Below are 56777 nucleotides of genomic sequence, written 5' to 3' on the forward strand. Positions count from 1 at the left end.
TCTTGGCGGTGTTGGTGGAGGCATAGGCGTCCTCCACCAGGGCGGGGTCCCGGCCCTCGATGATGGCCACCATCTCGCCGCCGGTGATGGTCTCCTTCTCCAGGAGGTACTTCACTACCTTGTGCATGTCATCCAGGTTCTCCTTGAGGACCTCCACCGCCTGCTGGTAGCACTTGGTCAGGATGGCCTGGACCTCCCGGTCCATGGCGGCGGCGGTGTCCTGGGCGCAGTCCAGGCCATAGCCGCCGTCCAGGTACTGGTTGCGGACGGAGCCCAGGGCCATCATGCCGAAGGCGTCGCTCATGCCGTACATGGCCACCATGTTGCGGGCGATGTTGGTGGCCTCCTGGATGTCCTGGGAGGCGCCGTTGGTCATGGTGTGGAGGACCACCTCCTCGGCGGCCCGGCCGCCCATGGAGACGGTGATCTTGGCCAGCAGCTCGTCCTTGGTGCGCAGGTTGGTCTTGTCCTCCTCGGGCATGAGGAGGGTGTAGCCCAGGGAGCCCTCGGTGTGGGGGACGATGGTGATCTTTTGCACCGGCTCGGCGTTCTTCTGCTTGTAGGCCACCATGGCGTGGCCCACCTCGTGGTAGGCAACCAGTTTCTTCTCGAACTCGGTGAGGACGGAGTTTTTCTTTTCGCTGCCGGCGATGACGAACTCGAAGGAGGCCAGCAGGTCATCCTGGTTGACGGCCTTGCGGCCGTGGCGGACGGCCCGGAGGGCGGCCTCGTTGACCAGGTTGGCAAGGTCGGCGCCCACGGTGCCGGCGGTGGCCAGGGCGATCTTCTTGAGGTCCACGTCCTCGGCCAGCTTGATCTTGCGGGTGTGGACGTGGAGGGTGGCCAGACGGCCGGCCAGGTTGGGCCGGTCGATGGTGATGCGGCGGTCGAAGCGGCCGGGGCGGAGGAGGGCCTTGTCCAGCACCTCGGGGCGGTTGGTGGCGCCCAGGACGATGACGCCCTTGCTGGGGTCGAAGCCGTCCAGCTCGGCCAGAAGCTGGTTCAGGGTCTGCTCCCGCTCGTCGTTGCCGCCCAGGCGGTTGTCACGGGATTTGCCGATGGTGTCGATCTCGTCGATGAAGATGATGCAGGGGGCCATCTTGCTGGCCTCCTTGAAGAGGTCGCGGACCCGGGCGGCGCCCATGCCCACGAACATCTCCACGAAGTCGGAGCCGGAGATGGAGAAGAAGGGCACGTTGGCCTCGCCGGCCACGGCCTTGGCCAGGAGGGTCTTGCCGGTGCCCGGCGGGCCCACCAGCAGGGCGCCCTTGGGGAGCTTGGCGCCGATGTCGGTATATTTTTGCGGGTTGTGCAGGATGTCTATGATCTCCTGCATGGACTCCTTGGCCTCGTCCTGACCGGCCACGTCCATAAAGGTGACGCCGGTGGACTTCTCCACGTAGACCTTGGCGTTGGACTTGCCCAGGCCGCCCAGGCCGCCGCCCATCTTGCTGGACATGCCCCGGAACAGGAAGGAGAAGAGGACCACCATGATGACCACGGGGAGGACGTAGGAGATGAGGAGGGTGATGATGGGGGAGAGCTGCTCAATGTAGGGCGGGCCGTAGACGACGCCGTTTTCCTCCATGAGGGAGATGAGGCGGGACATCTCGGTGTCGCTGGTGATGGGGGCGCAGTAGTAGGAGGGACCCTCCTTGAGCATCTGCTTCCACTCGCTGGAGCCGGGCTCCAGGATCTGGGCGGAGGAAGTGGTTCCGCCGTTGGCGGAGGGGGCGGTAAGGCCGGAGGTGGTGCCGCCGGTGAGGCCCTCCAGGCCCTCCAGGCCGGGGATGGGAGTGACGGCGGTGTCGGCGTCACTCTGGGCGCCGGTCTGGGTATCCGCGGCGCTGTCGTCGGCGGTGGGCCGGGGGTAGATGGTGTACTTGTTGGACTCCATGACCACCCAGGCCACCTCGTCGTTCTCCACCATCTCCACAAACTGGGAGTATTCGATCTGGGTCGAGCGGGAGGTGGACATGGAGGAGGTGAAGTAGTTGATCATGAGGGTGATGATGAGGGCCCAGATGATGATGGAGATGATCCCCATCATGTTCTTGTTGGAACCTCCGGAGCCCTTTCGGTTGTTTTGATCCAAGGCGTGTCCTCCTTTTTTGGAACAGTTCGCCTGCTATTCGCCAGATAACAAGTTACCCTAAATATAGCACACTATACATTGGAATACAAGAAATCGGGCGGTAAACTTTCTGTGAATGGGGTCCTTGCCAATCAAAAGAAAACGGCCCATGGTCGTTTGGAACCATGGGCCGTTTGGGTAATGGAGCACGGCACCGCGTGGGAAGGAGCACGGCAACCGGTGCTGTAAAGAGAAACAGGGGTCAGGAGATGTCGCCGTTCTTGGAACAGGTAAGGCTGATGTCGACGGGAAATTGTCCCAATCCCTTGGTACTCTTAATGGTAGCGGTCAGCGTGGCGGTGCCGCCGGAGTCGGAGATCCGTTCCCCGCTGTAGGACCAGCCGGACTCTAGAGTGTGAGAGCCAGAGGCGCTGACCACCCAAGCATCGGAGCCATCGTATCCAAAGGTGGCGGTGAGGGTCACGGTACCAATTTTTTCCCCATTATTTTTGTATTCCATCGTGGCGGAGGCTCTTTTGGTAGAGGCTCGAAAATCCTGATCGTAAACTGTAATGGTCTGCTCTGCGGTAAGTCCATTTCCCAGGTCGATAAGAGTGGTCTCTGTGTGCCTATATGCGAAAGCTGGCGTAGAAAACATAGTGCATGTCAAAACAAGAACAGTCAGTAAAGAAACGATTCTTTTCAATCTAATTCTCTCCTTCCTCTGTCTCATAAACAATAATGGCCTTTTCACCTGTAATGTGTACGTCATGCTGGCGGCTTCTTAGTTCAATGTTATACCATATGGTTGCTATTAAAAATAGGATGATAAGCCCCAAAACCAGTCCAATCAATCCTTGTCTCTGTCTCCGGTACTGTTTTGCCGTCTCAGGTCCCATGGCGTCCTGATAGGACCGGGCCAATTCTTCGGGTGAGCCCAGAAATGCGGTGAGGCCGTCGTAGCCCCCTCCGGGGTTTTCGGCCAGATAGTCTTCAGCCAGTCTCCGGGTGTCTTCCAGCAGGGACTGTTTCTTGGCTCTGGGGCACTGGAGCTGCCGGGACAGGGCTCTGGCATAGGTTTTCCACTCACTGGTCATCGGTGTGCCCTCCCTTCAGACTGCCGTCCTTGGAGAAAATCAGAGCCACGGCGTCAATAAAGCTCTGATACTCCCGACGCAGGGCCTCCAGGTAGACTTGCCCCTCCTCGGTGATGGAAAAGTAGATCCGCACTCGGTTGTCTTGGGACAGTACCTTTTCCGACTCCTGGATGTAGCCGTGGTCCCGCAGGCGGTAAATGGCTTGGTAGAGGGTGTTGAAGCTAAGTCGCCCCTCGCTGAGGGACTCGATGGCGCTCATCATCTCATAGGTATACATGGACTTTTGGCGCAGCACGAACAGGACCAGCATCTCCGTTGTCGCCTTCTTAAGAGAGTCGTTGATACTGGCGGTGGTGCCGCTCTTTGTGGTTTTCTCAGGGTTCTTTGGCATCATGATGCGCCTTTCTCCTAGGATAAAATTAGCTTATCAGATAATATCATGTTTGTAAATATGATTGTTATTGACACATATTTAGAAATATGATATGGTTGGATTGAACAGAGGTCCCAGGTGTGGATGTGAAAGGAGATGGAACCCATGGAGCGGGTGGAAAAATGCTGAGTTTTGAAGACCCTCATACTGGAAAGTCTTTGATGCTACCCTATTCAATTTTTCACTCTCTTGATAGTTCGCTAAAGATGCCTACATGTCCCAAAAATGGGGAAAAATTTCGGTAGAAACAAATCATTTTAACGATAAAACCACAACGCTTTCTTATGCATGGAATCGGTATATGGATAAGAATAATAGTTCTGTATGGGTTGATTCTTTAAAATATACTTCTCCTAAGATTGTGTGGGAAAATGAATGAGCCTTATAAACAGGAGAGAAGGGATATTTATCAAAGAAAAAAGCGTGTTTAGAGGGATGTTATGGCTTCTTTTGTGTGTTGCTTTTCTTATGATCCTGTGGGTTCTATTCACTTGGATTTCCCCGAAAAGTCTTCTTTCCCTCTATCACAACATACCTGAGCATAATGTAGAGCAAACGGCGATGATTTTGATCTCAACGGCAGGAGGAGAGGTCCGACAAGCGGATGTCACGGATGCGCGGCAGATGGCTGCCTTGATCGACCGGATGGATACCATTCAAATAAATGAAGCAGGGCGGTATCAGTCAATTTCTATTCCGTCGGTGCTTTATCGAGTGTATCTTTTTTCCAACAGTGGGGGAGAGATAACCGAACATGGAGATCTGGCACTCAACCCGGAAGGAGAGGTCTTTGCAGAAGGTGGCAAAAAATATCAAATACAGGGAGAAGAGGCAGATATTCTGATCGAGGAACTCTTCCAATTATCAAAAAATGCGCAGCCAGTTGGAGAAAGCGCAAGAGAATAAAAGGAACCTATCCCAGATACATGTTCCGGGAAAGTTTCCAGAAAATAGAACGGATTTCTCCATCCCAATATTCCAGCCTACGGCGGGCGGTCCCATCCGGGGCCGTCCGCTTTTTCCGTCCGAAAGGGCGTACAAATTCTTCTTTTTCTCCCGGGGGAAGTATGGTATACTGAAACCTGATTGAACAGAAAGGCGGGACAAGCCCCATGAAAGAGAAACGGACCCCCCGGCCCGAGCCCATGGCCGAGGCCGACGGCATCATTGAGGGCCGCAACGCGGTCATCGAGGCTTTGCGGGCGGGGACGCCCATCGATAAAATTTTCATCGCCAAGGGGGAGACCGACGCCGCCCTGGGCCACATCGCCTCCACGGCCCGAGGCAAGGGCATCGTGGTGGTGGAGGCCGACCGGCGGAAGCTGGACGCCATGAGCCGCACCCACGCCCACCAGGGGGTCATCGCCCAGGCCGCCGTCCGGGAGTACGCCACCGTGGACGATATTCTGAGCGCCGCCCGGGAGAAAGGGGAGCCCCCCCTCATCGTGGTGTGCGACGAGCTCTCCGACCCCCACAACCTGGGTGCCGTCATCCGCACCGCCGAGTGCGCCGGCGCCCACGGCGTCATCATCCCCAAGCGGCGCTCCGCCGGCCTCACCGCCATCGTGGCCAAGACCTCGGCGGGAGCCGTCTCCCACGTGCCGGTGGCCCGGGTGCCCAACCTCACCGCCCTCCTCAAGGAACTGAAGGAGGCGGGCATCTGGATCTTCGGCACCGCCGCCGACGGCAGCACCACCCTCTACGACGCCGACCTCAAAGGCCCCGCCGCCATCGTCATTGGCTCCGAGGGCAACGGCATGGGCCGCCTGGTGGCCGAGCAGTGCGATTTCAAGGTCAGCATCCCCATGAAGGGCAAGCTCAACTCCCTCAACGCCTCCGCGGCGGCGGCCATCCTGCTCTATGAGGCCGTCCGCCAGCGGCTGGGATAACTTCAGACAAAGGAAGGCCGGTATGGCAAAGGACGACGAAAAACAGGATAGCGGCTTCACTCTGGAGGAGATCCTGGCCGAGTACGGCGTGGACGTGAGCCGGTGGGAGGAGGACGGGAAGGCCAAGGAGCCTCCGGCCCGGACGCCCCCGGTGGACGCCGGTCCCGACCTGCCCTGGCCGGAGGCCAAGCACACCCCGCCCCCTCAGAACGTGGTGCTCTTTCCGGGCATGACGGCCCCGCCCGACGACGAGGACGAGGATGAGGAGGAACCGGACGACGGCGATGAGGACACCGGCGACGAGGACGAGGAGCCGGAGGAGCATACGCCGCCGCCCAAGGAGAAGCCCAAAAAGGCGCCTGTGACCGACAAGGTGCTGGAGTTCCCCGAGGACGACACGCCGCCCATCCAGGCGGGGCTGCGCCACCTGAAGGAGAAGGCGGACGCCTTTTCCGAGCAGATGTTCGCCGAGGAGGGCACCGAGGTCTCGGAGGAGACCATCCGGTTCCAAAAGCTCATCCCCGGCGTGGACGAGGAGGAGCCGGAGGAGGAGGACGAGCCGCCCCGCCGGGAGCGCAAGCCCCGAAAACCGCCGGAGCCGCCCCCCGATCTGCCCCCTTCCGACCTGGCCAGCCGGTACGGCCGGGGTCTGGGTCTGCTCCGGCTGCGCGCGGTGCTGGTGGCCCTGCTGTGCCTGCCCCTTTTGTACCTGGCCTTCGCCGGGTTCTTCGGCCTGCCCCTGCCCGGGGCCCTGATCGATTCCTTCCAGCTGCGGGTGTGGTGCTCCGCCGGACTGCTGTGTGTGGCCATGCTCCTGGGCCTGGACGTGCTGCTGGGCGGTCTCATCGACCTCTTCCGGCTCCGCCCCGGCGGCGCCACCGCCAGCTGCTTCGCCTGCGCCTTCACCCTGTGGGACGCCTTCACCCAGCTCAACGCCATGCCTGAGCGGACCACGCTGCCCTACTGCGCCGCCTGCTGTGCCGGGCTCTTCTGCGCCATGTGGGGCACCTATTCCAAGCGCCAGGGCCTGCGGCTCTCCTGCCGCACCGCCGCTGCCGCCTCGGAGCCCTACCTGGTGACCCTAGACCACAAGAGCTGGAACGGCAAGGACGCCTACGCCAAGTGGTCGGGGCCGGCCTACGGCTTCGGCAGCCAGATCCAGGAGAGCGACGGGACCGAGCGGGTGCTGCGCATTTCGGTGCCCCTGCTGCTGCTGGGGAGCATCCTGTGCGCCCTGGTGGCCTCGGTGGGCCACGGCGCGCCCGAGCGCCTGCCCTGGTGTCTCTCCGCCTGTGCCACCGCCTCTTCGGGCTTCTCCGCCCTGCTGTGCTTCTCCCGGCCCTACCGGGCCCTGGCCCGGCGGCTGGCCTCCAGCGGCGCCGCCCTCCCCGGCTGGTCCGGCGTGGAGCGGGTGGGGAAGGCCATCCTCCTCACCGACACCGACCTCTTTCCCCCCGGTGAGGTGGCCCTCAACGGCATCAAGATCTTTGGGGACTACTCTGTGGAGAAGGTGGTGGCCGTCTGCGCTACCCTCATCAAGGAGAGCGGCTCTGGCCTGGACAAGGTCTTTCACGACCTCCTCCGCACCCAGGGCGCGGTCTACCGCCGGTGCTCCGGCTTCACACGCCACGAGGGCGGCGGCCTCTCCGCCGACATCCGGGGGGAGCGCATCCTGGTGGGCTCCGCCTCCTTCATGACCCTCATGGAGGTGCCCCTGCCCCAGGGCCTCAACGTCCGCAGCGCCGTGTTCTGCGCCATCGACGGGGAGCTGGCCGGCATCTTCGCCCTCAACTACATGATGCACCCCACCATCCCGCCCGCCATCTCCGCCCTGGTGGCCAACCGGGTCTCCCCGGTGCTGTGCACCCGGGACTTCAACCTCATCCCCGCCATGCTGCGGCAGAAGTTCAAGCTCCCCGTGGAGAAGATGGATTTCCCCGCTGTGGAGCGCCGCACCGAGCTCTCCGACCCCGCCGCCCTCCACAGCGCCCGGCTCACCGCCGTCCTCTGCCGGGAGGGCCTGGCCCCCTTCTCCGAGGCGGTGGTGGGTGCCAAGCGGCTGCGGCTGGCTGTCCTCATGACCACTGCCCTCACCGTGCTGGGCTCGGTGATCGGTCTGCTGCTGGCCTTCTACCTCACCTTCATCGGCGCCTGGTCCTCCCTCACCGGCGCCCAGATGGCCCTTTTCCTGCTGGCCTGGACCGTCCCCACCCTCCTCATCTCCGGCTGGGTGGAGCGATACTGAAGCAAAAAAAGACCTTCCCCGGCGTGAACTGCCCCAGATTGTGCGGACAGTACAAAAAAGAGCCCTTAGTAGGAAAGATTAAGTTTTAAGCGGAGAGGCGTCGCGCCAGCGGCGCCTCTCCAGTTTTTAACTGGATGCGCTCATGGTTATAGAAGTAAATATAGCGGTCAATCATCTCATTGGCTTCGGAAAAGGTCGCCGGTTTGTGGCGGTAAATACATTCTGTTTTGAGGATAGAGAAGAAATTTTCCGCCATGGCGTTGTCGTACGGGTTTCCTTTCCTTGACATGGATGGTGTGATTCCGTATGCTTGAGTCAGATTGAAGTATGCTGCAGAGGTGTACTGAAATCCTTGGTCGCTGTGGAGCTGCAACTCCGCAGCGACCCTCTTTTTCTCCTGTTTCATTGCCAGATGAACGGTATCCAGAACCAAATTCACTGTCTGCTGGGTTCCAGTCTTGTAGGCGATGATGCTGTTGTCATAGAGGTCCCGGATTATGGAAAGGTACAGCACACCCTGCCTGGTGTGGATGTAGGAGATGTCTGTTACCCATTTGCTGTTAGGTTTGTCCGCATGGAACTCCCTGTTCAGCAGATTCCTGTATTTGTGTGCCTGCCGCCCCATCTGCTGCCATTTCCTGCGGCGGCGGATCTCCGAGAGCAGATCATATTTCTTCATGATTCGCAGCACAGTTTTGGGATTGCAGAAGATATTCCGGCTTTTCAGCCACAGCCACATCCGCCGGTAGCCGTAGGTGCGGAAGCTGCGTTCCCGCTGCTGTGCGATGAGCCCCGCAAGAGCCGCATCCTTTTCTGGCTTGCCTAGGCGATGGACAAAAGCATAGTAGCCGCTTCTGGACACTCCAAAGAATTTGCACATGACTGCCACTGGATACTCTGTCCTGTGACGATAGATGATATGATACTTTACCTTTGCTCTCACTTCCTTTCTGTGAAGCGCAGAAAATCCCGCAGTAGTTTATTTTCCATGCGAAGCCGTTGGATCTCACAGGCCTGCTCTGCCACAACGTCTCCTGGCGCAGCATCTTTTCTCGGCCGTCCTTTCGGTCGTGGGCGGATTCCGGCTTCCAGTTTTCGTTCTTTACGGCGCTCACGCTCAAGTAGTCTTTTTACCACCTGCTTATTCCGGAAGCCATAGTATTCTGCGACTTCCCGCTGTGTTTTCCCCTCTGCCAACATGGCCTTGATCTCTGGTAAAAGCATTTGAACGTGTGTGTAATTTCGTTTCTTCATGACAAAACCCCCTGATGTAGTCTATTTTCCTACATCAGGGGGGCTTTTGTCACTGTCCGTTTTTACTGGATCTGTTCATTTTGGCGGAAGGTCTTTTTGCGTCCTGAAACGGTTTTTTCACGCCGCCTCGGCGCTGTTGTCGGTAGCGGGGAAGAGGTCCTCATAGGCCTGGTCGGGGTTCAGACCCAGGTCCCCACGTACCTGGTCCCGGAAGGCCACCAGCTCCGGGTAGGCGTAGAAGAAGTCGATCTTCTGCCGCCACACGGCGTCGGCGGGCTGCCCGCTCTCCGGCCAGAGGACGAAGTAGGCAAAGGCCTCGGCGATGTCCTCGGAGGGGTTGGTGGAGGCGTAGGCGGTGACGAAGTCGTCGTAGTGACGCAGGAAGAAGTTATAGGTGTCTCCGCAGGAGAGGCAGTCGTCAATGTAGCTCGTCCAGTAGGCCTGGTAGAAGTCGTCGATGTAGGAGCCGGCGTGGGCCACCATGCCGTACTCGTTGTAGGTATCCACGGTCTGGCTGGTGGTGTAGGTCACCTGGCCGCTGTTGAGGGTGAGGTAGTGGCAGTACTCGTGGAGGATGGTCTCCACAAAGTAGCGCCGGTCGCCGGAGTCGGCGGGGTCCACCGCGATCTCCCAGGTGTCGCCGGGGTCGTCTATGGCCCGGACCCAGGCGGAGGTCTCCCCGGGGCCGTCGGTGAAGAAGGTGAGCCGCTTGAAGCCGGCGAAGGACCCCTCTGGCAGCAGGCCAGTCATGTCCTTCCAGAGGGTGAGCAGCTCCTCCTCCGTCCAGTCCGTGAGCTGGCCCGCCGTGGACGGGTCGGCGGTGAGGGAGCCGTCGTCGCCGATGGAGTAGGAGATGAGGGTCTTCTCCTCCGGGTGGGTGTAGCCGAACCCGGCCTCGTCTCCCTCCAGGTACTTGATGGTGTATTGGTCGTAGAGGCCGGAGAGCTCCGTGAGCAGGGAGGCCTCCCTGGGCCGCCAGGCCCACTGTCCGGTCTCCAGACGGGCCTCCCGCAGGGGGCGGATCTGGAGCCACAGGTCCAGGGCGGCCTGGCGCTCTTCCTCGGTGATGTAGCCGGTGAGCCGGCCCAGCTGGGTGTCCAGCTCGGCCTGGGCCGCCGGGTCGGTGGCCGCCGTGGTGGCGGAGGGGGAAGGGGTGGTCTCCGGCTTACCGCCGCAGCCGGCGAGCATGCTCAGGAGCAGCAGGCCGGCGGCGGCACGGGCAGCGGATCTGGGAAAGGGGGTTCTCACAGATCGGTGTCCTCCTCTTTCTTTGTGCACACAATATTGAGTTCTTCCAGCTGCTTGGGCTCCACGAAGGAGGGAGCGCCCATCATCAGGTCCTGGGCGTTCTTGTTCATGGGGAAGGGGATGATCTCGCGGATGGAGTCCTCGCCGGCCAGCAGCATGACCATGCGGTCCACGCCGGGGGCGATACCGGCGTGCGGGGGAGCTCCGTAGGTGAAGGCGTTGTACATGGCGGGGAACTTGGCCTTTACGTCCTCCTCGCCCAGCCGCACCAGCTGGAAGGCCTCGATCATGATCTCGGGGTCGTGGTTCCGGACGGCGCCGGAGGAGAGCTCCACGCCGTTGCACACCAGGTCATACTGGTAGGCGGTGATGGTGAGGGGGTCCACCTCGCCGGCGGCCGCCTTTTTGAGGATCTCCAGGCCGCCGTTGGGCATGGAGAAGGGGTTGTGGCAGAACTCCAGCTCGCCGGACTCCTCACCGATCTCGTACATGGGGAAGTCCACGATCCAGCAGAACTCGTAGCGCTCCTTGTCCATGTGCTGGGGAGCCAGGGCGGGGAGCATCTTGATGAGGACGCCGGCGGTCTTCTGGGCGGCCAGCTTCTTCCCGGCGGTGAGGCCCACGAAGGAGCCCTTCTCCAGACCCAGGGCGGCGACCACCTGGTCCTTGATGGGCTGGACGAACTTGGCGATGCCGCCCACGATCTCACCGTTCTCGTCGTAGCGGAACCAGTAGACCTTCTCGCCGGCCTGGACCTCCACGTCGGCGCACAGCTTGTCGATCTGCTTGCGGGTGGCGGTGAAGCCGGTGACGGGGACGGCCTTCACGGTGTTGCCCTCGAAGGGACCGAAGCCGCAGGAGCCCAGCACCTCGGTGGCGTCCTGCACGGTGAGGTCGATGCGCAGGTCGGGCTTGTCGGAGCCGTACTTGTCCATGGCATCCAGGTAGGGGATGCGGGCGAAGGGGGCGGTGGAGGCGATGTTATAGGTGCCGTACTTGGCAAAGATGGGGGGCAGCACGTCCTCCAGCACGGCGAACACGTCCTCCTGGTCGGCGAAGGCCATCTCCATGTCCAGCTGGTAGAACTCGCCGGGGGAGCGGTCGCCGCGGGCGTCCTCGTCACGGAAGCAGGGGGCGATCTGGAAGTAGCGGTCGAAGCCGGAGGCCATCAGCAGCTGCTTGAACTGCTGGGGGGCCTGGGGCAGGGCGTAGAACTTGCCGGGATGTTTTCTACTCGGCACCAGATAGTCTCTCGCACCTTCCGGCGAAGAAGCGGTGAGGATGGGGGTGGTGATCTCCAGGAAGTTGTGGGCGGTCATGGCCTGCCGCAGGGCGGACACCACGTTGCAGCGCAGGACGATGTTGTTCTTCACCGCCGGGTTCCGCAGGTCCAGGTAGCGGTACTTCAGGCGGGCGGACTCGTCGGCCTCCCGGCTGCGGTTGATGGGGAAGGGGAGCTCGTTGTGGCGGCAGCGGCCCAGCACCTCGATCTTCTCGGGAACCACCTCGATGTCGCCGGTGGGCAGCTTGGGGTTCTTGGAGTCACGCTCCCGGACCACGCCGGTGACCTGGAGGGTGGACTCCTTGTTCAGGGGTTTTATTATGGCCATCATGGCCTCGTTCTCGATGACCACCTGGGTGGTGCCGTAGAAGTCACGGAGAACGGCGAAGGCCAGGTTCTGGCCCACCTCACGGACGTTCTCCAAAAAACCGGCCAGGGTGACGGTCTGGCCCACATGCTCCATGCGGAGCTCCCCACAGGTGTGGGTGCGGGACTGCATCATGAAAAATCAACTCCAATTTGTAATATTGACATTGGTTTATCCTAAAGGGAATTAAAGTAGGGGTATGGGCGGGTGATTTGGGCTGTGGGCGGCCGAAGGCCGCCGCTACGTTCGGGCAACGGCGGCGTTACAAAGTAAGCCGACGGTGCAGATAGCATAGCAATAGAAGAGCCCCGGGGGGTACATCCAATAGGGGGGCCGCGGCCCCCCTGTGCTTGGTCGTTTTAAGGGGGATGGGTGTCGGGAAGGGGGGAAATCGAAATCCCCCCTTCCCGACTGGCCTTTGCCTACTTTCGGCCATCCGAAAGTAGGCCGCCGGAGGCCGTCACTCAATCAAAGAGTGAGATAAATAACGCGGGCGGTCGCCAGAGGCATTGCAAAGTTGGGTAGAGGCGGATACCATCCGCCCGATATTTTTTCAGGGCTGCTCCAGGTGGTATTTCTCCGCCAGGGCGGGAGCGTCCAGGATGGGCTGGCTGTTGGGCCGAGCGTCCAGGTGAGCCTTCACATAGTTCACGGCCTGGTTGGTGGGGAGGGTCACCTGCTTGAAGAGACCGGCAGCCTTCTGCTCCTCCGCCTCCTCGGGGGTGGCGGGGTCGGGTAGCAGCAGGTCCTTCACGGTGACGGTGCCGGCATTGATCTCGTCCTCGCCCAGGAAGGCGGCGAAGGGGATGCCGGTCTTGTCGGCGTAGTTCATCTTGGCCTTGAATTTCTTGGCCTCGGTGTAGAGCTGGGTGCGGATGCCGGCGGCGCGGCAGGCGGTGGCGAAGGAGATGGCGGCGGTGAGGTCGCCCGTCATGGGCAGCACCAGCAGGTCGGCGGGGGCGGTGAGGACCTCCGGGTTCAGGTAGCCCTGGTCCTGCAAAACGAAGAACAGACGGGTGAGACCGATGGAAATACCCACTCCGGGGAGTTGTTTTTCGGTGTAATATTCCGCCAGGTTATCATATCGGCCGCCGGAGCAGATGGAACCGATCTCAGGATGGTCCAGCATGACGGTCTCGTAGACGGTGCCGGTGTAGTAGTCCAGGCCGCGGGCGATGGTGAGGTCCACCATGAAGTGGTCGGCGGGGACGCCGAAGGCGGCCATATACTTGACCACGGTGGAGAGCTCATCGATGCCCAGGTCCAGCAGCTCGTTCTTCCCCTTAAAGCCCTCCAGGGCGGCCATGGGGTCGTCGGTGGAGAGGAGTGCGAGAAGCTGATCGGCAGTGGCGGCGGGGACGGCGAAGTCGTCCACCAGGATGGCCTTCACCTTCTCGGGGCCGATCTTCTCCAGCTTGTCGATGGTGCGCATGACGTCGCCGGCCTGCTCCTTGAGGCCCAGCAGGTCGAAGAGGCCGTTGAGGACCTTCCGGTTGTTGACCCGGATCTTGAAGCGCTTCAGGCCCAGGGCGGTGAAGGTCTTATAGATGATGGCGGGCACCTCGGCCTCGTTGGCGATGTCCAGCTTGCCGTCGCCGATGACGTCGATGTCGGCCTGGTAGAACTCCCGGAACCGGCCCCGCTGGGCACGCTCACCCCGGTAGACCTTGCCGATCTGGAACCGGCGGAAGGGGAAGGAGAGCTCGTTGTAGTGGAGGGCCACGTACTTGGCCAGGGGCACGGTGAGGTCAAAGCGCAGGGACAGGTCGGTGTCCCCCTTGGTGAAGCGGTAGATCTGCTTTTCGGTCTCGCCGCCGCCCTTGGCCAGGAGGACCTCACTGGCCTCGATGGCGGGGGTGTCCAGGGGGGTGAAGCCGTACAGGCTGTAACTCTCCCGGAGGATGGCCACCATCCGGTCAAAGACCACCTGGTCCCGGGGCAGCAGCTCCATAAAACCGGAGAGGGTGCGGGGTTTGATACGGTCCATCATAACACTCCTTTTCTCTTTGGGTCGGAAGGACGGTTTTGGTGCCAAAAACAAAAAAGGCGCTCTCGTCCCTCAATGGGACGAAAGCGCCTGCTTTCGTGGTGCCACCCATTTTCAACGGCCTGCGAAAAGGCCGTCCTTTTGCCTTCTGTTGCGGGAAGGGGACCGCGCCCGTCTCCGGGCCCGCTGGTGGGACTGTCTTCGCCCTCTCCTTGCCGTGGGACGCTTGCAGCCTGTGGCGTCCCTCTCTGTCCGGCGGTGCTGGGGGTTACTCATGACCCGTCGTGGCGGTGAGCGTAACAATAGTATCCCACAGTGGGGAAAAAGTCAACCATTTTCCCCGGTTTTTACGGCCAGAAAGGGGATTTTAAAGGAAACGGACCTGGTAGAGCCCGTTCCGCTCCCGCTCCACCGCCTTCCGGAGGACCTGCACGCTCTCGTCATCCATGCCGGCGGCGGCCTCCTCCTCCTGGAAGCGCAGGTTGAGCTCCGTCCAGGAGTGGAACTGATCCTGGATGGGCGTCATGAATCTGCCGTACCAGTCGTTGAGTTCCTCCCGCTTGAGCCAGCGGCACACGAAGAGCATCCCGGCGATGAGGACGCCCCAGCACAGGTCCCTGGCCTGACGGGAGGCCACCAGATGCTCCAGCGCGGCCAGGCCGCTCTCCCGGTCGGTGATATGGAAGTTCGTGGACAGGAAAGCCCGGTAACGCTTCCGGCGATGAGGCGCGGGACGTCCGCCGCCCACCAGGCCGGTGTCCTCCACTGTGTCGGGCAGGCTGGCGTGGAGCTCCAGCAGGGGCAGATACCCCGCCGCCGCGGCCCACTTCTCCCGGTCGCTGCGGCAGAGGAAGGGGTCCTTCTTTTTGAAAAAGGTGGGGGGGGGTACCAGCCCATGTACACAAAGGCAATGCCCAGCACGATGAAAATGGGCAGCCAGGCATAGAGGCTGATCATCCAGAGGTTCAGCAGGATGTCCACCAGGACGCTGTTGTCGGGGTCGGGGGAACTGTAGACGGCCAGCAGCAGCAGCCCGGCGGTGGCGATGGTGAGGAGAAAGGGGATCAAAAAGGCCATGAATGTCTTTTGGTCTACGCGGGCACGCACCATACAGGTGTCACTCCTTTTTGTAAAAAAATGTGTTTTCACTTGGGATGTGCCAAAAAGTAACAGATAGACTATTGCCATCCGCCATTGGTCTATTTTAGTAACCTATGGGAAAAAGCGCAAGCATTTTTTCAATCCATTTTCTTTGATGCAAATAATTGTAATATTATCTAAATTATATAAAAATCTCCGGTCCCGAAAGGGGCCGGAGATAGGGAAGGGAGGTGTCTTCACGCCTCGCCGAAGTCGGCGTAGAGGGCGAAGTCACCCTCGCCCCAGCTGCTGCTGGACCCGTCGCCGTTCTGCTGACAGTCAGCCACCGGCTGGTCGCTGCGCAGGGGGACGCCCTCCCCGGTGGTGACGGAGACCCAGAAGTCGTAGTCATATTCTTCTTCTGTATTCAGGTATTGGCTCAGGTCGGCCCGCCAGCTGCCGTCGGCCTGCGGGACGGCCTCCAGGGTGCCCACCAGGGAGCCCTCCACCACCTCCAGGATGGCGGCGCGGACCTCCACGGTGACGGTCTCCACCTCCAGAGCGCTGTTTTCCGGGGCGTTAAAGGTCAGGCTAAGCACGTCGGACGGCGTGCCGTCCTCCCACCGGCTGTCCCCCTTCAGGGTGAAGAGCTCATTTGTCCACAGGGTGGGGAGAATTTCCCGGCGGGTCTGGTCCCCGGCGGTGAGGCTCACCACCGGCTCCAAAGAGTCCCGCAGGGAGCAGGTGAGCACGCCGCTGAGCCGTCCGGTGCTGTCATCGGTGAGGACGGCGGTCTCGCCCGTGCTCAGAGACACCTGAGCCGTCTCCCCGGCCCTCAGTTCCTTGGGCACCACTGTCACCGCCAGAGTTAAGGCGCCGTTTTCGTACCCAAGTTCAGTCTCCACGGTGGAAAAGAGGCTGGCCTCGTCCTCCAGATCCCGCCGGAGGATGCCGATCTCGTCGGAGAGGTCGTACCTGGTGTCCACCAGCTGATTGCTCAGACTGCTCACCTGCTGAGAGAGCTGGTCCACCTTGTCCTGAATGGCGGCGTTCTGCCAGAAAAGCCCGCCCACCACGGCGACGGCGACAACGGCGGAGAGGATGTGTCCGGTCTTTTTATCCACAAAAACACCTCCTGATGTGGAAAACGCCCGCCTTTTCCGTGGACGGGAAAGGCGGGCGCACTGGTAGTAGGAAAATCAGACGGTGAAGGGAGCGGTCTTGGGGCTGACGATGTCGCGCCAGTCCAGGTCGCCCCGCTCCAGGCCGTGGATGAGCATCTCGGCGGTGCCCACATTGGTGGCGTAGGGGATGTTGTACTGATCGCACAGGCGGGTGATGTAGTCCATATCGGCGTCCAGATCGTGGGTCTGGGGGTCGTTGAAGAAGAGGACCATGTCGATCTCGTTGTAGGCGATGCGGGCGCCGATCTGCTGGCTGCCGCCGTGCTCGTGGGACAGGAAGAGGTTCACCGGCAGACCGGTGGCCTCAGCCACCATCTTGCCCGTGGTGTTGGTGGCGCAGACGGTGTGCTTGGAGAGGATGCCGCAGTAAGCAATGCAGAACTGCACCATCAATTCCTTTCTCCTGTCGTGACTCATCAGTGCAATGTTCATTCCTTACTCAGTCCTCTCTTTCCTCAAAAACGGTTTTTGAAAGCGGCAGCGCGCTTCAGCGGATCTTCATGAGGGGGACCCGCTGCCCCATCAGACGTTTGGCAATGTTCAGGTAGGCCAGGGCGGCCCCCTTGCGGCTGAACAGAATGAGCGGCTCCCCGGTGTTGGCGGCCAGGATGACCTGGCTGTCCTCGGGCACCACCCCCAACAGGGGAAGACCGGCGGCGTCCATGGCGTCGTCGATGGTGGTGCGGAGACGCCGGAGCAGCTTGGGCTGGATGCGGTTCATCACCAGATGGATGATGTCCAGCCGCCGTCCCAGCTCCACCACAGTGCGCTGGGCGTCCCGGAGGGCGGAGGAGTCGTTGGTGGAGACCACCACCGCACGGTCGGCGCCGCACACCGCCAGACGAAAGCCGCTGCCCAGTCCGGCGGGGGAGTCGATGAGAATGTAGTCGAATTGTGCCCGTGCCGTCTCCAGCATGGCCTTCATTTTCTCCTCGTCCATGGAGGAGGGGGTGGGACGTACCGGCGCCGTGAGCAAGTAGAGGCCCCGGATCACCGGGTGCTCCACGGCGGCCCGCTCCAGGGAGCAGCGGCCCTCCACCACGTCGGTGAAGTCCATCAGCGCCCGGTCGGTCATGCCCAGGGAGATGTCCAGGTTGCGCAGGCCGATGTCCAGATCGATGCACAGCACCTTCTGCCCCAGGGCGGCCAGGCAGGAGGCCACGCCGCTGGTGAGGGAGGTCTTCCCGGTGCCGCCCTTTCCGGACGTGACCACGATGACGGTTCCCATAGCAGACCTCCTACCCCCAGCCGGGGGAAACGACGTTGGGCCAAAAACCTGGACCCACGCATCTCATTATATCATCGCTTCTGCCAGAGTGCAAAGCCTATTTGGCACAAACCCATAAAATATTTTGATGGGAAGGGACGGGGAGTGCTCAGAGGGGGGCCTTCTGCATCTTGGCCCAGCGGCGGGGATAGCCCTTGGGGGTGGGGGAGACCTTCTCCACCAGCACCACCCGGCGGTCCACGTCGGTGCCGGGGATGTGGTAGCGGAAGGCGGGCAGGAGCCGCCCGCCCAGCACCGACACCGCCCGTCCGGCTTGGGAGACCTCCTCCTCGCAGTCCAGGGCCTTCATGGCCAGGAACCGGCCGCCGGGCTTTACGTAGGGCAGACACAGCTCGCACAGCACCCGCAGGTCGGCCACCGCCCGGGCGGTGGCGAAGTCAAACTGATCCCGGAACCCGGCGTCCAGGGAGAGCTCCTCACCACGGGCGTGACAGATGGTCACGCCGGTGAGCCCCAGGTCGGCGCACACCGAGCTCAGCCAGTCCAGCCGCTTGCCCAGGCTGTCCACCAGGGTGAGCTCCAGGTCGGGCACCAGGATCTTGAGCACCATGCCGGGGAACCCGGCGCCGGTGCCCACGTCGATGAGGCGCTTGCCCGCCAGGTCGGCGCACAGAGCCACCCCGGCGGAGTCGAGAAAGTGGAGGTCGGCCACTTGGTCGGGGTCGGTGATGGCGGTGAGGTTCATCACCTTGTTCTGCTCCAGCAGCAGCTGGGCGTACCGCACCAGCCGGTCCACCGCCCCGGCGGGGGGCTCCAGTCCCAGGGCGGCCAGGCCCTGTTCCAACCGTTCCTTCATGTTAACCTCCAAAGTTCCGCAGCAGGGAGGGGATCCCCACGTACAGATTGATGAGCAGCAGAGCCACACAGGCGGCGGTGAGGGCAACGCAGGCCGCCAGTCCGCCCCGTGCCCTGCCGCTGCGGTAGCGGAGCACCGTGGTGACGGCCAGACCCGCCAGGGCGGGGCAGAGCATCAGGGGCCCCAGGCCGATGAGCACCCGGGCGGTGGCCAGGTAGTAGGTAAAGAGCACCGTGCAGATGACCACGTACACGATGGCCACCCAGGCCCAGGTCCGCTTGATGGGGGAGGCGGGGACGTAGGGCTCCTGCGGCTCCTCCGGGGGCAGGTCCTTGCGGTCGTCCATGCTCAGTTCTCCTCCTTCTGTGCCTTGAGCAGATCACGGATCTCAGTGAGCAGCTTTTCCTCGTTGGAGGGTGCGGGGGGCGCCGCCGGAGACTCCTCCTTCTTCCGGTAGAGGCGGTTCATGGCCTTGACCAGGCAGAAGATCACGAAGGCCATGATGAGGAAGTTGAGCACGGCGTTGATGAAGCTGCCCAGCAGGATCTCTCCGCCGCCGGGGACGGAGATGCTCAGGCCGGTGAGGGCGTCATTTCCACCGGCGAAGATCCCCAGGATGGGGTTGAGGATGTCGTTTACCAGGGAGTCGGTGATGCCTTTGAAGGCGCCGCCGATGATGACGCCTACGGCCAGGTCCATCACGTTGCCCCGGGCAATGAATTTCCGGAACTCGGCCAGAAAGCCGCCGGTTTTTTCTTTGATGTGCTTCAAAATGGGTCCTCCAGGTGATGATTATGGGAAAATCAGGTGGTTTTTGCGGTGGGGATGGTCACCCGCAGGCTGGGATCGGCCACCCGGGCCAGTACGGTGGCCAGCTCCGCCCGGCTCAGGGTGCGCTCGGGGGCGAAGGCGCCGGTGCTGTCCACGCCGGTGAGGATACCCGCCCGATAGAGGGCCAGCACCTCCGGGTCGCTGGAGTCGGGCAGGATGTCCACCGTGTTGAGGGGGGTGAGGGCCGACTGGGGCAGGGCGGAGCACAGCCATTCGGCCAGATCCTGGCGGGCGGCGGGCTCCTCAAAGGAGGCCTCCATAGGCTGGCCGTCCACCATGCCGTGCTCCCGGGCGTACCACAGGGCGTCCCGGTACCACAGCCCTGAGGCGGGGGCGGGGAGGAAGGCGGAGAGCTCCCGGTTGAAGGCGGCGTAGTCGCTGCCGGGGTCGGCCACGAACTCCATGCGGGTGGGGCTGTCCTCCGCCGGAGCCAGGCCGCCGGTGAGCACGCTCACACCGTTGAGGGTAAGCACGGCGTCCGCCGGTCCGCCGGCGGGGGTGAGGGCGGCCCGCTCCTCGGCGGTGACGGTGAGATGCAGGTGGAGCCGCCGGGGACTCTCCTGGTCGTAGCGGTAGGTGAGGCCGCGGTCCAGATCGCAGGTGTTGAAGGTAAGCAGAGTGGCCCCGGATGGGGTGGACAGGGCGCCGGTGCCCCAGTTGTCGGGGGCGGCGGGCGGGTCCCCGGTGCCGCCGTGGGCCTGGTAGTGGAGCCGGACGGCCACCGTCATTACCTCGGCCAGGGTCACGGCGTTGTCGGGGGAGAAGGTGTCCTCCCCGGTGCCCTTGAGCAGGCCGCGGTCCACGCAGAGCTGGGCGGCGTCGGCATACCAGGCGTTCTCCGGCACGTCGGAGAAGGCGCCGGCAGGGAGGGCCAGCAGGGCGGTGAGGGCCAGGGACAGGGGCAAGAGACGGGTTTTCATGGTGTTTCCTCTCTTTTCATGTGCGGGCGGGGGAGGTGGTCATGGCTGAATGGACCAGCCCACATCCCCATGAAACAGGTTTTGCAGGTACTGCTGAAGCTCTGTGTCCGCCGGGTCATCCAGGCCGTAGCGCTGATTGAGGGCCCGGATGGTCCGCTCCTCCGATGTGGAGGTGAGCCAGGGGGCGGCGGAGAGCATGGCTGTGCTCACCGCCGCGGTGAGCGCCAGAGCCAGCAGGGCGGCGACGGGCCGTCTCATTTCTTGGGCACCAGGACTTCCTTGCCGCCCATGTAGGGCTGAAGCACGGCGGGGATCTTCACGGTGCCGTCGGCCTGGAGGTTGTTCTCCAGGAAGGCGATGAGCATACGGGGGGGCGCCACCACGGTGTTGTTGAGGGTGTGGGGCAGGTAGGTGCCCTTCTCGCCCTTGACGCGCATCTTCAGGCGGCGGGCCTGGGCGTCGCCCAGGTTGGAGCAGGAGCACACCTCAAAGTACTTCTGCTGGCGGGGAGACCAGGCCTCGATGTCACAGGACTTGACCTTCAGGTCGGCCAGGTCGCCGGAGCAGCATTCCAACTGGCGGACGGGGATGTCCATGGAGCGGAAGAGCTCCACGGAGTAGCGCCACATCTGCTCGTACCACTTCATGGAGTCCTCGGGCTTGCAGACCACCACCATCTCCTGCTTTTCGAACTGGTGGATGCGGTAGACGCCGCGCTCCTCGATGCCGTGGGCGCCCTTCTCCTTGCGGAAGCAGGGGGAGTAGGAGGTGAGGGTCTGGGGCAGGGACTCCTCGGGGATGATCTGGTCGATGAACTTGCCGATCATGGAGTGCTCGGAGGTGCCGATGAGGTAGAGGTCCTCGCCCTCAATCTTGTACATCATGGCGTCCATCTCGGTCTGGCTCATAACGCCCTCCACCACGTTGCCGTGGATCATGAAGGGGGGCACGCAGAAGGTGAAGCCCTTGTTGATCATAAAGTCACGGGCGTAGGCCAGCACGGCCTCGTGGAGCCGGGCGATGTCGCCCATCAGATAGTAGAAGCCGTTGCCGGACACGCGGCCGGCGGCGTCCATGTCGATGCCGTTGAAGGACTCCATGATCTGGGTGTGGTAGGGGATCTCGAAGTCGGGCACCACGGGCTCACCGAAGCGCTGGACCTCCACGTTGCAGGAGTCGTCGGGGCCGATGGGCACGGAGGGGTCGATGATGTTGGGGATCTGGAGCATGATGTGGCGGATCTGCTCGGCCAGCTCGGTCTCGCGGCCCTCCAGGTAGGCCAGACGGTCGGCGTCGGCCTTGACCTCAGCCTTGAGCTGCTCGGCCTCGGCCAGCTTGGAGGGGTCCTTCTTGGACTGACCCATGAGCACGCCCACCTGCTTGCTCTTGGCGTTGCGGGCGGTGCGCAGGTCCTGGGCCTCCTGGATGGTCTGACGGTTCTCGGCGTCCAGCTCCAGCACCTGGTCCACCAGGGGCAGCTTGGCGTCCTGGAACTTCTTCTTGATGTTTTCCTTTACGGCCTCGGGGTTCTCCCGGATAAACTTAATGTCCAGCATGGCTGTTCAACCTTTCTTTTATATTGGTGGTATCGTATCGTTTTTTTGCAGTGGATTTCGGGGTCCCCGCAGGGACATAAGCGAAGCGGTCCCTGTGGGGGGAGGAGGAAGAAGGAAACGGAATGGATGTCCGGCAGGTCGTGCCGGACGGAATGAAGTGTACTTTCTTCCGACGATGTTTCACGTGAAACTTCGTCGGGGCAAGCTGCGTATCCCTCGCTTCCGTGTGTACACGAAAGCTCGCTCACTCCGCTGCCCCTCCTCTCCCCACGCGACCCGCTTTGCTGGGCTCGCGCGGGGGCCCCATATTGAGCGGAGTCCGCTGCGTTGGGTGCGCGGTACTGGCCTTTCCTCACATCACCGCGTCATAGATCTCCTGATAGCGGTCGGCAGGGGAGAAGCGGTCGGTGTCGGTGGTGGTCTCGGTGGGGAGGTATTCCTTCAGAGCGCTGCCCTGGGTGGTGTCCTCCATCTGGGCGATGAGGGTCCGGCACAGAGAGTACCGGCCACGGACATAGGCCTCGTCGATCTGCCAGAAGAGGTCCATGGCCTGGATGAGCTTTTCTTCCCGGACGGTCAGGTCATCCAGGGTGTCCTGCATCCCTTCCAGCTCCCGCTGAGTCTCCTCCAGCTGCTCCTCCAGGTCGGCCACCTGCTGCTTGAGGGTCTCGTTTTCCTCCTGGATGTCCTCCACCGACTGCATGGCGGACACCGACTGTCCCCGCAGGCCCTCAATGGTGGCGTCGCTGGTGCGGCGCTGCATGAAATAGCTCAGGGCCATGAGGAGGAAGGCGGCGGCAAAGAGGATCACCAGGTAGATGAGCACCGACTGCTGCTTGTTGCGGGGCGGCTTTTCGTGCTCCGCGTCGTGTTGGAGGGGAATGTTATCCTCCTCCTGAGAATGGTTTTGCTCCGGGGTTTGGCTCACAGGCCGGAACCTCCTTTCACGGACTGTTCCAGCTTGTCCAGCAGCTCGGTCAGGTCCTCGTCGTTGTAGAATTCAAACTCCACCTTGCCCTTTTTGGGGCCCTTGGTGATGGAGACCTTCCGGCCCCAGCGCTGGGACAGCTCCTTGGCGGCGGCGTCCCGGTAGAGCTTCATGGGGTCGGCGGCCTTGGCGGCGGTCTCCTCGGCGTCGGAGCCGGCCTGGGCCAGGCGCTTGGCCATGGCCTCGGTCTGCCGGACGGACAGCCCCTCCTGGACCACCTTCTGGGCCAGCTTCTTCTGCAAGGTGCTGTCGGGTACCGTCAGCAGGGCCCGGCCGTGACCGGCGGAGAGCTTGCCCTCCTCCAGCAGGGCCCGGATGGCGTCGGGCAGGGCCAGCAGCCGCAGGGCGTTGGCCACGGCGGGACGGGACTTGCCCACCTGCTGGGCGGCCTCCTCCTGGGTGAGGCCGTACTCCTGGACCAGGGCCTGGTAGCCCAGGGCCTCTTCCATGGGGTTCAGGTCCTCCCGCTGGAGGTTTTCAATCAGGCCCAGCTCCATGACCTTCCGGTCGTCGGCCTCGATGATGACGGCGGGCACCTCTGAGAGGCCCGCCAGCTTGGCCGCCCGCCAGCGGCGCTCTCCGGCGATGATCTGGTAGTAGCCGGAGCCCAGCCGCCGGACGGTGAGGGGCTGGATGATGCCGTGGGTGCGGATGGACTCGGCCAGGTCGGCCAGCGTCTCCGGGTCAAAGCGTTTCCGGGGCTGCTTCAGACCCGGTTCCACCTGGGCGATGGGGAGGGAGACGGAGCCGCCTTCCTGGTTCTGAAGGGCGGCATCCCCCAGCAGGGCGCCCAGGCCCTTGCCCAGACCCTTGCCCAGGCCGCGTTCTGATGCCATAGGATCACTCCTTTATGCTGATATTACGAAGGGGACAGGCTCAGCCCACCGGGGCGGCGCTCTTTTCCAGCAGCTCGCCGGCCAGGGCGCGGTAGGCCTCGGAGCCCCGGGACAGGTTGTCGTAGGCGGTCACCGGCTTGCCGTGGCTGGGGGCCTCGGAGAGCCGCACGTTCCGGGGGATGACGGTGGCGTACACCTTGCCCGGGAAGTGGCGCTTGACCTCCTCGGCCACCTGCATGGACAGGTTGGTGCGTCCATCGTACATGGTGAGGACCACGCCCTCCAGATCAATGCCCTGGTTGAGGGACCGCTTGACGATGCGGATGGTGGAGAGGAGGTCGCTCAGGCCCTCCAGGGCGTAATACTCGCACTGGACAGGGACCATGACGGTGTCGGCGGCGCACAGGGCGTTGAGGGTAAGCAGCTCCAGAGAGGGGGGGCAGTCGATGAAGATATAATCGTACTCCTCCCGGAAGGGCTCCAGAGCGTTTTTCAGCAGGTACTCCCGGTGGTCAATGCCGATCATCTCCACGGTGGCGCCGGCCAGAGCCTTGTTGGCGGGGATCACGTCGGCCCACTGGGTGGGGACGATGGCCTTCCGGCAGTCGGCGCCGTCGATGAGAACGTCGTAGATGGAGGGGGACGCGGTGGTCTTGTCCACTCCAAAGCCGGAGGTGGTGTTGGCCTGGGGGTCGAAGTCGCAGATGAGGACCCGCTGGCCCAGCTCCTTCAGGGCGGCGGCCAGGTTGACACAGGTGGTGGTCTTACCCACACCGCCCTTTTGGTTGACAATGGCAATGGTTTTTCCCATGGGACACCTCGGTTTCTTGTTCCTTCTGGGATTGTCTGCCCACAGCCCAATCATGGCATCATGGCGGCAAACAGGAACACATACTTGCATGATTCTCGTGTCAGCATCCCTTATTATAATGCCCTCTGAGCGGTAATTCAACAGGGAATCCGTGTTTCACGTGAAACAAATGACCGCAGACGGCGGAAAAAAGGGCAAAAAAACCAGGATGTTTCACGTGAAACATCCTGTTGAAAAGAAGGCGCCTGGGAAAAATGGGAAGGAGAGGGTCCAACGGGGGACCGTTTCACGTGAAACAGCGGCGAAGCGCCGGAGGATGTGTTTCACGTGAAACAAGTCACTTGGGAATGCGGATGGTGAGAAGGACCGCGTCGTCGGTGTCCTGGCGGTCGTACTGGGCCGGAATGCCCGCCCCCTGCATCACCTTCATGGCCCGGCTCACCGTATTGAGGAAGAGCCGCACGTCCCGGATGAGGTAGGTGGGCTTCCGCTTGGGGGGCGCCGGGTGGAGGAGGGACTCGATGTAGGCCTCGGTCTGGGCCACCGTCAGTCCGCCTGCGATGATGTGGTCCAGGGCGGCGGCGCGCTCGTCGTCGCCCTCCAGCCGCAGCAGGGCACGGGCGTGGCGCTCGGTGAGCCCGGCGGCCCGAAGCTTCTCCAATAGCGCCGGAGAGAGCTTTAAGAGCCGCAGCTTGTTGGCCACCGCCGACTGGGACTTGCCGATGCGGCGGGCGGCCTCCTCCTGGGACAGGTGGTAGGTGCGGATGAGCTTGTCCAACGCCTGGGCCTCCTCCCAGAAGTCCAGGTCCCGGCGCTGGAGGTTTTCCACCAGAGCCAGCAGGGAGGAGGCGGTGTCATCCACCTCCACCACAATGCAGGGCACCTCACGGAGCCCGGCCAGCTTGGCGGCCCGGAGCCGCCGCTCCCCCGACACCAGTACAAAGCCGCCGGCGGCGCGGCGGACGGACAGGGGCTGGAGAATGCCGTGGACCTTGATGCTCTCGGCCAGCTCCTCCAGGCCCTCGGGGGCAAAATACTGCCGGGGCTGGTCTGGATTGGGCTGCAGGGATTCCACTGGCAGCCACAGCACCCGTCCCGACTCAAAAAGACCCTCTCGCCTGCGAAAGAGCGCCATCGCCGCTCCACCTCCTTCGTACCACCCATATTTTACCATGTTCTGGAGAGAAGGAAGGGGAAGGCCGTCGAAGGGGAAAAATTTTGCGGAAGAATGGGTTTGGGGGAAAAAGAAAATTGCAAAAAACCGATCGGTATGATATGATAATAAAAACTATTATTAAAAAGAGCGAGCGTGAAAAAATTGGGTCTCCGCCGCGATAAAACGGCGGGCGGGGACGTTAAAACAAAAAAAAGAAAAAGCGCTGGGGGAGGGCAGACCGAGCCCATAGGAAAGGGGGACACGTGATCAATGGAGATCAGGTGGAACGAGGAACACGAGATGGGGATCGAGGAGTTTGACCATGACCACAAGCAGCTGTTCGTCATCGCGGGGCGGCTGGTGGACAAGGTGCGGGACCCCAAGAGCATTGCCGATGTACGGGTGCGGCTGTTCATCCTGCGGGAGGGCGTGCAGTATCTGCGGGGCTATTTTGACGAGCACGCCATCCGGGAGGAGGCCTACATGCGGAGGATGGGCTATGCCGACTACGCCCTCCACAAGCAGCTCCACGATGAATTCATGGCCAATACGCTCCAGGGGTATGAGAAGATGGTGGAGCGGGGGACGTGCAGCCGGGAGGAGGTGCTGGACTTCGTGGGCCGTGGCATCGGCTGGCTGGTGGAGCACATATCCACGGCGGACCTGGCCATCGTGGGCCGGGGGACGCTGGGCAAGCCCCGGCTGACCAAGATCAACGCCCAGGTGGTGGAGCGGGAGTTCAACACCATCTTTGCATCCACCCTCAACATGGACGTGCAGACCCGGCTCATCGATCCCAACTACGCCGGAGCGCCCTTTGGACCGGCCATCTGCCAGGAGCTCACCTACCGGCGTGGAGACCGGAAGGTGACGGTGCTGGCGGGGCTGGAGAACAGCTTTCTCACGGCGGCGGCGGAGGCGGTGTACGGCTCCCAGCTCCAGGGTATGGAAGCCCTCATCATGTCCACCATGGAGATCTTCAGTGCCAACTTCTGGCGCACGGTGGGCAGCCGCTTTGTGGAGGGGGACGCCGAGATGGTCTTTGTGGAGAACCACTTCCTCACCCAGGCCCAGCTCCAGGAGCGCTACAACAGGCACATCCCAAAGCTCTCCCTGCTCTTTGACAGCAGTAAGGGAAAGTTCTTCGTGGCCACCGAGACCGACATCACCGCCCAGGCCGAGTCCTTCGACCTGAGCGTGGGGGCCTGAGCCCGAACGGAAAACAAGAGAGAGAAAGGCCGCGCGTCCGTTGTGAACAGCTCCAGTAAAACCGGACAATAGACAAAAGGCCCCCTAATGTAGGAAAATAAAGCTACATTAGGGGGTCTTGCTATGTCCGGAAAAAAAGGGATGAAAAAGTATCCGGTAGGGATACGAGAAGAAGTGGCGTCACGAATCCGCGGAGGAGAAAGCCAGCGTGCTTTATGTCGGGAGTATGGGATCAGCCGGTGGGCTATTCAGTGCTGGCTAAAGGAGCCTGTCCTTCCAAAAGCGCGGGGGCGTAAACCCGCAAAAACACTGGCGGAGTACAAGTATGAGAACAAACGGCTAGGCCTTGTTTGAAAAATAAAAGTTGCACAAGAAACCAAGTTATGCGAAGCTATGAGCATGAAACGATATGAATTAACAAAAGAACAATGGGAACGAATCAAGCCGCTGCTGCCACCGGAAGAAACGGGAAAGCGGGGTCGTCCCCGGAAGGATAACGGGATCATGCTCAACGGAATGCTCTGGATCGTCCGGAGCGGTGCGCAGTGGCGTGAGCTGCCGGCGACCTATGGTCCTTGGCAGTCTATATACGCAAGATTCGCCAAATGGCGGAATGAGGGCACTCTGGAAGCGGTATTCCACACACTGTCTGCGGACGCGGATATGGAGAACCTGAGCATGGACTCCACTTGCGTAAAGGTGCATGAAAGCGCAAATGGCGGGGAAAAAACGGCGGATAAGGCGGTTGGCCGTACCAAAGGCGGGTGGAACACAAAGCTCCACGCTGTCGTAGACGGTCTGGGAAACCCGGTGGAGTTCCTTCTCTCCGCTGGAAATGACCACGATTCGGTTCACGCTGTTGAACTGCTGAAAAAGGTCAGAATCGGCGGGAGTGCCGTGCTGGCAGACCGGGCCTATGGTGCCCGGACGATTCGGGAATATATCTCAGCGCACGGGGCCAGCTATGTGATCCCGCCGCAAAGCAACGTTTCCGATCCCTGGCCGGTTGACTGGCATCTGTATAAAGAACGCCATCTGGTGGAGTGTTTTTTCCAGAAAATCAAGTGGTTTCGCAGAATCGCCACCAGATATGACAAGTCGGATGCTTCCTTCCTAGCCTTTGTGTATCTTGCCTCCATCGCTATTTTGTTGCTTTAGCACAATCTCCGCCTTTTTTCAAACAAGCCCTAAAGATGGAAAACGAGCTGTTGCGGGATTTTCTGCGCTCCACAGGAAGGAAGTGAGGCCAAGGGCAAAATACGCAGTAATCTACCGGCACAGAAACGAATATCCGGTAACCGTTATGTGTCGCTTCTTTCAGGTATCCCGCAGCGGATACTATGATTTCGTCCATCGTTTGGGCAGGCCGGAGAAAGACGCGGCCCTTGCAGAAATCATCGCGGAACAGCGAGAGCGCAGCTTTCGTACGTATGGCTACCGCAGAATGTGGCTGGTGCTGAAGAAGCGAGGCATCCACCGTAATCCCAAGACCATCCTGCGTATCATGGAGAAATATGGTTTGCTTGCGGAGATCCGGAGACGCAGAAAATGGCAGCAGATGGGGCAGCAAGTCCACAAGTACAAGAATCTGCTGAATAGGGAGTTTTATGCGAACAGGCCCAACAGCAAATGGGTGACGGACATCTCCTACATCCACACCAAGCAGGGCGTATTGTACCTGTCCATGATCCGGGACCTTTACGACAACAGCATTGTTGCCTACAAGACCGGCACAAAGCAGACAGTCAACCTGGTGCTGGACACCATTCGCCTGGCCATGCGCAAGGAGAAAAAGAGGGCCGCTGCGGAGTTGCAGCTCCACAGCGACCAGGGGTTCCAGTACACCTCGCAAGCATACTTCGACCTGACAAAATCTTATGGCATTACGCCTTCCATGTCAAGACGCGGAAACTGTTACGACAACGCTATGGCGGAAAATTTCTTTTCCATCCTCAAGACAGAGTGTATCTACCGCCATAAACCGGCCTCATTCTGTGAGGCCAATGAGATGATTGACCGCTATATCAATTTTTACAACCACGAGCGCATCCAGCTAAAAACTGGAGTGGCGCCGCTCACGCTGCGCCACTCCGCTTAAAACTTCATATTTCCCTACATTGAGGCCTTTTTGTGCTGTCCGCACAATTTGGGGCGGTTCATTGGGACGCGCGGCCTTTTGTCATTATTCCACGGTTTTGAGGGACTCCACCATGTCGATGTCCCGGAGGCGGCGGCGGGAGAGGAGGCCGGTGAGGAAGGAGAAAAGGACGGTGAGGAGGGCGGCCCACAGGTAGCTCAGGGGGTGGGCGGAGCGGCCGAACATCATGAGGTCGATCTCCACGGTGCTGATGAGCCAGCGGTGGAGGTACTTGCCCATGACCAGCCCGGCCAGCACCCCGAAGACGGTGAGGAGGATGTTCTCCCGAAAGACGTAGGCGGAGAGCTCCCGGTCGTAGAAGCCCAGCACCTTGAGGGTGGCCAGCTCCCGGAGCCGCTCGGTGAGGTTGATGCTGGACAGGTTGAGGAGGACCACGAAGGCAAGGGCGCCCGCCGAGACGATGACCAGCAGCACGGCGGCGTCCACCACCGCCATGCTCTGCTGGTAGACCTGCTGGCTGTCGGCGATGTAGGTCACAGCCGTCACCCCGGCCAGGGGGACCACCGCCGCCGAAACGGCGTCGGCGGCGTCGTCTGCGCAGCGGACCAGCCGGGCGTTCCCCTCCGGGGCGGAGCCGTAGAGGGCGGCATAGCCGTCGGCGGTGAGGTAGACGTAGTGGTAGACGTAGTTCTCCGTAATGCCGGTGACGGTGGCGGTGACGGTCCCGTCCCCGGAGAGGGTGATGGGGTCGCCCACCGAGAGGGAGAGGAGCTGGGAGAGCTTTTCGGTGATGACCACCCCGTCGTCGGTGAGGGGGACGGGGTCGTGGGAGGTGCGGTCCCGGAGGACCAGCAGGTCCCCGAAGTCCTGATCTCCGGCGGCGGCCATCTGGTAGACCTCCACCTCCCGCCCACCTGCGGAGGCGGTGACGGCGGTGAGCCGGGCGGGGAGGGCCTCCGCTCCGGCGGCGGAGAGGGCGGCGTCCACCTCCTGGGCCTCGGCCTGGGTGACGTTGTCGGAGAGCACCACCTGGAGGGTGTACCGGGAGAGCACCCCGTACTGGATGTCGGAGACGGCCAGCAGGGAGTCCCGGAGGCCGAAGCCGGTGACGATGAGGGCGGTGCAGCCGCCGATGCCGACCACCGTCATGCAGAAGCGGCGCTTGTAGCGGAAGAGGTTGCGGAGGGTGACCTTCTGGAGGAAGGAGAGCCGCCGCCACAGGGGGCCGATTCGCTCCAGCAGCACCCGCTTGCCCGCCTTGGGGGCACGGGGGCGCATGAGCTGGGCGGGGACGGCGGCGAGGGTGGAGCGGCAGGTGAGGGCGGCGGCCAGGGTGACGGTGGCGGCGGCGGCTCCCACGGAGAGCAGGGAGAGGGCGGGGTAGAAGCCCAGGGCCAAGGGGCCGATGGTGTACATGCTCTGCCAGGCGGTGAAGATGATGGTGGGGAAGAGGGGCACCCCCACCGCCAGGCCGGTGAGGCCGCCCAGCAGGCTGGCCGACAGGCCGTAGCCCACGTATTTCACCGAGATGGCCGCCGTGCCGTAGCCCAGGGCCTTCATGCCGCCGATCTCCACCCGGTGCTCCTCCACCATGCGGGTCATGGTGGTGAGGCACACCAGGGCGGCCACAAGGAAGAAGATGAGGGGGAAGAGGTCGGCGATGCTGCCCATCCGCTGGGCGTCCATCTGGAAGGAGAGGTAGCCCTGGCCGCTCTCCCGGTCCAGTACGTACCACTGGGCGTCCTCGATCTCCAGCACCTCCCGTCGGGCGTCATTCAGCTCCCGTCGGGCGTCGGTTAGGGCGTCATTGGCCTCGGCCTCCCCGTCCCAGTAGTCCTGAAGGCCGTCCTGATAGTCGGCCTCCCCCTCCTCCAGCTCTTCCCGGGCCGCGCGGAAGGTCTCCTGGGCCTGGTGGTCGGCCTCCTCCAGGGCGTAGCGCCCCTGCTGGAGCTGAGCCACACCGGCGTAGTAGTCCGCCCAGCCCGCCTCCAGGGCCTCTTTGAAGCGGGCCAGGGTCTCCCCGGCGGCGGAGAGGGCGTCCCGCTCTCCGTCCAGCCGGACCTGCCCCGCCTCCAGCTCCTCCAGGGCGCTGTCTGCCTGGGCCTGGGCGTCGGCAAAGGCAGCGGCGCCGTCGTTATATTCCTTCCAGCCGGCGTCCAGCTCCGCCCGTCCGGCCTCCAGCTGGGCCTGACGGGCCTCCAGCTCGGCGGTGCCGCTGCTTACCAGGGCCTGAGCCTCCGCCAGCTCCGCCCGTCCCGCGGCCAGCTCCGCCTGCCCCGCGTCCAGCTGGGCACGGGTGGCCGCCAGCTGGGCCTTGCCGGTCTCCAGCTGGGTCCGGGCGTCGGCCAGGGCGTCCAGGGTCTCGTCCGCCACCGGGTCCAGAAGGGCATAGCCCCCCGTGAGGGCCTGGGAGAGCCCAGCGGCGTAGGCGGCGGACTGCTCCCCGGTGAGCCCCGCCCACAGGGCGTCGCCGTCGGCGGGGAGGGCGGACCGGAGCCGGTCCGCCTGGCTCTGCTGGGCGGGGGGCAGGTCGGGCCGGACCTGCTCCAGAGCCTGGTTCAGGGGGCCGAAGAGGGCGGCGTAGGACCGGTCCGCCAGCTGAGGGGTGGTGATCCCGGCCAGGACGGCGGCGGGGTCCTTCGCCGCCGGGGCGAGGACCTTGTCCAGCCAGCCCCGGAGGGCCTCCGCCTCTGCCTCGGCGGCGCTCAGCTGGGCCTCCTGGGCCTGGAGCTCCTTCAGTCCGGCGGCGTACTGGGCCTCTCCCTGGGAGAGGGTGAGGGCGGCGTCGTCCAGCTCCGCCTGGCCCTGCTGGGCCAGGACCCGGGCCGCCTCCAGCTCCGCCCAGCCCTCCGCCAGGGCGGCGGCTCCGGCGGCGTACTCCGCCTCCCGCGCCACCAGCTCTGCCCGGCCCTCCTCCAGCTGCTTCTTGGTGGCGTCCAGGGTGACCTGACCCGCCTCCAGGACCCGCCGGGCGTCGTCCAGCTCCGCCTGGGCGTCATCCAGAGCAGTTTGGCCCTCCTGCACCTGGAGCATGCCGGCGTCGTATTCCGCCTGCCCCGCCCGGAGCTCCGCCAGGGCGTCGTCCAGAGCGGCCTGGCTCTCGTCCAGCGTGGCCCGCTGCTCGTCCATGAGGGCGTCGTAGTCGGCCACCCCGTCCTCGTACTCCGCCCAGCCCTCGTCCAGCTGTGTCCGGGCGTCGGAGAGGGTGTCCCAGGCGTCGTCCAGCTCCTGCTGGGCGTCGGCGGTCTCTCGGTCCAGGGTCTCCTGGGCCAGGGTCAGCTCCCCCATGGCCTCACGGAGGACCTGGTCCTTCCGCAGCCCCGCCCGGGCCTCTCCCAGGGCCTCAACCCGTTCGGTGAGGCCGTCCAACAGGGCCTCGTAGCCGTCGCCGTAGCAGAGGAGCCCGGCGGCGCCGTCGGCCAGGAGCCAGGCCTCGGTATAGGTGTCCAGGTCGAAGGCGGAGGGGGGCAGGAGGAGGAAGGCCTCCGCCTTGCCGGTGCCCAGGGTGGAGGTGCCCCGCTCCTGGGAGATGTAGAGGGGGGAGTCCACCACCCCCACGATGGTCCTGGGGGCAGAGTCCAGGGCGTCGGCGTAGTCGCCGTCGCCGGTGTCCAGGACGATGGCATCCCCCAGCTCCAGGCCCAGGGCGTCCAGGAGGGCGGGCTCCACGGCGCACTCGCCGGGCCCGGCGGGAAGCCGCCCGGACCGGAGCCGGGGCCGGTTGATCCCCTCGGTGAGGGAGTGGACCTTCACCACCAGCTCCCGCTCTGCGCCGTGGATGATGGCGTCCACGCTGTACGCCCCCTCCACATAGGACACGCCGTCCACGTGGGAGAGCCAGGCTAGGTCCTCGTCGGTGAGGCCCAGGGTGGAGAGGACCCGCAGGTCCATGAGCTGGCAGGCGTCGAAGTAGCGGTCGGCGGCGGACTCCATGTCGGGGGCGGTGGAGCGGAGCCCCGCCAGAAAGGCCACCGCCAAGGCGGAGAGGAGAAACAGGGACAAAAACCGCCCCCGGGTCCGTCGGACCTCCCGGAGGGCGTCGGTCAGGATGCGGTTTTTCATGGCCTAGCCCCCCTTGTCGTCCTCGCAAAGTCCGCTCTGTTTTGTTTCCGCCTGACGGCGAAAACGCACTTCGCTCCCTTGCTCGTCCTCTCGCAGCACGACCCACTTCGTTGGGCTCGTGCTGCGTAAAGGACGGGGGAACGGATTCTTCGGCTTCGCCTCGGAATGACATGCTTGAAAGGTGGTGCCGTGGCGCGCCGAGTCGTCGCGCCCCGCAAAGAAAAGTAAGAGGTAACAGTGAAGAGTGAATAGGTAAAAGAGACGGAACCACATCCCACAATAGAGGTATACCAGGCAGCGGCACCACGTCCCGATACCCGCCTGCCCAGGCGGCGAAAAAATGTTGGATAGAACCACGGCTTGTCCCTGTTCCACCGGCGGAGTCTCCTGTGGACGGTGCTGGACCTCAACGTGGGCGTAAAGCCGGGCCGCCGGATTCCTATTTGGAGCCACCTAACCCCTTTGGGAGCCCCTTTTTCTTTGGTTTTCAAAAACCGTAACCGTTTCTTTTTCCGGCAGGGAAAAAGAAATGGTCTTTGAGACCGTCTCTCCCGCCCTTGCACGCAGCAAAAAGCAATGGGCCGAGACGTGATTTGGTGCGCCCCACGGAAGGGATCAGTGAATCGTGAATAGGTACTAGGGCAACTCTACCACTCGATCTCCTCCACAGGGGTGGGGTTCTGGGAGAACTCCTCGGCGTCCACCCGGCCGTTTTTGATGTGGATGACGTGGTCGGCCATGGGGGTAGTGGCGGTGTTGTGGGTGATGAGGACCACGGTCATGCCCTCCTGACGGCAGGTGTCCTGGAGGAGCTTGAGGATGGACTTGCCCGTCACATAGTCCAGGGCGCCGGTGGGCTCGTCGCAGAGGAGGAGCTTGGGGTCCTTGGCCAGGGCCCGGGCGATGGCCACCCGCTGCTGCTCGCCGCCGGAGAGCTGGGCGGGGAAGTTGTCCAGCCGGTCCCCCAGGCCCACGTGGCGGAGGACGTCGGCGGCGGAGAGGGGGTGGCGGCAGATCTGGGCGGAGAGCTCCACGTTTTCCAGGGCGGTCAGGTTCTGGACCAGGTTGTAGAACTGAAAAACGAAGCCGATGTCGTAGCGGCGGTACTCGGTAAGGGCCCTGGGGGAGGCCCCGCTGATCTCCCGGCCGTCCACCGTCACCCGTCCCTCGGTGGCGGTGTCCATGCCCCCCAGGATGTTGAGTACGGTGGTCTTGCCCGCGCCGGAGGGCCCCACGATGACGGCAAACTCCCCCCGCTCGATGGTGAAGCTCACGTCCTCCACCGCCGTGATGGTGACCTCGCCCATCTGATACCGCTTGACCACGTGCTCCAGGGTGATGAAGGCCATGCTGTCCACCTCCGTGTCTGTTATCCAACAGGTGTTGATTGATGAGTGATTTTATTATAATATGGGAAAAGAAGGGGAGGCAATGGACAAAACGAGCCCCGCCGTGGGATAACCGACAGGTTGGGGCGGATGTGTCGAAAAAGGGGGAAAAAAGATGGAGGACAGGCGGGTGCGCCGGACCCGGGAGCGGCTGCGGGAGAGTCTGCTGGCGCTGCTGGGGGAGAAGGACCTCCGGGCGGTGACGGTGAAGGAGCTCACCGACCGGGCGGACGTGAACCGGGGGACCTTTTACGCCCACTATCGGGACATTTACGACATGCTGGAGCGGATGGAGGAGGAGCTGTTTGAGGAGTTCACCGCCCTGCTGGACGCCTACACCCAGGCCGACCTGGAGCGGGGGCTGGAGCCCATCCTGCGGGATGTGTTTTCCTTTGTGGACCGGCACGCCATGCTGTGCCTGCGGCTGATGGCGGGAGACCAGGAGAACGTCTTTTTCCAGCGGCTGCGGCGGGAGATCCACCGCCGGGCCATGGAGGAGTGGGGGGAGCTCTACGGCTTTGCCGCCGCCCCCGACGGCGAGCGGCAGCTGGCCTTTGTGGGGTCGGGGGCCATCGGCATGGTGCAGAGCTGGCTCACCGACGGCCGGAAGGAGCCCCCGGAGGACATGGCCGCTCTGGCGGGCGCCCTCATCCTCCACGGCATCCAGTCCCGCCGGGGGCGGTGAGGGGGAGCGCGGATCCCATCCGCCCCCGGCGCCCGAAAACAAAAAAAGACCTTCCCCGGCGTGAACTGCCCCAGATTGTGCGGACAGTACAAAAAAGAGCCCTTAGTAGGAAAGATTAAGTTTTAAGCGGAGAGGCGTCGCGCCAGCGGCGCCTCTCCAGTTTTTAACTGGATGCGCTCATGGTTATAGAAGTAAATATAGCGGTCAATCATCTCATTGGCTTCGGAAAAGGTCGCCGGTTTGTGGCGGTAAATACATTCTGTTTTGAGGATAGAGAAGAAATTTTCCGCCATGGCGTTGTCGTACGGGTTTCCTTTCCTTGACATGGATGGTGTGATTCCGTATGCTTGAGTCAGATTGAAGTATGCTGCAGAGGTGTACTGAAATCCTTGGTCGCTGTGGAGCTGCAACTCCGCAGCGACCCTCTTTTTCTCCTGTTTCATTGCCAGATGAACGGTATCCAGAACCAAATTCACTGTCTGCTGGGTTCCAGTCTTGTAGGCGATGATGCTGTTGTCATAGAGGTCCCGGATTATGGAAAGGTACAGCACACCCTGCCTGGTGTGGATGTAGGAGATGTCTGTTACCCATTTGCTGTTAGGTTTGTCCGCATGGAACTCCCTGTTCAGCAGATTCCTGTATTTGTGTGCCTGCCGCCCCATCTGCTGCCATTTCCTGCGGCGGCGGATCTCCGAGAGCAGATCATATTTCTTCATGATTCGCAGCACAGTTTTGGGATTGCAGAAGATATTCCGGCTTTTCAGCCACAGCCACATCCGCCGGTAGCCGTAGGTGCGGAAGCTGCGTTCCCGCTGCTGTGCGATGAGCCCCGCAAGAGCCGCATCCTTTTCTGGCTTGCCTAGGCGATGGACAAAAGCATAGTAGCCGCTTCTGGACACTCCAAAGAATTTGCACATGACTGCCACTGGATACTCTGTCCTGTGACGATAGATGATATGATACTTTACCTTTGCTCTCACTTCCTTTCTGTGAAGCGCAGAAAATCCCGCAGTAGTTTATTTTCCATGCGAAGCCGTTGGATCTCACAGGCCTGCTCTGCCACAACGTCTCCTGGCGCAGCATCTTTTCTCGGCCGTCCTTTCGGTCGTGGGCGGATTCCGGCTTCCAGTTTTCGTTCTTTACGGCGCTCACGCTCAAGTAGTCTTTTTACCACCTGCTTATTCCGGAAGCCATAGTATTCTGCGACTTCCCGCTGTGTTTTCCCCTCTGCCAACATGGCCTTGATCTCTGGTAAAAGCATTTGAACGTGTGTGTAATTTCGTTTCTTCATGACAAAACCCCCTGATGTAGTCTATTTTCCTACATCAGGGGGGCTTTTGTCACTGTCCGTTTTTACTGGATCTGTTCAGCGGGGAAGGTCTTTTTTCGTTTCCAAAGCGGCTCAAGCCCGCAGAAAGCCCTTGCCGAAGATCTCGCTGGAGTTGGTGACGATCATAAAGGCGTGGGGGTCGTTCTGCTTGAGGTAGCGCCGCAGCAGGACGGCCTGGTGGCGGGCCAGGACGGTGAGCACCACCTGGTGCTCCTCATGGGTGTAGGCGCCCTGGCCGGACCAGACGGTGGCGCCCCGGCCCAGGGTCTCGATGATGTACTTGGTAACAATCTCGGGCCGGTAGGTGATGACCATGAAGGCCTTGCGGCGGTTGAGGGACTCGATGACGGTGTCCACCAGCACGGACTTGAGAACCAGGCCCAGCAGGGAGCACAATCCGGCGGTGATGTCAAAGACCACCAGAGCGGAGGCGGCGATGAGCACGTCGGAGCAGAGGAGGGCGCGGCCCACATCCAGGCCGGTGTACTTTTTAAGGATCATGGCGGCGATGTCGGTGCCGCCGCTGGAGGCGTCCAGGTTGAAGAGGATGCCGGCGCCCAGGGCGGGGAGGAACACGGCGAAGAAGAGCTCCAGGACGAGCTCATCGGTGAGGGGGGCGGAAATGGGGAAGACCCACTCAAAGACCTGGACCTCCACGGCGTAGAGGATGGAGCAGTAGACGGTGCGGAATCCGAAGCCCTTGTCCAGCAGGAGAAAGCCCAGGAAGAGGAAGAGGATGTTGATGACACCGTTGTAGACCGAGGCCGTGAGCCAGGGCAAGGGGATAAGCTGGGCCAGAACGATGGCCAGACCGGAGACGCCGCCCATGGAGAAGTGGTTGGGAAACTTGAAGAAATAGACGCCCACCGACACCAAGGTGATGCCGAAGGTCATAAAGAGGAACTCCTGGATGCTTTTCTTGGTCAGCCAACTCTGCTGCGGCATGTTCATTCAGCTCCTGTCGTGGATGTGGATGGTGATGGGGTCAGCGCTGGGCCAGGATGGCGGACCAGGCGTCGTAGTCGGAGATGTCGCTGTAGGTGGGCACGTTGCCCAGCCGCCACACGGAGACGCCGGTAATGCCCATCATCCGGGCCAGGGTGAGCTTGTCCGCCACGCTGCGCGCGTCCTCATACCACAGCCGGACGGTCATACCCTCCTCTGTGGTGTAGAGGGCGGAGGGGTTGCGGTCGCTCTCGTCGTAGGTCACCACGGTGTCCGCCTGGGCCAGGCGCTTTGCCACGGTGTCGGGGGCGGGGCGGTAGATGGTGGTGTCGGCCAGCAGGCCGTTTTCGTCCACCTCAAAGCCCACGGCGGCGAAGGAGACCTGGAGGACGATCTTGCTCTTGTCCTGGACGCCGGTCTCCGGGTCGGTGATGGCGGAGAGGGCCCGGTAGATGTCGGGGAAGGGGGTCACCGGGGAGTCGGGGGCCTTGGTGCCCACGTAGCCCTCCGGCACGCTGGTCCACTGGTAGTCGTGGGCCATGAGGATGACCTTGTCGCACACCTCGCCGATGGCCCGGTAGTCGTAGCCCTTGTACCAGTCGTCGGGGGGGACGCAGACGTAGAGGGATTTGCCTGCCGGCAGGGCGGCGCGCAGCTCGGTGAGGAAGGTGACGAAGTCGGCCTTCAGAAGGTCGGTGCGCAGGCCCTCGAAGTCGATGACGATGCCGGCGTAGTCGGCGCTGGCCGCAGCGATGGCGGAGACGGCCTGGCTCCGGGCGGTGGGGTCGGGGAGGACCTTCTCCAGCACGCTGGTGGTGGAGCCGTCGGCAAGGGTGACGTTCTGGGTGGTGTCGGCGTAGACGTTCAGATTGTAGGGGGTGTCATTGCCCCGGAAATAGTCGGTGGCAGTAGAGGCGTCGGCGGGCTTCACCCAGTCGTTGCCGTTGGTCTTGGAGGAGTTGAGGACCGGTCCGGCGTCGCTCCACTCCATCCTGGCCCAGCCCAGGCAGACGGTGTCCATGTCGTCGGTGAGGTCGATCTGGGAGTAGGAGGAGAAGGCATAGAAGCCGGTGAGGAAGTCCACCTTGGACTGCATCCGCTGGTAGACCCGGTTGAGCATGGCGGCGGCCTGCCCCCGGGTGGCGAAGGCGTCGGGCTGGAAGAGGAGCTGGCCGTCCACCTCCACACCGGTGGTGAGACCGAAGGCGGCGGCCAGGGCGATGTGGCCGGCGTGGTCGGTGACGTCGGGGAAAGAGATGGCGGTGGGAGCGATGTCATTGGCCAGGGTCTCGTAGCCCAGGGCCCGGACCAGCATGACGGCCATGTCCTCCCGGGTGATGTAGGCCAGGGGCTGGAAGAGCTCACCGGCGTCCACCACCCCGTGGGCCAGGGCGGTCTCGGCGGCGGCATAGTACCAGTCGTCGGGGGCGACGTCGGTAAAGGAGGGGGTCTCCGGGGTCACGCTCTCCCAGCCGAACATCCGCTGGAGGATGGTGACGAAGCTGGCCCGGTTGAGCCGCTCCTCGGGGCGGAAGGTGCCGTCATCCAGGCCCTGGATGAGGCCGTAGTCGGAGGCCTGCTGAATGTCGTTGTAGGCCCAGTGCTCAGGGGAGACGTCGGGGAACTCCACCGCCAGGGCCGAGGCGGACAGGGAAGAGAGAAAGACCAGACACAGGGAAAGTGCGGCCAAACGCCGAAGGATCATGGGTAAGTACCTCCATTCAACGCGGGTGGAAGGGGCAGGGGAAAGACGCCTTTATTTTATCAGGGTAAGACTGGAAAAACAATGGATAGCCCTGGAAAAGGTCGGTTTTTCCCGGTGGGGGTCTGTGGAAATTCCACAAAACGGAAACAGGAATGCTGTGGTTTTTGTCAAAAAGTTGTGGAAGAGTTGGGGTTTTTTGTGACATTTTGCGTGATTGAATGGCGTGATATTTTCATGTAGAATAGAATCGAAATCAAATTCATAAAGATGGAGGAGTGGCCCCATGAAACTTCTGGAAGAACGCATCCGTAAAGACGGAAAGATCAAGGGTGGAGACGTGCTCAAGGTGGACAGCTTTCTGAACCACCAGATGGATGTGGCCCTCTTCCAGGAGATCGGCAAGGAATTTTACCGGCTGTACGGCGACTGCGGAGTCACCAAGATTTTGACCATCGAGGCATCGGGGATCGGGATCGCGTGCGTGACTGCGCAGTTTTTTGGTTGCCCTGTGATCTTTGCCAAGAAGAACAAGACCAAGAACATCGCCGGCGACGTCTACACCTCCAAGGTGGAGTCCTTTACCCACGGCAAGGTCTATGACATCATCGTGGCCAAGGAGTTCCTGCTTCCCACCGACCGGGTGGTCCTCATCGACGACTTCCTGGCCAACGGCTCCGCCCTCCAGGGCCTCATCAACCTGGTCCGGGACGCGGGCGCGGAGCTGGTGGGCGCCGGCATCTGTGTGGAGAAGGCCTTCCAGCCCGGCGGCAACCTCATCCGCAGCATGGGCGTTCGGGTGGAATCCCTGGCCCGTGTGAAGTCCATGGGCGAGGACGGCAGCATCGAGTTCTGCGACTAAAGCCGCCCAATGGGGATGCGTCTGGAAAGCTGTGCCCCATGTTCGTCACTCCCTTTTTTCTTACATAGGTTCCCAGCATGCTGCCGCAGCCGAGCGGGAGGGTTCAGAGACCTCCTGCCGGGATGAGCGGATCGCCTTTCGGCTGTCCCGCCGCGGTACATATTTTGATCGGATACCCCGGCTGTGACAGCCGTTTTGCGTTTTTGGGTGTCAAACATCATTTTTGAGGAGGACAATGAATCATGAAGAAGCGCATCCTTGCCATGCTCCTGGCCGGGTCCATGATCTTCGGCCTGGCCGCCTGCTCCGGCGGCGGCAGCACCGAGACCACCCCCGCCGAGACCGGTTCCGCCGAGACCACCCCCGCGGAGACCGACGGCGCCAAGACCGTGAAGGTGGGCCTCATCTGCATCGGCGACGAGAACGACCAGGGCTACACCTACAACTTCATCCGTGGCCAGGAGGCCGCCACCGAGGCTCTGGCCGAGAAGGGCATCAACGTGGAGTGGAGCGTGAAGTGGAACATCGGAGAGGACTCCTCCTGTGAGGAGGCCAACATCGAGCTGGCCGAAGAGGGCTGCCAGCTCATCATCAACAACTCCTTCGGCTTCGAGGAGTACATGCTGAAGGTGGCCCCCGACTACCCCGACATCCAGTTCATCGCCTGCACCAACCAGGCCTCCGCCGTGGACGACCTGCCCAACACCCACAACGCCTTCGCCAACATCTATGAGGGCCGTTACCTGGCCGGTGTGGTGGCCGGCATGAAGATGCAGGAGATGATCGACAACGGCGAGATCACCGCCGACCAGGCCGTCATCGGCTACGTGGGCGCCTATTCCTTCGCCGAGGTGATCTCCGGCTTTACCGCCTACTACCTGGGCGCCAAGAGCGTGTGCCCCTCCGTCACCATGAAGGTCAACTTCGTGGGCTCCTGGTCCGACGCCACCGCCGAGGGCAACGCCGCCCAGGCTCTGTGCGATGAGGGCTGCATTATGATCTCCCAGCACTCCGACAACACCACCCCCGCCACCGCTGCCCAGGCCGCCGGCGCCTTCCACACCGGCTACAACAACGACATGATCTCCATCGCCCCCGAGGCCTCCCTCATCGGCACCCGCATCGACTGGTCCGTGTACTTTGAGTACGCCATCGAGGCCGTGACCAACGGCGAGGAGTTCGACCAGGATTGGTGCCACGGCATGGATATGGGCGCCGTGGTCATGACTCCCCTCAACGAGGAGATCGCCGCCGCCGGCACCGCTGAGAAGCTGGCCGAGGTGGAGCAGCAGATCCACGACGGCACCCTCAACGTCTTCGACACCTCCACCTTCACCGTGGACGGCGCTGAGATGACCACCTGCATGGCCATCGACACCGACGGCGACTTCGTGGCCGACTCCGAGGAGGCCGTGTTCGACGGTGCCTTCCACGAGTCCTACTTCCAGTCCGCCCCCTACTTCACCGCCAAGATCGACGGCATTGAGTGGGTCAACGAGGCTTATTAAGCGGCATAACGTATGAAAAGGGGAGGACCGCTGTCCCGGCGGTCCTCTCCTTTTTTCACCGAACCCCGCAAAACCTTCCCCCCTCAGGGGGGAAGGTGCCCCAATGAGCACACTGGGGCGGATGAGGGGGGTAGGTGTAGGAGACAAGAGGAAATCCGCCATGCCGGCGCACCCTCATCCGTCATTTGCTCCGCAAATGCCACCTTCCCCCTTCCAGGGGGAAGGACCTGGAGGGCGAAGTTTTCCGCCCCCGGGACTTGTTCCGGGGAGGGGCCTCCGGTATAATGGAATTGAGAAACGGCCGTCACGGAGACGGGAGAAAGGATGACAGCCTTGGAAACTGTCCACGCCATTGAGCTGCGGGGCATCACCAAGCGCTTCGGCGCCAAGGTGGTGGCCAACGACCACATCGACCTGGCCCTGGACCGGGGGGAGATCCTCTCCCTGCTGGGGGAGAACGGCAGCGGCAAGACCACGCTCATGAACATGCTCTCGGGGATCTACCTGCCCGACGAGGGCGAGATCCTCATGGAGGGGAAGCCCATCGCCATCCGCTCCCCCAAGGACGCCTACGACCACGGCATCGGCATGATCCACCAGCACTACAAGCTGGTGGACGTGTTCACCGCCGCGGAGAACATCGTCCTGGGCCTCCACGACGGAAAGAAGCTGGACCGGAAGGAGATTGCCCGCAAGGTGCGGGAGATCAGCGACAAGTACGGCTTCGGCATCGACCCGGACAAGAAGATCTACGACATGTCGGTGTCGGAGAAGCAGACGGTGGAGATCGTCAAGGTGCTTTACCGCGGTGCCGACATCCTCATCCTGGACGAGCCCACGGCGGTGCTCACCCCCCAGGAGACCGACCGCCTCTTTGACATCCTGCGGGCCATGAAGGCCGACGGCAAGGCCATCGTCATCATCACCCACAAGCTCCACGAGGTCATGGCCATCTCCGACAAGGTGGCGGTGCTGCGCAAGGGCAAGTACATCGGCACGGTGAACACCGCCGATACCGACCCCCAGAAGCTCACCGAGATGATGGTGGGCCATGCGGTGAGCCTGAACATCGACCGGCCGGAGGCCAAGTACCACGACCTGCGGCTGGAGGTGAAGGGCCTCAACTGCCTGGGCAGCGACGGGGTGCCCGCCCTCACCGACGTGAGCTTCCAGGCCATGGGCGGCGAGATACTGGGCATCGCCGGCATCGCCGGCTCGGGCCAGAAGGAGCTGCTGGAGGCCATCGCCGGGCTCCAGAAGGCGGAGTCGGGCCACATCTTCTACTATCCGCCCCACCCCAAGAGCGACATCGCCGGCAAGCATGTGCCGGTGGACAAGGCGGGGGAGGAGCTGGTGGGGAAGACCCCCACTCAGATCCAGAAGATCGGCGTCTCCCTGGCCTTCGTGCCCGAGGACCGGCTGGGCATGGGCCTGGTGGGCGGCATGGGCCTGGTGGACAACATGATGCTCAAGACCTACAAGGAGCACCCCGGCCCCTTCGTGGACCGGAAGCCCCCCAAGGCCCTGGCCGAGAAGCTCATCCAGGAGCTGGAGATCGTCACCCCCGGTGTGGGTACTCCGGTGCGGCGGCTCTCCGGCGGCAACGTGCAAAAGGTGCTGGTGGGCCGGGAGATCGCCTCCAGCCCCACGGTGCTCATGACAGCCTATCCCGTCCGGGGCCTGGATATCAACTCCTCCTACACCATCTACCGCCTCCTCAACGAGCAGAAGATGAAGGGAGTGGCCGTCCTCATGGTGGGCGAGGACCTGGACGTGCTGCTGGAGCTGTGTGACCGCATCCTGGTCCTCTGCGGAGGCCGGGTCTCCGGCGTGGTGGACGGCCGCACCGCCACCAAGGAGGAAGTGGGTCTCCTCATGACCCACGTGGGCGGCGGAAAGGAGGCGGAAGACCATGCATGAAGCCAATACCCCCCTCATCCGGCTGGCCAAGCGGGACGGCATGTCCCGGGGAAAGATGTGGGCCATCCGGGCGGCCGCCTTCGTGGTGGCCATCCTCATCGGCGCCGTCGTCTTTCTCCTCATCGGCAATAACCCCATCTCGGCCTACGGCACCATCCTCACCGGCTCCCTGGGCAAAAAGACGGCCATCCGCCAGACGGTGCGCATCGCCATCCCCCTGCTGGGTACCGCCCTGGCCATCGCCCCCTGCTTCAAGATGAAGTTCTGGAACATCGGCGCCGAGGGCCAGATCACCGCCGGCGCCGTGGGCGCCGCCTACTTCGCCCTCTTCTGGGCCGACAGGCTGCCCGGGCCGGTGCTGCTGGTGGTCATGGCCATCGCCGGCGCCCTCTTCGGCGGCATCTGGGCCCTCATCCCCGCCTTCTTCAAGACCCGGTGGGGCACCAACGAGACCCTCTTCACCCTCATGATGAACTACATCGCCATCGGCATCGTCAACTGGCTCCAGGGCGGCCCCTGGGAGGGCCGTCCCGGCTCCCAGATCATCCCCCAGTACGATGACGCCGCCGTCCTCCCCAAGGTGCTGGGGGTCCACTGCGGCTGGATCATCGTGCTGGCCCTCACCGTCCTCATGTACTTCTACATGAAGTACACCAAGCAGGGCTATGAGATCGCCGTGGTGGGCGAGAGCGAGAACACCGCCCGCTACGCCGGCATGAACGTGGGGCGCATCGTCATGCGGACCATGTTCCTCTCGGGCGCCATCTCCGGCCTGGTGGGCTTCATCGTCTCCTCCGGCGCCGACAACACCCTCCACTCCGGGGTGGCCGCCGGGGTGGGCTTCACCGCCATCACCGTGGCCTGGCTGGCCCAGCTCAACCCCTTCGCCATGGTGGGCATCTCCGCCCTCCTGGCCGTGCTGGAGAAGGGCGCCGCCACCCTCCAGACCCAGATGCAGGTGCCCGCCTCCATCTCCGACATCATCACCGGCATCATCCTCTTCTGCATGCTGGGCTGTGAGTTCTTCATCAATTACCGGGTGATCCTCCGGGGTCACCACAAGGAGGTGACCGGCGCATGAGCATCAATCAGAGCTTCCTGGTCCTTCTCATCAGTGCCGCCGTCCTCAACGGCACGCCCCTCCTCTTCGGCACCGTGGGCGAGATCCTGTCGGAAAAGGCGGGCAACCTGAACCTGGGCGTGGAGGGCATGATGTACATGGGCGGCGCCCTGGGCCTGGGGGCGGCCTTCTACTACGAGCAGGCCGCCGGCGGAAGCGCCAACGGCATCGTGGCCGTGGTGCTGGCCATCCTCTTCGCCTTCCTGGCCGGTGCCTTCGGCGCCCTCATCTACGCCTTCCTCACCATCTCCCTCCGGGCCAACCAGAACGTCACCGGCCTGGCCCTGGCCATCTTCGGCACCGGCGCCGGACAGTTCATCGGCGAGTACATGCGGGTGAGCGCCGGCGGCTACGTGGCCATCAGCAACTCCCTCAAAGACGTCTTTGCCAATTCCCCCTTCCCGGCGGCCCTGCGTCAGCTGCCCGTGGTGGGTCCCCTCATTTTTGGCTATAACATCTTCGTCTACGTGGGGGTGGCCATCGCCGTGGCCATGGCCTGGTTCCTCACCCGCAGCCGCGCCGGTCTACACCTGCGCTCCGTGGGCGAGTCCCCCGCCACCGCCGACGCCGCTGGCATCAACATCACCCGCTACAAGTACCTGGCCACCATCATCGGCGGCGGTATCTCGGCCATCGGCGGCATGGTCTACATCATGACCATCGCCGGCTGCGTGTGGAACCACGAGGGCCTCTCCGGCGAGGGCTGGCTGGCCGTGGCGCTGGTCATCTTCTGCCTATGGCGGCCCCTCAACGCCATCTGGGGCTCCATCCTCTTCGGCGCCCTCATGATCCTCTACATGCGCCTTCAGCTCCCCTTCATCCCCAGCCAGCTCTACAAGATCCTGCCCTATGTGGTCACCGTCATCGTCCTGGTGGCCGTCAGCATGCGCAAGAAGCGGGAAAACCAGCCTCCGGCTTCGTTGGGCAACGCCTACTTCCGGGAGGACCGGTAAGGGCAAATATGGTACAAAGAAGCGGTCCGCCAATCGGCGGACCGCTTTTTCATGTCCTGTAAATCCGTACATGTGGGGTGCGGCTTCCAAGACGCGCCTATGGCACCACGCCGCAAAGCTGGGGGATAGGGGCCGTCTCCCAAACAGGTTGACAACTGTCTACCTCTGTGCTATGCTCAAGGTAGACAAATGCTTACCAAGGAGGTGCGGCGCATGGAGGAGCCCATCAGTCTGACGGCGTCGGAGTGGCGGGTGATGGAGGCCCTGTGGGACCACGGCGGCCAGACCATCGCCCAGCTGACGGCGGCGCTGGAGGGGGAGACCGGGTGGGGCAAGCACACGGTGATCTCCTTCCTCAACCGCATGGAGAAGAAGGGGGCGGTGACCTACCACGAGGCCGGCCGGGCCAGGGTGTACGAGCCCGCCTGTCCCCGGCAGGAGGCCCGGCGGCAGGAGGCCCAGCGGTTTTTGGACCGGGTCTTTGCCGGGAGCCTGGGCGGCCTGGTGAGCACCATGGTGGACACCAAAGGGCTCTCCGAGGAGGACGTCCGCACCCTCATGGACATCCTGGACCGGGCGGAAGGGGGGAGCGGCCGTGACCGTCCCTGAACACATCCTGTGGGCCACGGCGGTGATCCTGACCGTGCTCCTCCTGCGCCATACCCTGGGGCGGCGCATCCCCGCCCTGGGCCGGTATGCCCTGTGGCTGCTGGTTGCCCTGCGCCTGCTAGTGCCGGGGCGGCTGGCGGTGTGGCCCGCCCGGTTGGCGGAGGAGGTGGCCCCCACGCCGGTGACCCAGACCGTCCAGACCCTGCCGGAGGAGCAGCAGGAGGGGGAGACCGCCCCGGCCCAGACCACCGCGCCGCCGGAGGCGGCGGAGACCGCCCCCGCCCTCACTGTGGGGCAGGTGTGCTTTGCCCTGTGGCTCACCGGCGCCGCCGCCGTGGGAGGCTGGTTCCTGGTGGGGAACGTGCGGCTCTACCGCCGCCTGCGGCGGGACCGGGTCCCCTGTGCCCGGCCGGACTGTCCCGCGCCGGTATATGTGGTGGCAGACCTGCCGGGCCCCTGCCTGGCGGGGCTCTTCCGCCCCGCCATCTATTTACCGCCCGGCGTGGCCGACGACCCCGCGGCCTGCCGCCACGCCCTCACTCACGAGCTGTGCCACCGCGCCCACGGGGACAATTTCTGGGCCCTCCTCCGGGGGCTCTGCCTCACCCTGTGGTGGTTCCACCCCCTGGTGTGGGTGTCCGCCGTCCTCTCCCGCCGGGACTGCGAATTGGCCTGTGACGCGGCGGCGGTCAAACGCCTGGGAGAGGGTGAGCGCATCCCCTACGGCCGCACCCTGGTGACTCTGGCCGCCCATGCCGCCCGCCCCGGCGGACTTCTCCTCTCCGCCACCTCCATGGGGGCGGGGAAACAAGAACTGATGGAAAGGGTGACCTCCATGACAAGCCCCAAAAAGATTTCAAAGCTGGCGGTGTCCCTGACTCTGGCCCTGTCCCTGCTGGTGGGGACGGCGGCCTTCACCACCGCCGCCCAGAGCGGCAACGACTACCTGCCCCGGCAGGTCCAGCCCGACCCTACCCTCACCGTGGCCGCCCTGGACCCCACCGCCGTCACCATCCCCGACTTCGACTGGACCGGTAGCCAGCGCTCCTATGAAGCCGAAGTCCTCATCCGCTGGATGTCGGCCTACGGCCAGCAGTTCTACGCTCTGCCGGAGGGCAACCCCTGGAAGGCCAGCGACGTGTGGGTGGTGCCCAATGTCTTTTACGGCAAGGGCAACGGCATCCTGGGCGGCGCCGGGGAGGACGACGGATTCTATGCCAGCGTGGTAGACTCCACCGGGAAAAACCGCTACGCCGACACCTGGGTGACCCTGGCCATCCAGCCCGTGGGGGGCATCCAGGCGGTGGAGCCCCTCTTTCGGGGCGGCGTCCCACAGGGCACCGGGGACTTCGCCGGCTATGTGCTCCTTCAGTACCATGTGAGTGTCATCTGTGAGGCCAACGGGGACGGCCGGTGGCACGACCGGGGCAGCAGCCCCAGCTGGAACACCCTGCCGCCGGGAGAACCGGAAACCTGGACGGCGGAGCAGCTGGCGCTGTGGGCCAATAACCTGCCCTGGGACATGAACGTCAACGTGGAGGATGACACGGCGGCCTCCTGCCAGGAGGCGGGGGAGACGTGGGCGGCGTGGTACGGCGAGCACTTCCTCACCGCTCCCAACAACGGCCACCCCCTCAAGGCCGACGACGTCCGGGTGGGGAACGTCACCCTCCTCAGCCAGACGGCGGACACCCTCTCATTCCGGGTGGAGCTGGCCTTCCGGCCCATCTGGGGGACGGAGGGGGCCATGGCCTTCTGTACGGGCCAGTACGGCGCCGATGCCTGCGCCCTGGGCACGGGGGAGCTGGAGGGGTACGTCACCCTCACCCTGTCCCTGACTCTGGAGCAGGACACCGACCGCACCTCCCCCTGGATCTGGTGGACGGGCGTCCAGCCCGACTGAGCAAAAAGGCGGCCTCCGGAGCGTCTGCTCCGGAGGCCGCCTCAGCTTGTCAAAAAAGTGTCTATACGCCGGATTTTGTACAAGAGCCTCGCAGAGTTCCGTCATCCGCAGATGACGGAATCAAGTTCAATCTGTTTTTCCGGGGACATGTGCCTCGGAAAAAACTCTGCTCAGCCCGCAAGCGTGCGAGCGTAGCGAGTGCGACGCAGCGGGCTGCATCTCTTCGAAAAAATGCTTGCATTTTTGAGAGAGCCTGTCGACTTTGTCGACAGGCGTCCGCTCCGGAGGCCGCCTTCGTTTTGCCCATAGACAGCAAAAACCGGACGCCTGCTCCTGACGTCCGGCCCCTGCCAAAAGGAAAGAGGATACAATGAAATGAAAAGAAACTGTCTCTTGCGAGTATTATAGTACCGTAGAGTTGTTAACAATCAAATCCTCAATTGTTACAAGAAGATTAAATCTTTCCGGTTTGCTGTAAAGTTCGTGTAATCTGGTGGACATAGAAAAAGAGCGGCGGGGTGACCGCCGCTCTCTTCCCGGATCGGAGGATAGAATGAAAAGAAGAATCGTCTCTTGCTGATTGTGATGATACCAGTAGATTGTTACAAAAGAAGGCCACAGATGTTACAAATTTGTGAAACCTACCGAAGACGCTCAAAGAACCGCCGCAGGAGGGCGGCGCAGGGCTCCTTCAGGATGCCGCCGTAGACCCGGGGGTGGTGGTTGAAGTCCTCCATGAAGAGGTTGAGCACGGAGCCGCAGCAGCCCGCCTTGTCGTCCTTGGCGCCGTAATACACCCGGTCGATGCGGGCGTTGACGATGGCCCCGGCGCACATGGGGCAGGGCTCCAGAGTGACGTAGAGGGAGCAGCCGTGGAGGTTCCAGCCTCCCCGGTGGGCGCAGGCCGCGCGGATGGCCTCCACCTCGGCGTGGGCCAGGGCGTCGCTGTTGGCCTCCCGGCGGTTCCAGCCCTCCCCGATGACGGTCCCGTCCCGGTCGGCCACCACGCAGCCCACCGGCACGTCCCCCGTCTCCAGGGCACGCTGGGCCAGCTCCAGGGCCCGGGTCATATACTGTTCCGGCGTCATGGGACGCCCCCTTTCTGCGGCTGGGCTTGTATTGGGCGCCCGAACCGGGTATGATGAGAGGAGAGGGGCGGAAAGCCCCCGCGCAAAGGAGAAAAAACATGAAGGACATTCTGCTCTTTTATTTGCCCGGCTGCCCACACTGCAAGCTGGCCCTCCGGTTCCAGGAGGAGCTGCTGGCGGAGCACCCGGCGTGGAAGGACATCCCCTTCCAAATGGTGGACGAGTCCAGGGAGGCTGCTCTGGCCGACACCTACGACTACTATTATGTGCCCACCTACTACGTGGGCGGCCAAAAGGTCCACGAGGGCCACGCCGAGAAGTGCGACGTGGAGCAGGTCTTCCGTCTGGCGGCGGAGGGCTAACCGGGGGTGTCCACATCCACCAGTTCGGCGGGGTCGGAAACCTCGGTGAGGGTGAGGAGGTCCCGGTGGGCCCGGATGACGGCGCTGCCGCCGGTGTCCCCGCTGAGGGCCATGAGCTCGGGGTAGAGGGCCTTGGGAAAGACCACCGGGTTGCCCTTTTTCCCCTGGAAGGCCAGGGCGTGGATGCGGTCCGGCGACTCCTGAAAGGCATTTAATAGCTTGATGATACTATCCGTAGTCAGATTTGGCTGGTCACAGACGGCAAACAGGGCCCCGTCACTGTGCCACGCCGCCTGAAGCCCCAGACGGATGCCCGCTGCCACCCCTTCCCAGGGGTGGCAGTTTTGTATGGGCAGATAGCCTTCCCTGGCGGCGTCCACCAGGATCTGGCCGTACTGGCTGGTGACCACCGCCGAGGAGAAGAGGGCGGGGGGCAGGGCGGCAAAGGCCCGGCGGTAGAGGGGGACGCCCTCCCACAGGGCAAGGAGCTTGTTGCCGCCGTACCGCCGGCCAAAGCCGGAGGCCAGCAGGATGCAGGCGATCTTCATTTGGACCTTACCGCCAGAACTGGCTGGGACCCCGGCGGACGAACTGGCCCTGCCCCTCCAGGACTACCTTGCCGTCCCGGGCGGCCAGGGCTCCGCTGAGGAAGACGGCCTCGGGCTTGCCGGTGAGGGTCATGCCCTCGTAGGGGGTGTAGTCCACCGCCTGGACCTGCTCCTTGGCGGTGATGGTCCAGGTGCGGGCGGGGTCAAAGATGACCACGTCGGCGTCGCTGCCTACGGCCAGGCAGCCCTTTTGCGGCCACATGCCGAAGAGCTTGGCGGGCTGCTCCGCCAGGAGCCGCACCAGGTCGCTGACCGTCATCCGGCCCTGGCCCACCCCGAAGTGGTACATGAGGGCGGGGCGGTGCTCCACGCCGGGCAGGCCGTTGGGGATTTTTGAGAAGTCCTCCCGGCCCAGCTCCTTCACCCCGTGGAAGTCGAAGGAGCAGTGGTCGGTGCCCATGGTGTCGATGTCCCCGGCGGCGATGCCCTCCCACAGGGCCGCCTGGTCGTCCTTGCTCCGGGCGGGGGGGGAGAAGACGTACTTGGCACCCTCAAAGTCGGGGAGGCTGTACAGGCTGTCGTCCAGGAGGAGGTACTGGGGGCAGCTCTCCACGTAGAGCTTCTGACCCCGGGCACGGGCTGCCCGGACGGCCTCCAGGCCCCGGCGGGTGGAGAGGTGGACGATGTTCACCGGCACCCCCGCCAGCTCGGCGATGGAGAGATAGCGGCTCACCGCCTCGGCCTCCACCAGGGGGGGACGGGACAGGGGGTGGGCCTCGGTGCCCAGATTGCCCGCCGCCTTCTGTGCGGCGATGCCCTTGGTCACCAGATCGCCGTTTTCACAGTGGCAGCCCACCACGGCCCCCTCCGCCGCCGTGGCCTTCAGGACCTCGTAGATGACCCCGTCGGAGAGGCGCAGGTTGTCATAGGCCATGTAGACCTTGTAGGAGGTGACCCCGGCGGCGGTCATGTCCTTCAGCTCGGCTTTGATGCGGGGGTCCCAGTCCTTGATGGTCATGTGGAAGCCGTAGTGGCAGCTGGCCACCCCGTCGGCCCGACCATGCCAGGTCTCCAGGGCGGAGGCCAGGGAGCAGCCCCGCTGGCTCTCGGCGAAGTCCAGCACCGTGGTGGTGCCCCCGGCCAGGGCGGCCATGGAGCCGGTCCGCCAGTCGTCGGCCGTCTCGTTGGGCAGGCCCTTGTTCATCTCGAAGTGGGTGTGGGTGTCAATGAAGCCGGGGAAGACCAGCTTCCCGGCGGCGTCCACCACCTGGGAGTCTCCGGCGGGCAGGTGGGGACCGATCTGGGTGATCTTGCCGCCGTCCATGCGCAGGTCGGCCTGGACGGGACCCTCGGGCAGCACCAGGGTGCCGTTCCGGATGAGGATAGACATAGGAATGACCTCCTTTTCAGTGTGAAACTTCATGCGCCCAGGATGCGCCACGAAAACAGGCAAACGCCGGGGCGCATGAAGTTTTTGCGCATGTGGGCCGTCCCGGCCCACGCGCTGTGATTGAATGGCCGTGCCGCTAAAAGCGGCACATGGCTAATTTTGCTATGCTTTTGCATAGCAAAACAAACGGGCTCCCATCCTGACTGTGCCGTCAAAATGGAAGCCCGTGCGCGCGGCACTTCGTTACAGCTTCTCGGGAAAATTCAGCGGAAAATGGCCCACAGCACCACAGGGACGGCCAGCTTCAGCACGGAGGAGACCACCTCCATGACGGTGAAGTAGGCCATGGCCTTCTGGGCGCTGCCGGTGTTCTGGACGAAGGCGTCCAGAGTGTTCTGAAAGCTCTGCTCCTTCTTGTGCTGACCGGAGAGGACGTCGCTGAGGACCCGGATGAGGGAGTAGACCAGCAGGGCCAGCCACACCATGAAGACCACGGTCCGGGTAAGGGAGCCGCCGTCGCCGGCGATGAAGAGGACGAAGCTGAGGACCAGGGCCAGGATGGTGACCACGGGGTAGAGACGGGCGGCGGTTTTGGCCGCGCCGGAGACGGGAGACGTGGACATGGGAAGGACCTCTCTTTTCTCAGTTTGTGGGTCAGGGACGGATATTCCGGGCGTCGAAGGCGGAGAGGAGGGCGTCCAGGTCGGGGCGGACCAGCATGGGCTCCCCGGCGGCCCTGATGCCGTTGGCCACGTCCTTAAGGCCGTTGCCTGTGACGATGCTCACCACGGTGGAATCAGGATCGATGAGTCCCAGCTCCAGGGTCTTTTTCACCCCGGCGGTGCCAGTGACCCCGGCGGGCTCACCAAAGACCCCCTGGGTCCGGCCCAGAAGGCGCATGGCCTCCAGAATCTCCTCGTCGGACACGTTGACGGCAATGCCACCCGACTCCCGGACGGCGTTCAAAGCCTTGTCGGCGTTCCGGGGCACGCCCACGGCGATGGAGTCGGCCAGGGTATTCTCCTCCATGGGCGACCAGGGCTCCCCGGTCTGGAGGGCGCGGTTTAAGGGGCAGCAGCCCTCCGCCTGGACGGAGAGAAGTTTGGGCAGGCGGTCGATGAAGCCGGTCTCGTAGAGGTCCTTGAGACCCTTCCACACCCCGGCGATGGTGCAGCCGTCCCCCACGGAGAGGGCCACATAGTCGGGGACCTGCCAGTGGAGCTGCTCCATGAGCTCGAAGCTCACGGTCTTTTTGCCCTCGGAGAGGTAGGGGTTGATGGCGGCGTTGCGGTTGTACCAGCCCCAGCGGTCGATGGCGGCCTTGGAGAGGGCAAAGGTGTCCTCATAGGAGCCGTCCACGCTGATGACGGTGGCGCCGAAGATCATGAGCTGGGCCACCTTGCCCTTGGGGGCGCGGCTGGGGACGAAGATGTAGGTGGAAAGCCCCGCCGCCGCGGCGTTGCCCGCCAGGGAGGAGGCGGCGTTGCCGGTGGAGGAGCAGGCGATGGTGTCGGCCCCGGCCTCCCGGGCCTTGACCACCGCCATGGCGGAGGCACGGTCCTTCAAAGAGGCGGTGGGGTTCTGACCGTCGTCCTTGATGTAGAGGGTCTTTAAGCCCAGGACCCCGGCCAGCCGGTCGGCCTTATAGAGAGGGGACCAGCCCACCCGCAGGGGCGGGGCGGGGGAGTCCTCCTCCACCGGCAGGAAGGGCCGGTACCGCCACATGGACCAATCCCGGGTTTGCTCCAGATCGGCGGGGGAAAAGTGGTCACGGATGGCGGAATATGAATACTGAATGTCTAATATACCGCCGCATTTACAGGTTGTGATCGTTGGAAGGGCCTCGTACTCCGCGCCGCAGCGGGTGCACTTGGCGCCCAGGACGTATTTCATGGGACACCTCCTTGGTGGTGGGGTCATTCTTCTCCGTGGGGCGCGGCTTCCCAGACGCGCCAAACCACGTCCCGGACCATTGCTTTCTGTTACGGAAAAGGACGGGAGAGACGGTTTCAAAGACCATTTCTTTTTCCCTGCTGGAAAAAGAACGGTTTTTGGAATCCAAAGAAAAAGGGGCTTCCAAGCGGGTTAGGTGGCTCCAAATAGGAATCCGGCGGCCCGGCTTTACGCCCCCGCCCAGCACCGGCACCGTCCACAGGAGACTCCGCCGGTGGAACAGGGAAAGGCCGTGGTTTTATCCCCACTTTTTTCGCCGCCTGCGTGGGTGGGTGTCGGGACGTGGCGCCGCTGCCTGGTATTCCCTTTGCAGCGCCGATCCCTTACAGGCTCTTCAGGACGCCGCTCTCCTCGTTGAAGGCGTTGATGAGTTCGTCCAGGGCGTCGGCCTGGTGGTGGACGGCGTCCCAGGTGTGCTCGGTGTCGTACCAGAGGGCGTCCAGCTCCTCCACGGTGCGGCCCTGCTGCTCCACCCAGGTGTAGTACTTGAGGTTGTGGACCCGCTTCCGGGCGGGGTAGGTAAGCTCCTCCATGGAGTCGGTCCGCAGGCCCAGCATGTGGAGGTTGTGGTCCACCGCCGCCGCCTTGGCATCGTAGGGGCCGTACTCCTCGGCCAGCTCCTGGATGCGGGAGCCGTACATATCGGCGGAGTCGGTGAGGACGGTGAACACCAGGTCCTTGCCGGTAAACTCGTAGTACTTGGCCATCTTGATGCAGCAGAGCACATTGGCGATGCCGCTGATGCCCAGCCAGGACAGCTTGGAAATGGTCTCGTCGTTCACCCCGGCCTCTTCCTTCAGGTAGCGGAGACCGGCGGGGTCGTTGAAGAGCCGCAGCAGCCGCTGGGAGTCCTCGTCGTCGATGGCGATGACCATGTCGGTGTTCTTCACGTCGTGGATCCAGGGCACATGCTTGTCGCCGATGCCCTCGATGCGGTGGCCGCCGAAGCCGTTGTTGAGGAGGGTGGGGCACTGGAGGGCCTCGCCCACGGCCAGCTTCATGGTGGGGTAGACCTCTTTGAGGTAGTCGCCGCAGCCGATGGTGCCGGCGGAGCCGGAGGTGAAGCAGGCGCCCGCCATGTGGTCGCCGGGGCCTTTCAGGTGCTCAAAGACGGTGGCGATGGCGTCGCCGGTGACCTGGTAGTGCCAGAGGTGGTTGCCCATCTCCTCGAACTGGTTGAAGACCATCATGTGGGGCTGCTGCTTGAGCTCGTTGGCCTTGTCGAAGATCTCCTTCACGTTGGACTCGCAGCCGGGGGTGGCGATGACCTCGCCGGCGATGGACTTGAGCCAGTCAAAGCGCTCCCGGCTCATGCCCTCGGGGAGGATGGCCACCGAGTCCACCGCCAGCAGCTTGGAGTTGAAGGCGCCGCCCCGGCAGTAGTTGCCGGTGGAGGGCCAGACGGCGTGGTCGGCGGTGGCGTCGAACTGGCCGGTGACCAGCCGGGGCACCAGGCAGCCGTAGGAGGCGCCCACCTTGTGGCAGCCGGTGGGGAACCACTTGCCCACCAGGCAGACGATGCGGGCGGGAACGCCGGTGAGGGCGGAGGGCAGCTCGATGTAGTTGGGCACGGCCTGGTAGAGGCCGCCGGTGGCCTTGGCCTCGTTCTTCCAGGTGATGCGGAAGAGGTTGAGGGGGTCCACATCCCACAGGCCCACGTGGCGCAGCCGGTCCTGGATCTTGCCGGGCACGGTCTCCGGGTGCTTCATCTGCTGGTAGGTGGGGATGACCACCCCGTTCTCCCGGGCTTTCTGGATGTTCCGGGCCAGGGCGTCGGGGTGGAGGGTGAGATTGATCATGACAAAAAGCCTCCTTCGTCGTGGGCGGCTGCCGGCCGTCCCGGGTGATGTTGGTGACTCCATCATAACATACCAAGGGGAGAAATCAAGGGGAAAGGTCAAACTTTGGACGGCGGCGGAAAAACATTGACAAGGCGGCGGGGCGTGGTATGATGGGAGTAAGAACGACAGTGGAGAGGGGGAGACAGCCATGGGCAGACGGATCGTGGCCGCCATCGGGGGCAACGCTCTGGGGGCGACCCTGCCGGAGCAGCGCCGGGCGGCGGAGGAGACCGCTAGGGTGCTGGCCGGACTCATCCAGGGGGGCGACCAGGTGGTGCTGGTCCACGGCAGCGGACCCCAGATCGGCCTCATCAGCGCCGCCATGACCGGCCTCTCCCGCACCGACCCCGACCATCCCATGGCCCCCCTGTCGGTGTGTACCGCCATGGCCCAGGGCTACATCGGCTACGACCTCCAGAACGCCCTGGGGGAGGAGCTCCTCCGCCGGGGTCTGAACCGGCCGGTGGTCACCCTCCTGACCCAGGTGGAGGTGGACCCCGCCGACCCCGCCTTCGACCATCCCGACAAGCCCGTCGGCACCTTCCTCACCGAGGCCGAGGCCAAAGAGATGGCCCGCCGGGGGAACCCGGTGATGGAGGACGCCGGCCGGGGCTGGCGGCGGGCGGTGGCCTCCCCCCGGCCCAAACGGGTGGTGGAGCTGGAGAGCATCCGCACCCTGCTGGACCACGGCACCGTGGTGGTGGCCGGCGGCGGGGGCGGTATCCCCGTGGCGGCCCAGGGCAACGCCCTCAAAGGGGTGGGGGCCGTGGTGGACAAGGACTTCACCGCCGCCCTGCTGGCCCGGGAGCTGGACGCCCAGGTCCTCCTCATCCTCACCGGTGTGGCCGGGGTGTCCGTCCACTACGGAAAGCCCAACCAGCGCCAGCTCACCCACATGACGGTGCCGGTGGCCCGGGAGTACCTGGCCCGGGGGGAGTTTGCCGCCGGGTCCATGGGCCCCAAGGTGGCCGCCGGGGCGGAGTTCGCCCAGTCGGGGCCGGGCCGGCGCTGTGTCATTACCGACCTCTCCCACGCCGCCGACGCCCTCCGGGGCCAGGCGGGGACCACCATCGGATAACATAAAAAGCCTTCCCCTGGGGGAAGGTGCCCCAGTGCGCACACTGGGGCGGATGAGGGGGAGCCTTGCGGCGTGGTATTCCGTCTCGTTTCCTTGCTTTTCTGTGACGTGAAAGGACGGGGGAGACGGTCAAAGACCATTTTTTTCCCTGCTGGAAAAGAATGGTTTTTGGAATCCAAAGAAAAAGGGGCTCCCGTGCGGGTTGAGTGGTCCCAAATAGGAATCCAGCGGCCCGTCTTTACGCCCCCATAGAGGTCCAGCACCGTCCACAGGTGACTCCGTCGGCGGAACAGGGAGAAGCTGTGGTCCTATCCTCAATTTTTTCGCCGCCTGCGTGGGTGGGTACCGGGACGTGGTGGCGCTGACTGGTGTTGTCGCTGCTGCGGCGCGGGTGGTACTGCTCCGGCGCACCCAAATCATTTGCTTCCAAAGAGGGAGGGCGATTCCGCCTTTCCTCTTTCTTTTTTGTTGGAATTGAGATATAATGCCCATGACAGGAGGTGTACTTTTGTGGAAATTGGAAGAAGTATCCACCGGGTGGATGCCTTGGACAAGGTGACCGGCCGGGCGAAATATACCGACGATCTCCGGGGCCAGGGGGTCCTGGTGGCCAGGATCCTCCACAGCACCATCGCCAACGGCGTGGTGAAGGAGATGGACCTCACCGAGGCCCAAAAGGTGCCCGGCGTGGTGAAGATCCTCACCTGCTTTGACGTACCGGACATCCAGTATCCCACCCCCGGCCATCCCTGGAGCGTGGAGGCCGCCCACCAGGACGTGGCCGACCGGAAGCTCCTGGCCCGGCGGGTGCGCATCTACGGGGAGGATATCGCTGTGGTGGTGGCGGAGGACGAGATTGCCGCCGAGCACGCCCTGAAGGCCATCCAGGTGACCTATGAGG

At 63.2% G+C, this 56777-nt stretch carries 52 protein-coding genes (2 of these 52 only partly in view); 17 read left to right on the plus strand and 35 right to left on the minus strand.

Annotated elements, in window-relative coordinates; all coding sequences use genetic code 11:
- The 4 genes from ftsH to E0E29_RS04685 all read right to left on the minus strand — a co-directional run.
- A protein-coding gene (gene ftsH / locus E0E29_RS04670; protein ID WP_423202430.1) for an ATP-dependent zinc metalloprotease FtsH crosses the window boundary here: on the minus strand, nucleotides 1-2095 show its 5' portion. The gene continues 182 nt to the left of window position 1, outside the view; only the first 2095 of its 2277 coding nucleotides appear in the window; the start codon lies at nucleotides 2093-2095; the stop codon falls past the left edge of the window.
- A 241-nt stretch (nucleotides 2096-2336) separates the two neighbouring features.
- Nucleotides 2337-2594, minus strand: coding sequence for a hypothetical protein (locus tag E0E29_RS04675; protein WP_130848853.1), 258 nt, complete (start codon nucleotides 2592-2594; stop codon nucleotides 2337-2339).
- Between the two features lie 187 nt (nucleotides 2595-2781).
- On the minus strand, nucleotides 2782-3171 hold the full coding sequence (locus E0E29_RS04680; RefSeq protein ID WP_130848854.1) for a DUF1700 domain-containing protein: 390 nt from the start codon (nucleotides 3169-3171) through the stop codon (nucleotides 2782-2784).
- Nucleotides 3161-3565: a PadR family transcriptional regulator gene (locus tag E0E29_RS04685; RefSeq protein WP_242622369.1), complete on the minus strand. Its 405-nt coding sequence runs from the start codon at nucleotides 3563-3565 to the stop codon at nucleotides 3161-3163. The genes E0E29_RS04680 and E0E29_RS04685 overlap by 11 nt, the downstream gene beginning before the upstream one ends.
- A gap of 414 nt (nucleotides 3566-3979) precedes the next feature.
- Here E0E29_RS04685 and E0E29_RS04690 point away from each other — a divergent pair, with 414 nt between their 5' ends.
- From E0E29_RS04690 to E0E29_RS04700, 3 genes are all read left to right on the plus strand, one after another.
- A complete protein-coding gene (locus E0E29_RS04690; RefSeq protein ID WP_130848855.1) occupies nucleotides 3980-4510 on the plus strand; it encodes a hypothetical protein in 531 nt (176 codons plus the stop codon).
- A gap of 206 nt (nucleotides 4511-4716) precedes the next feature.
- Nucleotides 4717-5493 (plus strand): 23S rRNA (guanosine(2251)-2'-O)-methyltransferase RlmB, encoded by a 777-nt coding sequence (gene rlmB, locus E0E29_RS04695; RefSeq protein WP_130848856.1) that lies wholly within the window; start codon nucleotides 4717-4719, stop codon nucleotides 5491-5493.
- A gap of 22 nt (nucleotides 5494-5515) precedes the next feature.
- Nucleotides 5516-7738 (plus strand): HAD family hydrolase, encoded by a 2223-nt coding sequence (locus E0E29_RS04700; RefSeq protein ID WP_165449792.1) that lies wholly within the window; start codon nucleotides 5516-5518, stop codon nucleotides 7736-7738.
- 85 nt (nucleotides 7739-7823) lie between these two features.
- On the opposite strand, the gene E0E29_RS04705 is transcribed toward E0E29_RS04700, so the two are convergent.
- From E0E29_RS04705 to E0E29_RS04795, 19 genes are all read right to left on the minus strand, one after another.
- Nucleotides 7824-8681 carry an IS3 family transposase gene (locus E0E29_RS04705; RefSeq protein ID WP_130848459.1) on the minus strand — a complete coding sequence of 286 codons (858 nt, stop codon included), beginning with the start codon at nucleotides 8679-8681 and terminating at the stop codon, nucleotides 7824-7826.
- Complete coding sequence (locus E0E29_RS04710; RefSeq protein WP_130848458.1) at nucleotides 8678-8992, minus strand: imidazolonepropionase; 315 nt, start codon at nucleotides 8990-8992, stop codon at nucleotides 8678-8680. Before E0E29_RS04710 ends, E0E29_RS04705 begins: the two co-directional genes overlap by 4 nt.
- Before the next feature lie 117 nt (nucleotides 8993-9109).
- Nucleotides 9110-10240 (minus strand): zinc-binding metallopeptidase, encoded by a 1131-nt coding sequence (locus tag E0E29_RS04715; protein WP_207303563.1) that lies wholly within the window; start codon nucleotides 10238-10240, stop codon nucleotides 9110-9112.
- Nucleotides 10237-12024, minus strand: a complete 1788-nt coding sequence (gene aspS / locus E0E29_RS04720) for an aspartate--tRNA ligase (RefSeq protein ID WP_130848858.1) — start codon at nucleotides 12022-12024, stop codon at nucleotides 10237-10239. The genes E0E29_RS04715 and aspS overlap by 4 nt, the downstream gene beginning before the upstream one ends.
- Nucleotides 12025-12442: 418 nt before the next feature.
- Entirely contained in the window at nucleotides 12443-13876 is a 1434-nt protein-coding gene (gene hisS / locus E0E29_RS04725) for a histidine--tRNA ligase (protein ID WP_130848859.1), read from the minus strand.
- Between the two features lie 367 nt (nucleotides 13877-14243).
- Entirely contained in the window at nucleotides 14244-14642 is a 399-nt protein-coding gene (locus E0E29_RS04730) for a hypothetical protein (RefSeq protein WP_130848860.1), read from the minus strand.
- A gap of 571 nt (nucleotides 14643-15213) precedes the next feature.
- Entirely contained in the window at nucleotides 15214-16080 is an 867-nt protein-coding gene (locus E0E29_RS04735) for a hypothetical protein (protein WP_130848861.1), read from the minus strand.
- Between the two features lie 75 nt (nucleotides 16081-16155).
- On the minus strand, nucleotides 16156-16572 hold the full coding sequence (locus E0E29_RS04740; protein WP_130848862.1) for a methylglyoxal synthase: 417 nt from the start codon (nucleotides 16570-16572) through the stop codon (nucleotides 16156-16158).
- 55 nt (nucleotides 16573-16627) lie between these two features.
- The gene (gene minD, locus E0E29_RS04745; RefSeq protein ID WP_130848863.1) at nucleotides 16628-17368 is read right to left on the minus strand and encodes a septum site-determining protein MinD; all 741 of its coding nucleotides are present in this window, start codon (nucleotides 17366-17368) and stop codon (nucleotides 16628-16630) included.
- Nucleotides 17369-17516: 148 nt separating this feature from the next.
- Nucleotides 17517-18224 carry a 16S rRNA (guanine(527)-N(7))-methyltransferase RsmG gene (gene rsmG, locus E0E29_RS04750; protein ID WP_130848864.1) on the minus strand — a complete coding sequence of 236 codons (708 nt, stop codon included), beginning with the start codon at nucleotides 18222-18224 and terminating at the stop codon, nucleotides 17517-17519.
- A gap of 1 nt (nucleotide 18225) precedes the next feature.
- Nucleotides 18226-18570 carry a hypothetical protein gene (locus tag E0E29_RS04755; protein WP_130848865.1) on the minus strand — a complete coding sequence of 115 codons (345 nt, stop codon included), beginning with the start codon at nucleotides 18568-18570 and terminating at the stop codon, nucleotides 18226-18228.
- Nucleotides 18571-18572: 2 nt separating this feature from the next.
- Nucleotides 18573-18986, minus strand: coding sequence for a large conductance mechanosensitive channel protein MscL (gene mscL, locus E0E29_RS04760; RefSeq protein WP_130849085.1), 414 nt, complete (start codon nucleotides 18984-18986; stop codon nucleotides 18573-18575).
- Between the two features lie 41 nt (nucleotides 18987-19027).
- Nucleotides 19028-19975, minus strand: coding sequence for an S-layer homology domain-containing protein (locus E0E29_RS04765; RefSeq protein ID WP_130848866.1), 948 nt, complete (start codon nucleotides 19973-19975; stop codon nucleotides 19028-19030).
- Between the two features lie 39 nt (nucleotides 19976-20014).
- A complete protein-coding gene (locus E0E29_RS04770) occupies nucleotides 20015-20233 on the minus strand; it encodes a hypothetical protein (RefSeq protein WP_130848867.1) in 219 nt (72 codons plus the stop codon).
- Nucleotides 20230-21531: a serine--tRNA ligase gene (serS, locus tag E0E29_RS04775; RefSeq protein WP_130848868.1), complete on the minus strand. Its 1302-nt coding sequence runs from the start codon at nucleotides 21529-21531 to the stop codon at nucleotides 20230-20232. Before serS ends, E0E29_RS04770 begins: the two co-directional genes overlap by 4 nt.
- Nucleotides 21532-21883: 352 nt before the next feature.
- Nucleotides 21884-22459, minus strand: coding sequence for an MreC domain-containing protein (locus E0E29_RS04780; protein WP_130848869.1), 576 nt, complete (start codon nucleotides 22457-22459; stop codon nucleotides 21884-21886).
- Nucleotides 22456-23355 carry a ParB/RepB/Spo0J family partition protein gene (locus E0E29_RS04785; RefSeq protein WP_130848870.1) on the minus strand — a complete coding sequence of 300 codons (900 nt, stop codon included), beginning with the start codon at nucleotides 23353-23355 and terminating at the stop codon, nucleotides 22456-22458. The genes E0E29_RS04780 and E0E29_RS04785 overlap by 4 nt, the downstream gene beginning before the upstream one ends.
- A 40-nt stretch (nucleotides 23356-23395) precedes the next feature.
- Nucleotides 23396-24166, minus strand: a complete 771-nt coding sequence (locus E0E29_RS04790) for a ParA family protein (RefSeq protein WP_130848871.1) — start codon at nucleotides 24164-24166, stop codon at nucleotides 23396-23398.
- A 337-nt stretch (nucleotides 24167-24503) separates the two neighbouring features.
- A complete protein-coding gene (locus tag E0E29_RS04795; protein WP_130848872.1) occupies nucleotides 24504-25301 on the minus strand; it encodes a ParB/RepB/Spo0J family partition protein in 798 nt (265 codons plus the stop codon).
- A 291-nt stretch (nucleotides 25302-25592) separates the two neighbouring features.
- On the opposite strand from E0E29_RS04795, the gene E0E29_RS04800 reads away from it, so the two are divergent.
- The 3 genes from E0E29_RS04800 (at nucleotide 25593) to E0E29_RS04810 (ending at nucleotide 28629) form a co-directional block, all read left to right on the plus strand.
- Nucleotides 25593-26531, plus strand: a complete 939-nt coding sequence (locus E0E29_RS04800) for a bacteriohemerythrin (protein WP_130848873.1) — start codon at nucleotides 25593-25595, stop codon at nucleotides 26529-26531.
- Nucleotides 26532-26924: 393 nt separating this feature from the next.
- Nucleotides 26925-27689 (plus strand): IS5 family transposase, encoded by a 765-nt coding sequence (locus tag E0E29_RS04805; RefSeq protein WP_130848644.1) that lies wholly within the window; start codon nucleotides 26925-26927, stop codon nucleotides 27687-27689.
- An 82-nt stretch (nucleotides 27690-27771) separates the two neighbouring features.
- The gene (locus E0E29_RS04810) at nucleotides 27772-28629 is read left to right on the plus strand and encodes an IS3 family transposase (RefSeq protein WP_130848714.1); all 858 of its coding nucleotides are present in this window, start codon (nucleotides 27772-27774) and stop codon (nucleotides 28627-28629) included.
- A gap of 84 nt (nucleotides 28630-28713) precedes the next feature.
- Here the strand turns inward: E0E29_RS04810 and E0E29_RS18990 are convergent, their stop codons facing one another.
- Together E0E29_RS18990 and E0E29_RS04820 are read right to left on the minus strand one after the other, a co-directional pair.
- Entirely contained in the window at nucleotides 28714-32691 is a 3978-nt protein-coding gene (locus E0E29_RS18990; RefSeq protein ID WP_130848874.1) for an FtsX-like permease family protein, read from the minus strand.
- A 647-nt stretch (nucleotides 32692-33338) separates the two neighbouring features.
- Nucleotides 33339-34040, minus strand: a complete 702-nt coding sequence (locus E0E29_RS04820) for an ABC transporter ATP-binding protein (RefSeq protein ID WP_130848875.1) — start codon at nucleotides 34038-34040, stop codon at nucleotides 33339-33341.
- A 154-nt stretch (nucleotides 34041-34194) separates the two neighbouring features.
- On the opposite strand from E0E29_RS04820, the gene E0E29_RS04825 reads away from it, so the two are divergent.
- Nucleotides 34195-34764, plus strand: coding sequence for a TetR/AcrR family transcriptional regulator (locus E0E29_RS04825; protein ID WP_130848876.1), 570 nt, complete (start codon nucleotides 34195-34197; stop codon nucleotides 34762-34764).
- 122 nt (nucleotides 34765-34886) lie between these two features.
- Here the strand turns inward: E0E29_RS04825 and E0E29_RS04830 are convergent, their stop codons facing one another.
- From E0E29_RS04830 to E0E29_RS18995, 4 genes are all read right to left on the minus strand, one after another.
- Nucleotides 34887-35744: an IS3 family transposase gene (locus E0E29_RS04830; RefSeq protein WP_130848459.1), complete on the minus strand. Its 858-nt coding sequence runs from the start codon at nucleotides 35742-35744 to the stop codon at nucleotides 34887-34889.
- Nucleotides 35741-36055: an imidazolonepropionase gene (locus E0E29_RS04835; protein WP_130848458.1), complete on the minus strand. Its 315-nt coding sequence runs from the start codon at nucleotides 36053-36055 to the stop codon at nucleotides 35741-35743. The genes E0E29_RS04830 and E0E29_RS04835 overlap by 4 nt, the downstream gene beginning before the upstream one ends.
- A gap of 111 nt (nucleotides 36056-36166) precedes the next feature.
- Nucleotides 36167-37039, minus strand: a complete 873-nt coding sequence (locus E0E29_RS04840; RefSeq protein WP_242622370.1) for a YitT family protein — start codon at nucleotides 37037-37039, stop codon at nucleotides 36167-36169.
- A 40-nt stretch (nucleotides 37040-37079) separates the two neighbouring features.
- A complete protein-coding gene (locus tag E0E29_RS18995) occupies nucleotides 37080-38744 on the minus strand; it encodes an S-layer homology domain-containing protein (RefSeq protein ID WP_130848877.1) in 1665 nt (554 codons plus the stop codon).
- A 283-nt stretch (nucleotides 38745-39027) separates the two neighbouring features.
- On the opposite strand from E0E29_RS18995, the gene E0E29_RS04850 reads away from it, so the two are divergent.
- From E0E29_RS04850 to E0E29_RS04880, 7 genes are all read left to right on the plus strand, one after another.
- A complete protein-coding gene (locus E0E29_RS04850) occupies nucleotides 39028-39603 on the plus strand; it encodes a xanthine phosphoribosyltransferase (protein WP_130848878.1) in 576 nt (191 codons plus the stop codon).
- Nucleotides 39604-39845: 242 nt separating this feature from the next.
- Nucleotides 39846-41111 (plus strand): BMP family ABC transporter substrate-binding protein, encoded by a 1266-nt coding sequence (locus E0E29_RS04855; protein WP_130848879.1) that lies wholly within the window; start codon nucleotides 39846-39848, stop codon nucleotides 41109-41111.
- Between the two features lie 324 nt (nucleotides 41112-41435).
- Nucleotides 41436-43031 (plus strand): ABC transporter ATP-binding protein, encoded by a 1596-nt coding sequence (locus tag E0E29_RS04860; RefSeq protein WP_341273097.1) that lies wholly within the window; start codon nucleotides 41436-41438, stop codon nucleotides 43029-43031.
- Nucleotides 43024-44112, plus strand: coding sequence for an ABC transporter permease (locus E0E29_RS04865; RefSeq protein WP_130848880.1), 1089 nt, complete (start codon nucleotides 43024-43026; stop codon nucleotides 44110-44112). The genes E0E29_RS04860 and E0E29_RS04865 overlap by 8 nt, the downstream gene beginning before the upstream one ends.
- Entirely contained in the window at nucleotides 44109-45104 is a 996-nt protein-coding gene (locus E0E29_RS04870) for an ABC transporter permease (RefSeq protein WP_130848881.1), read from the plus strand. The genes E0E29_RS04865 and E0E29_RS04870 overlap by 4 nt, the downstream gene beginning before the upstream one ends.
- A 213-nt stretch (nucleotides 45105-45317) precedes the next feature.
- Nucleotides 45318-45713: a BlaI/MecI/CopY family transcriptional regulator gene (locus tag E0E29_RS04875; protein ID WP_165449793.1), complete on the plus strand. Its 396-nt coding sequence runs from the start codon at nucleotides 45318-45320 to the stop codon at nucleotides 45711-45713.
- On the plus strand, nucleotides 45700-47616 hold the full coding sequence (locus E0E29_RS04880; RefSeq protein ID WP_130848883.1) for a M56 family metallopeptidase: 1917 nt from the start codon (nucleotides 45700-45702) through the stop codon (nucleotides 47614-47616). Before E0E29_RS04875 ends, E0E29_RS04880 begins: the two co-directional genes overlap by 14 nt.
- 641 nt (nucleotides 47617-48257) lie before the next feature.
- Here the strand turns inward: E0E29_RS04880 and E0E29_RS04885 are convergent.
- Nucleotides 48258-48704: a nucleoside deaminase gene (locus E0E29_RS04885; protein WP_130848884.1), complete on the minus strand. Its 447-nt coding sequence runs from the start codon at nucleotides 48702-48704 to the stop codon at nucleotides 48258-48260.
- A 98-nt stretch (nucleotides 48705-48802) separates the two neighbouring features.
- Here E0E29_RS04885 and E0E29_RS04890 point away from each other — a divergent pair, with 98 nt between their 5' ends.
- Nucleotides 48803-49066 (plus strand): thioredoxin domain-containing protein, encoded by a 264-nt coding sequence (locus E0E29_RS04890; RefSeq protein ID WP_130848885.1) that lies wholly within the window; start codon nucleotides 48803-48805, stop codon nucleotides 49064-49066.
- Here the strand turns inward: E0E29_RS04890 and E0E29_RS04895 are convergent.
- The 5 genes from E0E29_RS04895 to E0E29_RS04915 form a co-directional block, all read right to left on the minus strand.
- Nucleotides 49063-49614, minus strand: a complete 552-nt coding sequence (locus E0E29_RS04895) for a nucleotidyltransferase family protein (protein ID WP_242622371.1) — start codon at nucleotides 49612-49614, stop codon at nucleotides 49063-49065. The two genes, E0E29_RS04890 and E0E29_RS04895, sit on opposite strands and share 4 nt — an antisense overlap.
- Before the next feature lie 7 nt (nucleotides 49615-49621).
- Complete coding sequence (gene hydA / locus E0E29_RS04900) at nucleotides 49622-51004, minus strand: dihydropyrimidinase (protein ID WP_130848886.1); 1383 nt, start codon at nucleotides 51002-51004, stop codon at nucleotides 49622-49624.
- 263 nt (nucleotides 51005-51267) lie between these two features.
- Nucleotides 51268-51627 carry a hypothetical protein gene (locus E0E29_RS04905; protein ID WP_130848887.1) on the minus strand — a complete coding sequence of 120 codons (360 nt, stop codon included), beginning with the start codon at nucleotides 51625-51627 and terminating at the stop codon, nucleotides 51268-51270.
- A gap of 31 nt (nucleotides 51628-51658) precedes the next feature.
- Entirely contained in the window at nucleotides 51659-52897 is a 1239-nt protein-coding gene (locus tag E0E29_RS04910; protein ID WP_130848888.1) for a threonine synthase, read from the minus strand.
- A 383-nt stretch (nucleotides 52898-53280) separates the two neighbouring features.
- Complete coding sequence (locus E0E29_RS04915) at nucleotides 53281-54756, minus strand: pyridoxal-phosphate dependent enzyme (protein WP_130848889.1); 1476 nt, start codon at nucleotides 54754-54756, stop codon at nucleotides 53281-53283.
- A gap of 190 nt (nucleotides 54757-54946) precedes the next feature.
- On the opposite strand from E0E29_RS04915, the gene arcC reads away from it, so the two are divergent.
- A complete protein-coding gene (gene arcC / locus E0E29_RS04920; RefSeq protein WP_130848890.1) occupies nucleotides 54947-55876 on the plus strand; it encodes a carbamate kinase in 930 nt (309 codons plus the stop codon).
- Nucleotides 55877-56386: 510 nt separating this feature from the next.
- Nucleotides 56387-56777, plus strand: partial view of a xanthine dehydrogenase subunit XdhA gene (xdhA, locus tag E0E29_RS04925; RefSeq protein ID WP_130848891.1) — the 5' end (the start) only. Its footprint extends 1931 nt past the window's final position; the window shows 391 of its 2322 coding nt (coding positions 1-391); it begins with the start codon at nucleotides 56387-56389; its stop codon lies beyond the right edge, outside the window.

The sequence above is a fragment of the Intestinimonas timonensis genome, from assembly GCF_900626145.1.
Lineage (GTDB): Bacteria > Bacillota > Clostridia > Oscillospirales > Oscillospiraceae > Intestinimonas > Intestinimonas aquisgranensis.

Excerpts from the sequence above, each read along its gene's own strand:
- E0E29_RS04795 (WP_130848872.1), bottom strand. The coding sequence starts at position 25,301 with ATGGCGCTCTTTCGCAGGCGAGAGGGTCTTTTTGAGTCGGGACGGGTG.
- E0E29_RS18990 (WP_130848874.1), bottom strand. The coding sequence starts at position 32,691 with ATGAAAAACCGCATCCTGACCGACGCCCTCCGGGAGGTCCGACGGACC.
- E0E29_RS04910 (WP_130848888.1), bottom strand. The coding sequence starts at position 52,897 with ATGAAATACGTCCTGGGCGCCAAGTGCACCCGCTGCGGCGCGGAGTAC.
- minD (WP_130848863.1), bottom strand. The coding sequence starts at position 17,368 with ATGGGAACCGTCATCGTGGTCACGTCCGGAAAGGGCGGCACCGGGAAG.
- E0E29_RS04690 (WP_130848855.1), top strand. The coding sequence starts at position 3,980 with ATGAGCCTTATAAACAGGAGAGAAGGGATATTTATCAAAGAAAAAAGC.
- rlmB (WP_130848856.1), top strand. The coding sequence starts at position 4,717 with ATGAAAGAGAAACGGACCCCCCGGCCCGAGCCCATGGCCGAGGCCGAC.
- hydA (WP_130848886.1), bottom strand. The coding sequence starts at position 51,004 with ATGTCTATCCTCATCCGGAACGGCACCCTGGTGCTGCCCGAGGGTCCC.
- E0E29_RS04905 (WP_130848887.1), bottom strand. The coding sequence starts at position 51,627 with ATGTCCACGTCTCCCGTCTCCGGCGCGGCCAAAACCGCCGCCCGTCTC.
- E0E29_RS04740 (WP_130848862.1), bottom strand. The coding sequence starts at position 16,572 with ATGAACATTGCACTGATGAGTCACGACAGGAGAAAGGAATTGATGGTG.
- E0E29_RS04865 (WP_130848880.1), top strand. The coding sequence starts at position 43,024 with ATGCATGAAGCCAATACCCCCCTCATCCGGCTGGCCAAGCGGGACGGC.
- E0E29_RS04890 (WP_130848885.1), top strand. The coding sequence starts at position 48,803 with ATGAAGGACATTCTGCTCTTTTATTTGCCCGGCTGCCCACACTGCAAG.
- aspS (WP_130848858.1), bottom strand. The coding sequence starts at position 12,024 with ATGATGCAGTCCCGCACCCACACCTGTGGGGAGCTCCGCATGGAGCAT.
- E0E29_RS04840 (WP_242622370.1), bottom strand. The coding sequence starts at position 37,039 with ATGCCGCAGCAGAGTTGGCTGACCAAGAAAAGCATCCAGGAGTTCCTC.
- E0E29_RS04710 (WP_130848458.1), bottom strand. The coding sequence starts at position 8,992 with ATGAAGAAACGAAATTACACACACGTTCAAATGCTTTTACCAGAGATC.
- rsmG (WP_130848864.1), bottom strand. The coding sequence starts at position 18,224 with ATGAAGGAACGGTTGGAACAGGGCCTGGCCGCCCTGGGACTGGAGCCC.
- hisS (WP_130848859.1), bottom strand. The coding sequence starts at position 13,876 with ATGGACCGTATCAAACCCCGCACCCTCTCCGGTTTTATGGAGCTGCTG.
- E0E29_RS04805 (WP_130848644.1), top strand. The coding sequence starts at position 26,925 with ATGAGCATGAAACGATATGAATTAACAAAAGAACAATGGGAACGAATC.
- E0E29_RS04860 (WP_341273097.1), top strand. The coding sequence starts at position 41,436 with ATGACAGCCTTGGAAACTGTCCACGCCATTGAGCTGCGGGGCATCACC.
- E0E29_RS04790 (WP_130848871.1), bottom strand. The coding sequence starts at position 24,166 with ATGGGAAAAACCATTGCCATTGTCAACCAAAAGGGCGGTGTGGGTAAG.
- E0E29_RS04825 (WP_130848876.1), top strand. The coding sequence starts at position 34,195 with ATGGAGGACAGGCGGGTGCGCCGGACCCGGGAGCGGCTGCGGGAGAGT.
- E0E29_RS04755 (WP_130848865.1), bottom strand. The coding sequence starts at position 18,570 with ATGGACGACCGCAAGGACCTGCCCCCGGAGGAGCCGCAGGAGCCCTAC.
- E0E29_RS04915 (WP_130848889.1), bottom strand. The coding sequence starts at position 54,756 with ATGATCAATCTCACCCTCCACCCCGACGCCCTGGCCCGGAACATCCAG.
- E0E29_RS04800 (WP_130848873.1), top strand. The coding sequence starts at position 25,593 with ATGGAGATCAGGTGGAACGAGGAACACGAGATGGGGATCGAGGAGTTT.
- E0E29_RS04685 (WP_242622369.1), bottom strand. The coding sequence starts at position 3,565 with ATGATGCCAAAGAACCCTGAGAAAACCACAAAGAGCGGCACCACCGCC.
- E0E29_RS04765 (WP_130848866.1), bottom strand. The coding sequence starts at position 19,975 with ATGAAAACCCGTCTCTTGCCCCTGTCCCTGGCCCTCACCGCCCTGCTG.
- E0E29_RS04895 (WP_242622371.1), bottom strand. The coding sequence starts at position 49,614 with ATGAAGATCGCCTGCATCCTGCTGGCCTCCGGCTTTGGCCGGCGGTAC.
- E0E29_RS04785 (WP_130848870.1), bottom strand. The coding sequence starts at position 23,355 with ATGGCATCAGAACGCGGCCTGGGCAAGGGTCTGGGCAAGGGCCTGGGC.
- E0E29_RS04820 (WP_130848875.1), bottom strand. The coding sequence starts at position 34,040 with ATGGCCTTCATCACCCTGGAGCACGTGGTCAAGCGGTATCAGATGGGC.
- E0E29_RS04680 (WP_130848854.1), bottom strand. The coding sequence starts at position 3,171 with ATGACCAGTGAGTGGAAAACCTATGCCAGAGCCCTGTCCCGGCAGCTC.
- serS (WP_130848868.1), bottom strand. The coding sequence starts at position 21,531 with ATGCTGGACATTAAGTTTATCCGGGAGAACCCCGAGGCCGTAAAGGAA.
- E0E29_RS18995 (WP_130848877.1), bottom strand. The coding sequence starts at position 38,744 with ATGATCCTTCGGCGTTTGGCCGCACTTTCCCTGTGTCTGGTCTTTCTC.
- arcC (WP_130848890.1), top strand. The coding sequence starts at position 54,947 with ATGGGCAGACGGATCGTGGCCGCCATCGGGGGCAACGCTCTGGGGGCG.
- E0E29_RS04675 (WP_130848853.1), bottom strand. The coding sequence starts at position 2,594 with ATGGAATACAAAAATAATGGGGAAAAAATTGGTACCGTGACCCTCACC.
- E0E29_RS04870 (WP_130848881.1), top strand. The coding sequence starts at position 44,109 with ATGAGCATCAATCAGAGCTTCCTGGTCCTTCTCATCAGTGCCGCCGTC.
- E0E29_RS04875 (WP_165449793.1), top strand. The coding sequence starts at position 45,318 with ATGGAGGAGCCCATCAGTCTGACGGCGTCGGAGTGGCGGGTGATGGAG.
- E0E29_RS04855 (WP_130848879.1), top strand. The coding sequence starts at position 39,846 with ATGAAGAAGCGCATCCTTGCCATGCTCCTGGCCGGGTCCATGATCTTC.
- E0E29_RS04835 (WP_130848458.1), bottom strand. The coding sequence starts at position 36,055 with ATGAAGAAACGAAATTACACACACGTTCAAATGCTTTTACCAGAGATC.
- E0E29_RS04700 (WP_165449792.1), top strand. The coding sequence starts at position 5,516 with ATGGCAAAGGACGACGAAAAACAGGATAGCGGCTTCACTCTGGAGGAG.
- E0E29_RS04850 (WP_130848878.1), top strand. The coding sequence starts at position 39,028 with ATGAAACTTCTGGAAGAACGCATCCGTAAAGACGGAAAGATCAAGGGT.
- E0E29_RS04885 (WP_130848884.1), bottom strand. The coding sequence starts at position 48,704 with ATGACGCCGGAACAGTATATGACCCGGGCCCTGGAGCTGGCCCAGCGT.
- E0E29_RS04770 (WP_130848867.1), bottom strand. The coding sequence starts at position 20,233 with ATGAGACGGCCCGTCGCCGCCCTGCTGGCTCTGGCGCTCACCGCGGCG.